Raw genomic sequence first — 48,735 nt, forward strand, 5'->3', positions numbered from 1 at the left:
ATGCTCCGCAATTTTAGGTGGTATCCGCCTGCTTCGGGGTGGCGAATATTGGCTTGCTCAGCCAGTGAGAGGGTCTCTTTTATTCATAGAGGAAACTGTTCACGGATATCGGTAACATTCGGGTTCCATTCAAGTAACAGGAATGCAGCCAGCTCCGTATCGGAGAAGAAATGATGAGTTCATCCTGTCAGGTGATCCATCACCCGATGCGAGCACCCCTTGGAGGATAGATCTCTGACTGTCAGCCAAGGATGGTAATCTTTACCGCTGCCTTTACCGCGCTCTTCTTTGATCCACTTATGGGTTTTCTTGTCGAGTTTGTAGTCGGCCATTCCCTATCACTCCCGGGGAGAATAGCCTGACGTTGCCACATCGACTGATAGTTACCGACTTTATTACCATCCCACAGCGAAATACAAGATCGGGCAGACATCACTCCACCGTTACAGACTTCGCCAGATTGCGCGGCTGGTCCACGTCAGTGCCCTTGAGCACCGCCACGTGGTAGGCGAGCAGCTGCAGTGGCAGGGTATGAAGAATCGGGGCGATGGCGTCTTCGGAGTCCGGCAGATGCAGCACACGGATGCCTTCGGCTTCGCTCAGCTTGATGCTTTCGTCGGCGAACACGAACAGTTCACCGCCGCGCGCGCTGACTTCCTGAAGGTTGGACTTCAGCTTGTCGAGCAGCTCGTCATTGGGTGCCACCGAGATCACTGGCATCTCACTGTCGACTAGCGCCAGCGGGCCATGCTTGAGTTCCCCGGCGGGATACGCCTCGGCATGGATGTAGGAAATTTCCTTGAGCTTGAGCGCGCCCTCCAACGCCACCGGAAACTGCGGCCCTCGCCCCAGGAACAGCGCATGCTGTTTCTCAGCAAAAGCGATAGACAGCGTCTCAATGGCGGTATCCAGAGCCAGTACACGGGCAGCTTTTTCGGGCAAGCCTCTGAGTGCTGTAACCAGGTTGGCCTGCTGAGCGGGATCCTCGCCGCGCACCCTGGCCATGGCCAGGGTAAACAGCAACATGGCAGTGAGCTGGGTGGTGAACGCCTTGGTGGAGGCCACCCCGATTTCCGGCCCGGCCAGGGTCATCAACCGCAGATCGGATTCACGCACCAACGAACTGCCCGGCACGTTACAGATGGCCAGACTACCCAGATACCCAAGCTCCTTGGCGAAGCGCAGCGCGGCCAGAGTGTCGGCGGTCTCACCAGACTGGGACAGCGTAACGAACAGGGTATCCGGCGCTACTACGACCTTGCGGTAGCGATACTCGGAGGCCACTTCAACCTGCACCGGCACGCCGGCGTAGCGTTCTAGCCAGTAGCGGGCCACCATGCCGGCGTGATAGCTGGTGCCACAGGCAACGATACAGATCTGCTTCACCTGCGAGAACAGCGCTTCGGCGTCGGGGCCAAAGCTCTCGACTAGCACGTGATCGTCGGCCATGCGGCCTTCGAGGGTCTGGGCGATGACCTTGGGCTGCTCGTATATTTCCTTGAGCATGAAGTGGCGGTATTCGCCCTTGCTGGCCACGCTGTCGCCATGCTCGAAAACCTGTACCGGACGCTCAACCAGCGTGCCATCAGCACTAAATATTTCAATCTGGCCGCCATGGGAAAGCCGTACCAGATCACCTTCTTCCAGATAGATAAAACGGTCGGTAACCTGCAGCAGCGCCAGCGGATCAGACGCCAGGAAGGCTTCTTCGATGCCGACACCAACTACTAACGGGCTGCCTTTGCGGGCGGCTACAATCTCGTCAGTCGCGTCAGTATCCATCACGGCCAGCGCATAGGCTCCTTGCAGTCGCGTCAGTATCTGTTTGAAACGGCTGAGTAAATCGCCACCGTTGGCTACTTCGCTGGCCAGTAGATGGGCCACCACTTCGGTATCGGTTTCTGAGCGAAACACATAGCCTTGAGGTTCAAGCTCAGCGCGCAGGACTTCATGATTCTCGATGATGCCGTTATGAACCACCGCTAAGCGTTCGCCGGAAAGATGTGGGTGAGCGTTGGCTTCACTGGGGCGGCCGTGGGTAGCCCAGCGGGTATGCGCAATGCCGCTGTGACCCGGTGCCGGCTGTGCCATCAGCTTGTCTTCAAGCGCGGCCACCTTACCAACAGCGCGAATCTGATGCAGCCTACCAGCCCCGTCGTGTACCGCCATACCGGCAGAGTCATAGCCGCGATACTCAAGCCGCTTCAGCCCTTCGAGTAAAATACCTTGTACGTTGCGCTGCGCAACGGCACCCACGATCCCACACATGGCGATCTCCTTGGCTGTTCTTTTCTTAGCGGATCTTTTCTCAGCTGGCCTTACCCTTCGCGGGACGCTGCCAATTATCTTTGCTGATCTGGCGCCCACGACTGACAGCAAGGGCGTTATCGGCCACATCACGGGTCAGGGTAGAGCCTGCGCCAACTGTTGCCTCGCGGCCAATGCTCAGCGGAGCAACTAGAGCAGTATTGGAGCCGATAAAGGCGTTGTCACCGATTTCAGTGAGGTGCTTGTAAGCCCCATCGTAGTTGCAGGTAATGGTGCCTGCACCAACGTTGACGTCACGACCCAGGCGGGCATCGCCCACATAGCTCAAGTGATTGATCTTGCTGCCTTCACCAAGCTCAGCATTCTTGGTTTCAACAAAGTTACCGATACGTGCACCAACCGCCAGCCGCGAGCCTGGGCGTAACCGGGCAAAGGGACCAATGCGGTTGTGGCCCGCTACGACGGCGCCTTCCAGCACGCTGTGGGCTTCGATCACGCTGGCAGCACCGATATGGCTGTCTCGGATGACACAATGGGGGCCGATACGCACCCCCTCACCAAGCTCGACGTCGCCTTCAAACACACAGCCCACGTCGATCTCCACGTCATGCCCACAGATCAGGCTGCCACGCACATCAAGCCGCGACGGGTCAAGTAGTGCCACGCCCTGAGTCATCAGGGCATCGGCAACATCGCGTTGATAGGCCCGCTCAAGCCGCGCCATCTGGCTGCGGTCGTTGACACCTTCTACCTCAATGGTGCGCTCCGGTTGAGCGGTAACCACTTTCACACCCTCAGCAGCCGCCATGGCGATGATATCAGTCAGGTAGTATTCGCCCTGGGCGTTTTCCGCTGACAGCTGGGGCAGCCAGCGACGCAGCTGTGACGCTGTCATAGCCATGATGCCGGTGTTGCACTCGTCAATTGCCAACTCGGCCTCACTGGCATCTTTCTGCTCCACAATGGCCACTGCATTGCCATCTGCGTCGCGCACGATGCGGCCGTAACCGCTGGGGTCATCCAGCATTACGGTGAGCAACCCCATATGTTGCTCATCCACCGGCTCTAGCAGCTGACGCAAGGTGTCGCGGCGGATCAGCGGTACATCGCCATACAACACCAGTACACGGCCATTGCTGAGTGAGTCGAGCGCCTGGGCTACCGCATGTCCAGTGCCCTTCTGCTCCGCCTGAACAGCAAACTCAACACCACACTCCGCCAAGGTGTTACGTACCTGGTCAGCGCCGTGGCCCACCACAACGTGTGTTCGTTCGGCATTCAGCCCGGCAGAGGTATCAATCACATGACGCACCATTGCCTTACCCGCCAGCCGATGCAGTACCTTGGGTAAGGTTGAGCGCATACGCGTGCCTTTACCAGCGGCCAGGATGACGACATCAAGACTCATGCTCTTCTCCTTGGCGAGTTGCCATTAATTTCTGGTGGCTCATTTTACTGGGTCGTTGGCCGGTGTCTCCAGCACAACCTCTTCGACAATACGCGCGCCCATGTCGATCATCAGCGCTTCGCCAAAGTGCTCGGCAAAGGCCGGACTGGCCAATGGCTGCCAGCGATCATCTTCGCGCACCAACATCAGCACGGCGACGCCCTCACGTGCCGCCACCCTGAGCCCTTCACGCTCACCCAGTACTGACATGGCCGTCGCCCAAGCATCCGCTTCGGCGTTGGAGTCATGAACTATTGTTACCGATGCCATGCGATGGTGAATTGGTCGCCCATCGCGGGGATCAATGGTGTGCGAATAACGCTGGTCATCCTGCTCAAAATAGTTGCGATAGTCGCCAGAGGTGGCCACCGAGATATTTTCCAACGGCAAGACCTGCTCTGCCGTCGGCTGGCCATCGGTCGGGACTTCAACACCGATTCGCCAGCGGGAAGAGTCGGCATCGCGATAACCTCTAACCTCGATCTCGCCACCCAGATTGACCAGGTAGTTTTCATATCCCTGCTCGGCCAGATAGTTGGCCACCTGATCCGTAGCATAGCCTTTGGCCACACCGGACAGGTCAATCTGGATGTCCTGCGAGCGGCGTGCCCGCAACCCTTCGCTGTCCAGCTCCAAGTGCTGCATGCCCACTGCTTCCAGACGCTCGGCAATCAGCCAGTCATCAGGCACTTCTTTGGGGCGCGACTCGGGACCAAAGCTCCACAGGTTAACCAGTTTGCCAACGGTGACGTCAAAGGCACCGTTGCTGGCATCGAATACACGTTGCGAGATATCCATCACTTCCATCAGCGGTGCCGAGAGCTCTTGCCATTCGCCAACTGGGGAGCGATTGAAGCGCGACAGTTCCGAGTCTTCCTTCCAGGTCGACATGGAGGCATCAATCGTGTCCAGCTCTTCTACAAAGCCCTTTTCAAGGGCCTGAGCTTCGCCCTGGGTCAACGGATCGGCCACCGTCACCTGATAGTAGGTACCAAAAATGTCGCCCTGCAGGGTGACCGGCGACTCAAGGGGGCGATCTTTTTCTGAACAGGCGGCCACAAACAGCAGCATGAAAACCAAAGGCAGGCCTAATGGCCATACGCGTAATGCCAGAGACCGGTGTGGCAGCATGAATTTACCTCATTGAATCAGACAGGGAAGGCATATCAGAAAAACTCGATGCGCTCAGCCATACAGCCAGATCAGCGCCGCACCCAGCAGCAGACGGTAGATCACAAAGGGCTGCATGCCGATACGTTGGATAAACACTAGAAAAAAATGGATACACAGGTACGCACTGATGGCAGAGCTCACTACACCTACGACCATGGCTGACCAATCCACTGCCACTGTCGAGGCGCTGAGGTGGTAGATCTGTAGAGCACCAGCCAGCACGATAACCGGTATGGAGAGCAGGAAAGAAAAGCGGGCAGCCGCCTCACGATTGAATCCCAACAGTAGCGCCGCTGTCATGGTGATACCTGAGCGTGAGGTGCCAGGAATCAGCGCCAGCATCTGGCTCAGACCTATCCACAGGGCATCTTTCCAGCGCATACCAGTTTCATTTCTCTGACCGCGCTGACGCCAATCGGCATAAGCCAGCAACAGGCCAAAAACGATCAGCCCGAATGCCAGCACCAGCGGGGAGCGGAGCTGTGTTTCGATGATGCCCTGAAAAACCAGTCCCGCCAGACAGACCGGCACCGTGGCTACAATCACCCACCAGGCTAGCCGAGCATCGTCATCGGTGCCCTGGCCGCTGACGCTGCGGCTCCAGCTACGGGTCATGGCGACCAGTTCATGGCGGAAATACACCACTACCGCCCCTAGACTGCCGAGATGCAACGCCACGTCGAAGGCCAGACCCTGATCAGGCCAACCGGTAAGTACGGGCATCAGAATTAGATGCGCCGAGCTGGAAACCGGCAGGAACTCGGTAAGTCCCTGTATGAAAGCCAGCAAAACAGTCTGTAGCCAGTCCATGGTCATTACGCTCAAATATCCAGAACCATCACGGCAATGCTGAAGTAGATGATGACACCAGTGGCATCAATCAGCGTGGTCACCAGCGGCGCCGATGCGGTAGCCGGGTCCCAGCCAAGACGGTCCAGGACGAACGGCAGGCACATACCAAGCAGGCTGCCGAACAGCACGATGCTCACCATGCTCAGCGCAATCACCACAGCCAATGCATCACCAGCGCGCAGGTAAGCAATCGGTGATACCGCCAGTGCCATGGTCAGGCCCAGGGCACCGGCCACCAACAACTCACGGCTCAGTAACTTGCCCCAATCCTTGACGCCCACTTCGCCGGTCGCCATCCCGCGAACCATCAGAGTTGCCGCCTGAGCACCCGCGTTACCCCCACTGCCAATCAACAGCGGTAGGAAAAATACTAGCGCCACATGGGCCGCGATCATGTCCTCGAAATAAGCCAGACCGGCACCGGAAAACAGGTTGCCGAATACCAGTAATACCAGCCAGGTCACGCGCTTTTTATACAGACTAGGCAGGGAGACACGACCAATCCCGTCGTCCAGGGCGCCGATAGACATCCCCTTGTGGATATCTTCGGTGGCCTCAAACTCCATGACATCCAGGGCATCATCGTGGGTGATAATACCCACCAGTCGCCCGGCTTCATCGACTACCGGCAAGGCCAGCAGGTCGTAGCGGGCGACGATGCGCGCCACATCTTCCTGGAGTGTGTTGACGTTAGTATGAATGACGTCACGGATCATCAGTTCATCAACTTCCATGGCGGGGCTTGCCACCATGAGCATGCGCAGCGACATGGTGCCTTCTAGCTCACCATTCGGGCCGACGATATACAGTTGGTATATCGTCTCGGCATCGGGCGCAGTCTGACGCACCCGCATCATTGCTCGCGACACCGTCATCCCGGTGGGAATCGCCACATAGCCTGAAGTCATCAAGGCACCGGCGGTGCCTTCCTCATAACTGGCCAGGCGCTTGACCTCTTCACGCTCCTGGTGAGCCATACGTCGCAGCAGTGCCTCACGGCGCCCTTCATCAAGCGCTTTATAGAGGTCTGCCCGTTCGTCAGAACCCATTTCTTCCAGCAGCGCCAGCAGCCCTTCATCTTCCATGCCGCCAATCAGCGCTAACTGCTCTTCGTTATGCATGTGGCCAAGCACGCTGGCTCGCCGGTCAAGCGGTAAACGGGCCAGCAGGGAACGCGAGTAAGGTACGGCATCGTTATCGATCAGGGATGCCAATATCTCGGCAATATCAGCAGCACGAAGCTCTTTCAAGCTTTGTTCAAGGCTCGTCTGATCGTCCTGCTCCAGGGCTTCTAGCAGCTCCTGCATATGATGATTCAGATTTTCATCGAGTAGCATACAAAGCCCTCCATGTTGGCATCGCAACCTGCTGATAACAGCAAAACGCCCTCCAGCAACTTCTGCCGGAGGGCGTCTTTTCTCATACTATCAAGACGTGCAGCCAGGCCACAGATCAGGCTCGACTTCCGCCTACCTTGTGACGCAGCTGCTGAATAGTCCGCAGCCGTGCAACGGCTTCGGCCAACTCAGCTGAGGCACGCGTGTAGTCCAGTTCTGCAGACTTGTCGTCCATCATCTGAAGTGCGTGTTGGCGAGCTTCTTCAGCAGCAGCCTCATCCAAGTCTTCAGCCTGTACCGCAGTAGATGCCAGCACAGTAACCACGTGAGGCTGTACTTCCAGAAAGCCGCCCGTGACGTAGAAGTGAGACTCCTCACCACCCTCATACACGACACGCACCGGTCCAGGTGCCAGCTCAGTAAGCAGTGGCGTGTGGCCTGGAAGGATCCCAAGATCCCCCATGATACCCGTGGCCACGACCTGCTCGGCATCACCGGAATAGATCGACGCCTCGGCGCTGACGATCTCGCATCTGAAGCTTTTCGTCATGATGACGTCTCCCAGGTGGAGGGATTACTTCATCTGGTTGGCTTTCTCGACAGCTTCGTCGATAGTGCCGACCATGTAGAAGGCTTGTTCCGGCATGTCGTCGTACTCGCCGTCGAGAATGCCCTGGAAGCCACGGATGGTTTCCTTCAGGGACACGTACTTGCCGGGCGAGCCGGTAAATACTTCGGCAACGAAGAACGGCTGTGACAGGAAGCGCTGGATCTTACGTGCCCGTGCAACAGACAGCTTGTCCTCATCCGACAGCTCGTCCATACCCAGGATCGCAATGATGTCCTTGAGCTCCTTGTAACGCTGCAGTACACCCTGCACGCCACGCGCGGTGTCATAGTGCTCTTGGCCGATAACCAGCGGATCCAGCTGACGTGAGGTGGAGTCCAACGGATCGATGGCCGGATAGATGCCCAGTTCAGCAATCGAACGCGCCAGTACTACGGTGGCGTCCAGGTGCGAAAAGGTTGTCGCCGGTGAGGGGTCGGTCAAGTCATCCGCAGGCACGTAAACAGCCTGGATGGAAGTGATCGAGCCATCTTTGGTCGAGGTGATACGCTCTTGGAGCACACCCATTTCCTCAGCCAGAGTCGGCTGATAACCCACCGCAGAAGGCATACGACCCAGCAGGGCGGATACTTCGGTACCCGCCAGAGTGTAGCGGTAAATGTTGTCAACGAACAGCAGAACATCGCGACCTTCATCGCGGAATTTCTCGGCGATGGTCAGGCCAGTCAATGCGACACGCAGACGGTTACCAGGAGGCTCGTTCATCTGACCGTAGACCAGGGCTACTTTGTCGAGAACGTTAGATTCCTCCATCTCGTGATAGAAGTCGTTACCTTCACGTGTACGCTCACCCACACCAGCAAACACTGAGTAACCGCTGTGTTCAGTGGCGATGTTACGGATAAGCTCCATCATGTTAACGGTTTTACCAACACCGGCACCACCAAACAAGCCCACCTTGCCGCCTTTGGCAAACGGGCATACTAGGTCGATGACCTTGATGCCGGTTTCCAGCAACTCGTTGCTGCTTGCCTGATCCGCGTAGCCAGGGGCCTTGCGGTGAATCGGCATGCGCTCTTTCTCACCAATGGGGCCAGCCTCATCAATCGGCTCACCGAGCACGTTCATGATACGGCCCAGGGTTTCTTCACCCACTGGCACAGAAATGGCAGTGCCTGTATTGGTACTTTCCATACCGCGCTTGAGCCCTTCGGTAGAGCCCATGGCAATGGTTCTCACCACACCGTCGCCCAGCTGCTGCTGGACCTCAAGAACTGTCTCGGCACCCGAGACCGTCAGCGCGTCGTAGACCTTGGGCACATTGTCCCGCGGAAACTCTACGTCAATCACCGCACCGATGATTTGTACGATACGTCCGCTCATCTTGGTTCCTCTCTAAAACCTGCAAATGAAACCTGCTTGCCGGGAAGGCATTGCCCTCCCCCGGCGCTATACGGCGGCGGCGCCACCAACGATCTCAGAAATTTCCTGGGTAATGGCCGCCTGTCGGGCCTTGTTGTACACCAGTTCCAGATCATCGATCAGATCGCCGGCGTTATCTGTCGCGCTCTTCATCGCGATCATCCGAGCGGCCTGCTCACACGCCACATTTTCGACGACCGCCTGATAGACCTGTGCCTCGACAAAACGCACAATCAGACTATCCAACAGCGCCTTGGCATCCGGTTCATACAGGTAGTCCCAGCCTCCGGGAGCCGTCTTTTCTTCTTCGTCTTTCGCAGCCACGCTCATGTTCGCCGCCAGTGGCAGAAGCTGATTCACCATCGGCTTCTGGGTCATGGTGTTGACGAATTCATTGAACACGACGTACAGCCGATCGAGCCTGCCTTCGTCATAGGCATCCAGCATGACTTTCACGCTGCCGATCAGATCGGTGGTTGACGGTGCCTCGCCCATACCCGAGCGAGCAGCGACCAGCGCGCCACCATACTTGCGAAAGAACGCTGTTGCCTTGGAGCCAAGCGCACAGAATTCCAACTCGGCGCCTTGCTCCTGCCAGTGTCTGGCCTGTTGGAGCACAGCCTTGAACAGGTTAACGTTCAGGCCACCACACAAGCCGCGGTCACTGGAGACCACAATAAAACCTACCCGCTTGACCTCGCGCTCCAGCATCCAGGGATGCCGGTACTCGGGGTTGGCGTCGGCCACATGGCCTGCCACCTTACGGATTTGCTTGGCGTAGGGCTGGCTGGCTCGCATCCGCTCCTGCGCCTTGCGCATCTTCGACGCAGCGACCATTTCCATGGCACTGGTGATCTTCTGCGTGTTCTTGATGCTGCCTATCTGAGTGCGTATCTCTTTTGCAGCTGCCATAGCGATCTACCCCTGTTCGTGACTACACAAAGCATCCAGCTCGCCCCGCCAGGAGCGAGCCATCAGAATTACCAGCTCTGCGTTGCCTTGAACTTGTCGAGACCGGCCTTAAGGCCATTCTTGATTTCGTCGTTGTAGTCGCCGGACTCGTTAATGCTGTCAAGCAGCTGAGAATGCTCGGCCTTCATGTAATCATGCAGAGAGCGTTCGAAGTCCAGCACTTTATTAACCTCGATGTCATCGAGATAGCCTTCGTTGGCAGCGAACAGCGAGAGTGCCATTTCAGCCACCGACATCGGCGCATACTGGCTCTGCTTCATCAGCTCGGTAACGCGCTGACCGTGCTCCAGCTGCTTGCGGGTCGCTTCATCCAGGTCAGAAGCGAACTGGGCAAAGGCCGCCAGCTCACGGTACTGAGCCAGTGCCAGACGCACGCTGCCGCCCAGCTTCTTAACGATTTTAGTCTGCGCTGCACCACCCACACGAGACACCGACAGACCGGCGTTGATAGCCGGACGAATGCCTGAGTTGAACAGGTCAGCTTCGAGGAAGATCTGACCATCAGTGATCGAGATCACGTTGGTCGGAACGAACGCAGACACGTCACCACCTTGGGTCTCGATGATCGGCAGCGCCGTCAGCGAACCGGTCTTGCCTTTCACTTCACCGTTGGTGAACTTCTCGACATAGTCGGCGTTCACGCGAGCGGCGCGCTCAAGCAGACGGGAGTGGAGATAGAAAACGTCACCAGGATAAGCTTCGCGGCCCGGCGGACGACGCAACAGCAGCGACACCTGGCGATACGCGACGGCCTGCTTGGACAGATCGTCATAGACGATCAGAGCGTCCTGGCCACGGTCGCGGAAGTACTCACCCATGGTGCAGCCGGAGTAAGGTGCCAGGAACTGCATCGGAGCCGGATCGGCAGCGCCGGCGGCAACCACGATAGTGTGTTCCATCGCGCCGTGCTCTTCGAGCTTGCGCACGACGTTGGCGATGGTCGACTGCTTCTGACCGATAGCCACGTAGACACAGGTCACGCCCGCGCCTTTCTGGTTGATGATCGCATCGATGGCAATCGCCGACTTACCGATCTGACGGTCACCGATGATCAGCTCACGCTGACCGCGACCAACCGGCACCATGGCGTCGATGGACTTGAAGCCGGTCTGGATGGGCTCATCAACGGACTGACGGGTGATAACACCGGGAGCGACCTTTTCTACCGCGTCGGTCAGCTTGGCATTGATGTCACCCTTGCCGTCAATGGGGTTACCCAGCGCATCGACCACACGGCCGCAGAGCTCAGGACCCACCGGCACTTCAAGAATGCGGCCAGTACACTGGGCCGTCATGCCTTCCTGCAACTGCAGGTAGTCACCCAGCACCACGACACCGACGCTATCGCGCTCGAGGTTCAGCGTCATGCCGTAGATGCCGCCGGGGAACTCGATCATCTCACCAAACATTGCGTCGGCAAGGCCGTGGATCTGGACGATACCGTCAGACACACTGACGATGGTGCCCTGATTACGGGCTTCAGATGCGACATCCAGCTTTTCAATACGCTGTTTGATGATGTCGCTAATCTCGGAAGGATTCAGTTGCTGCATGCCATGTCCCTCAGACTCAGGCGGAAAGGGCTTCCTGGAGGCGATTCAATCGACCACGTACCGAACCGTCGATGACGGTGTCGCCGGCACGCAGGATCACGCCCCCCAGAAGATCGGAGTCCACCTGAGTGGTAATGGAGATTTCACGGTTCAGACGCTTGGCCAACGCGGTGGCAAGTTTCTTTTGCTGCGCGTCTTTAAGCGGATAAGCAGAGACGATCGTCACGTCCATACGCTTTTCCTGCTCGGCCCTGAGCGTCTCGAACTGCTCAAGAATGTCGGGCAGTGCCGCCAGACGTCCCTGACGGGAAACCTGACGCAAGAAGTTACCCACCTGCTCGCTGATGCTGTCACCGCTGATGTCGATCAGCATTTCTGCCTTATCGGCGTTGGAGAGGCGCGGATGCTTCAGCACTTTGGCGCGCACATCGTCGTTGCTGACGATCTGCGCTACCTGAGTCAGCATGCTGGACCAATCCGCCAACGCATCCTGTTCCAAGGCAAACTCAAAAGCTGCTTTAGCATAAGGGCGCGCGACGGTAGACAGTTCCGCCATGGGTTATCTCCTAAAGCTCTTTGGCCAGATCGTTGACGAGCTTGGTATGTTGCTTCTCGTCGATGGCGGAACCCAGCACCTGCTCGGCACCCTGGATAGCGAGACGTGATACCTGCTCACGCAGACTATCCTTGGCACGATTGATCTCTTGATCAATCTCGGCTTTGGCATTGGCGACGATACGTTCGCCTTCCTGGCGCGCCTGCTCACGCGCTTCCTCGATCATCTGGGCCGAGCGCTTGTTGGCTTGTTCCAGAATTTCAGAAGCCTGCTGCTTGCTTTCGCTGAGCAGCTCACTGGCCTGTGCTTCAGCCAGTTCAAGATCACGCGACGCGCGAGTGGCAGCGTCGAGGCCTTCGGCAATCTTGCGCTGGCGCTCGTGAAGCGCGTTGCTGATCGGCGGCCATACATACTTTATGCAGAACCAGACAAAGATCGCGAAGGCAATCGTCTGTCCGATGAGCGTCATGTTGATATTCACAAGGACGTACCTCTGACAGTTTCGTGGCTACCGGAAGAGGCAGGCCGAGCGACAATCACTCGGCATGCGCAGCGTATTAACCGGCGACGACGAAAATCAGGTACATCGCGATACCCACACCGATCATCGGCACGGCATCCAGCAGACCGGCCATCAGGAAGGTCCTGGTCAGCAGCTGATCACCCATTTCTGGCTGACGTGCAGTGGTTTCCAGCAGCTTGCCGCCCAGCAGGGCGAAACCGATACCGGTACCCAGTGCGCCCAGGCCGATCATGAGGGAAGCAGCGATGTAGACGAGTTCCATGGTAGTGCTCCTGTCGATTTACATTAATGTTTCAAGGGTTTATCGGATATTACGCGATTCAGTGTTGTTCGTGGGCTGAGTTCAGGTAGACCACCGCCAACACCATGAAGATATACGCCTGCAGGGTGATGATAAGAATATGGAAAATCGCCCAAGGCACGTTCAGTGTCCAAGAGACCCAGAATGGCAGCAGAGCAATCAAGATAAAGATCACCTCACCGGCGAACATGTTGCCAAACAGACGCAGGCCGAGACTCACCGGCTTGACCAGCAGGCCTATTATCTCCATCACCAGGTTGAACGGAATCAGTGACCAGTGATTAAAAGGGGTGAAAGACAGTTCCTTGGCAAAACCACCAGGCCCTTTGACTTTGACACTGTAAAAAAGAATCAGAATGAACACGCCCAGTGCCATGCCGAGAGTGCCGTTAGGGTCAGTGGTTGGTACGATTTTCATGGTGTCGACACCCAGCTTGGCAAACAGCATCGGGCCGATATCCACCGGAACCAGTTTGAGCAGGTTCATCAGGAAAATCCACACGAACAGTGTCAACGCCATTGGCCCGACCAAGGAGTTCTTGTGGCTAAATGTGCCACGCACGGTGTTTTCCACAAACTCAAAGACCATCTCGATGGCGCACTGCAACTTGCCCGGCACACCCGTGGTGGCCACCTTGCCTACCTTGTGGAACAGCCATATGAACAACACACCCATGGCAATCGACCAGCCCATGGTGTCGAGGTGGATAGCCCAGAACCCCATTTCTTCTGCCTGAGCCGCTGTCTTGGCAATGGACCAGCCATTATCAGGGTGTAGCCCGAAGGTCAGGTTCTGAAGGTGATGCTGGATATACTCCGTTGTCGTCAGGTTACTGCCTGCCATGAGCTGCCTCGAAGTCAATTGGGTGTACGGTGCATACTCAGCCATGGAGCTAGCCAATATGCACACAACGTCACCACGTAAGCGCCAAAGAATAAAGCATGGTTTGAGAGAGGCACTGCGGCAAAAACCAGCGCGAACAACGCCACCGTCAAACTAAACTTGCCTGCTTCGGCTCGATAGAAGCCACTGACCGCTTTTCTGGCGTTGCGTCCACCTTCCAGGTTCAGCACCTGCCAGGAAAAATACAGATTCGGTAACACAGCAACCGCACAACCCATGACGGCCGATTTGGCATCCTCCAGGCCACCTGCCAGAAAACCGACGACAGCCATTATCGCGAGAACTATCAGCTGTATCAGTAAGATAAACAGGACTGTTGGTCGCCTGATCCTTCTGGCCATGCCATTGTCCCTACAATGACCGGTCTTGCGATGACCGGATGTTTTTTGACACCATCCTACTGCGTTGAATCCATGGGTTGGACGCGATTATAGGGAAGCACCGGATGAGCTTCAACCGCCCAGGTCCCGAAACCCAATGATTTCAGCCTGTATTAGACTAAACATCGAGATAAATCGATTCAGCGAATGTGCTCAATGATGCCATCTAGCTCTTCCAGACTGGTATAACGAATAGTCAAGCGGCCTTTGCCGCCACGTCCGTGTTGAATATTGACCGGAGCACCCAGAATATCTGCCAGCTGGTTTTCCACCCGGGTAATATCTGGCGATGGCTGGGGTTTTTCGGCTTTTTTGGATTCGCCCTTGTTCAGCTGTTTAACCAGCGCTTCGGTGGCGCGTACCGTCAGGTCCTTGTTGATGACCTCATGGGCGGCTTTGCGCTGTTTCGCAGCGGACAGGCTCAGCAGAGCCCGGGCGTGCCCCATATCCAGATCGCCGCGCTCAAGTAGCATCTGGACTTCAGGTTCCAGGTGCAGCAAGCGTAGCAAGTTTGCCACTTGGGTACGCGAACGACCGACGGCATCAGCCGCTTGCTGCTGGGTCAGCTCAAATTCGTCGATCAGGCGCTTGATCGCCATGGATTCTTCGATGGCATTCAAGTTTTCGCGCTGAATGTTCTCGATCAGCGCCAGCGCCAGTGCGACTTCGTCGGTAACATCGCGGATCACCGCGGGGATCACGTCCAATTCGGCCAGCTGGGCGGCACGCCAACGACGCTCACCGGCAATAATCTCGTAGCGCTGCTCACCAATGGGGCGCACCACGATAGGCTGCATCACGCCCTGGGCACGAATGGAGTCAGCCAGCTCCTCCAGCGCCTCGGGCTGAATCTCACGGCGCGGCTGATAGCGACCCCGGCTCAACTGCCCCAGTGGTAATCGTTCAAGCCGCTCGTCAGCCACAGTGCCGGTGGCCTCTTCAATTATCGCGTCGGTTGCGGCAACACCCGGCAGGTCAAGACTTTCACGGCGCTTGGCTCCCGCACCAATCAGGGCATCCAGTCCGCGACCCAGAGCGCGTTTATGCGTCATCGACTTTCCCTCATCACAAACAGCGGTAGTGGTGCACACACTCAGAGCGACAACCGGCGGATCAGCTCCTTAGCCAACACTCGATGCGCCTGACTGCCTCGCGACAAGCGCGCATATTTGGTAACCGGCAGGCCGTGGCTAGGTGCTTCAGCAACGCGCACATTGCGCGGTATGGTGGCCTTGAGCAAGGTCTCGCCGAAGTAGTCGCGCAGTTGTTTGCTGACGTCTCTGGTCAAGCTGTTGCGGCCATCATACATGGTACGCAGAATGCCGAAGATTTCGATATCGGGGTTCACGCTGGCTTTGATCTGCTCAATGGTGTCGAGCAGTGCTGAAAGCCCTTCCATGGCGTAGAACTCGCACTGCAGCGGGATCAGCACGCCATGGGCAGCGGTCAACCCATTAACGGTAAGCAGACTAAGTGATGGCGGGCAGTCGATCAGCACTACGTCGTAGTCGCTGCTGACATCCTCCAGTGCATTGAACAGCCGGCGTTCACGCCCCTGTTCAATATCGAGCAGCTCCACTTCGGCGGCCGTCAGGTCGCCGTTGCTCGGCAAGAGTTTATAACCTGCCCTGGGGCAGTCCATGATCACATCCTTGATCTGACACTGACCAAGAATTACGTCAAGGACGCTGGCTTCCAGCTCATGCTTGTCGACGCCGCTGCCCATGGTGGCATGCCCCTGAGGGTCCAGGTCCACGATAAGCACTTTGCGATCCAGGGCGGCCAGACTCGCCGCCAGGTTGACGGTGGTAGTGGTCTTACCCACACCGCCTTTCTGGTTGGTCAAAGCAATGATCTTGGTCACGACAACGTCCTTGCGGGTGGCGGATGCCTCGGCGAATACTTCGACAAAGACTCCGGTGAATTTAGTGTTGCTCAAGCACGACCAGCCAGCGATTGCCCGGCTCGAAGGGTACCTTTAGCCGATGGCGGTCAATCACGCGTACATTCGTGGCAAGCCCTTCCAGCTCATCTTCCACTGCGGGGCCTTTCATAGCTAGCCACTGGCCGTCTTTGGCAAGCCATGCCTGGCTCAACGCGATAAAATCCGGCAGGCTGGCAAAGGCGCGTGAAACTACCTGTTCAAAGCGCTCATCCAGTGTTTGCTGGTCTTCGACTCTGGCCTGGACCGGGGTCACATTGGTCAACCCGAGTTCCATCACGGCCTGGCGTTGAAAACGGACTTTCTTGCCATTACTGTCAATCAGGGTGATATCGAGCGATGGATCCAGAATGGCCAGTACCAGTCCTGGCAGTCCCGCGCCAGAGCCAACATCCAGTACCCTGGGGCCGGTCACAAAAGGTGCAATCGCGGCACTATCGAGCAGATGACGGCTGACCATAGTTAGTGGATCGCGCACCGCGGTGAGATTATAGGCACGGTTCCACTTGTGCAACAGCCTCACCAGTGCCAGCAGCTTGTCACGCTGCTGCTCATCAAGCGCGATGCCAAGTTGTGCAACGCCCTGATCGAGCCTTTCTCCGATTGCCACGCTATCACTACTCATTGATTAACCATCCGCTGCTTGTCGCCCAGCTGGCGGCGTTTCTTGAGATATACCAGCAGAAGCGAGGCAGCCGCCGGTGTCATGCCTGGGATACGCGTGGCATGAGCCAGTGTGGCCGGGCGTGATTCGTTGAGCTTCTGGCGAATTTCATGTGACAAACCTTCAACACCGCTGTAGTCCAGATCCGCTGGTAGCGGTGTGGCTTCGTGGCGTTTCAGTTTATCGATTTCATCCTGCTGGCGATCAATGTAACCCTGGTACTTAGCCTGAATCTGTACTTGCTCAGCAACCACGCAATCACTCACTGGTTCACCGCTGAGATGTGCCACGCTGGCGTAATCGAGCTCCGGCCGCCGGAGCAAGTCCATCAGGTTGTATTCGCGTGTCAGCGGCTTGGACAGTTGTGCCTCAAGGGCCTTTGCGGCATCGCTGCCTGGCTGGACCCAGGTACTTTTGAGCCGCTGGCTTTCAAACGCCACAGCATCCCGTTTGCTGGAAAAGCTATTCCAACGAGCATCATTGATCAGTCCCAGTTCGCGCCCTGTCTCGGTCAACCGCATATCGGCGTTGTCTTCACGCAGCAACAATCGATATTCCGCCCGTGAAGTAAACATGCGGTATGGCTCGCGTGTACCAAGCGTTATCAGGTCGTCGATCAGTACGCCGAGGTATGCCTCGTCGCGGCGTGGCCACCAGGCCTCAAGACCTTGGGCACGGCGGGCGGCATTCAATCCAGCCAACAACCCTTGGGCGCCGGCTTCTTCGTAACCCGTGGTGCCGTTGATCTGGCCGGCAAAGTACAGATTGTGTAAACAGCGGGTTTCCAGCGAGTGTTTGAGATCACGCGGATCGAAGAAATCGTACTCGATGGCATAGCCAGGCCGTGTGATATGGGCGTTTTCTAGACCGCGAATCGAACGGACTACCTGCAGCTGAACGTCAAAGGGCAACGAGGTTGAAATGCCGTTGGGATATAGCTCATGGGTATTCAGGCCTTCAGGCTCGAGAAATATCTGGTGACTGTCTTTGTCAGCAAAGCGGTGAACCTTGTCCTCGATGGACGGGCAGTAACGCGGCCCGACACCCTCGATGACACCACTGAACATCGGTGAGCGGTCAAGGTTGTCACGGATGAGCTGATGGCTGCGGCCATTGGTATGCGTGATATGGCAGCTGACTTGACGCGGGTGCATGTCCTGGCTGCCCATGTACGACATCACCGGCGTTGGTGTGTCACCCGGTTGTTCTTCGAGCAGTGAAAAATCCACAGATCTGGCATTGATGCGTGGTGGCGTCCCCGTTTTCAACCGATCAACCCGCAGCGGCATGGCACGTAATCGCTGGGCCAGTGCATTCGAGGGGGGATCACCAGCACGCCCGGCATGGGAAGTATCCAACCCCATATGGATAACACCGCCGAGAAAAGTCCCGGTACAAAGCACCACAGCATGAGCGTGGAAACGGATGCCTGTCTCAGTGACTACGCCGCGGACGTTATCGTTTTCAACAATTAGATCACCAGCGGCCTGCTGGAAAATCGTCAGATTGGGTTGGTTTTCTAGAGTGCTACGAATGGCTGCTTTGTACAGCACCCGATCTGCTTGTGCACGGGTAGCACGCACCGCTGGACCTTTACGGGCATTGAGCACACGGAACTGGATACCACTAGCATCGGTTGCCAGGCCCATGGCACCGCCCAGTGCATCGATTTCCTTGACTAAATGGGTCTTGCCGATTCCGCCAATGGCGGGATTGCAGGACATCTGTCCCAGCGTCTCGATGTTGTGTGTCAGCAGCAATGTTTGGCTGCCGGTACGGGCGGCAGCGAGGGCTGCTTCAGTGCCTGCGTGACCACCACCGATGACGATGACGTCGAAGCGGTCGGGATAATCCAAGGAACACCTCGTTCGGCGTAAAGGCCGATGCCTGGAAAAAAATAGGAATTTAGGCCGGCAGTATAACTGCTCCTGTGGGTAAACGTCAGGGTTTTCCACACCTGGACGGTACTCATACCAGCTGCTTTCCTGATTACAATATTAAAATAGATATATAAATAAGAAGTTCTATTGATGTTGTAGTTATTAGTCATCCGAAAATCTGTTAATAAACGCATCTATTCTTTATTTTTCAGTGAATTGTGTTGTTGGCTTATGGGGGTAAAAGAGGCGGACAGCGTGCGTGTAGCTTGTGGGAGCCTTGTGGATGAAAAGATGAGTTATGCACAGTGCAGACTGTCCCACAGTTGCCCACAGAGCAGGAGCGGCTTTGTCCTCGTGGCTGTGAACAATCCGCTTCTGTGTTTACTAAACAGCCAGAAGCTGCAGCCTCACTGGGCCAGGAGGAAACATATCGGCAATCAAAAAAAATGTTATCCACAGCCATAAAAAAGCCCTGTCATTGGTGACAGGGCTCAGAAAGGTATCTGGAAAGGAAAGAGTTAGCGGATCTTAGTGAGTCAGAACTCTCGCGAGGAAGCTTTGTGTCCGCTCGTTCTTGGGGGTATCAAACACTTCTTCCGGCGTACCCTGCTCGACAATTTCCCCTTTGTGGATATAGATCACCCGGTCAGCAACCTCGCGGGCAAAATTCATCTCATGGGTCACAATCACCATGGTCATGCCCTCGCGGGCCAGCTCACGCATGGCGTCGAGAACTTCACCGATCATCTCGGGGTCCAGCGCCGAGGTGGGCTCATCAAACAGCATCAACCGGGGCTCCATGGCCAGTGCTCTGGCCAGCGCCACACGCTGCTGCTGGCCGCCTGACAGCTGGGTTGGATACTTGTCGGACTGGTCAGCAATGCCAACCCGCTCAAGCAGGCGCTTGGCGGTCTGGATAGCTTCAGCGCGGCTAGTGTTACGCACCTTCATTGGGGCCAGGGTGACGTTGTCTAGCACGCTGAGGTGCGGGAAGAGGTTGAACTGCTGGAATACCATGCCGACTTCGGTACGAATCTTCTGCAGCGCCCGGCTAGCCTTGCCATAGGGCGCAAGGCCGTTGCCGTCCACAACAAGCTGGCCTTTCTGAAACTCTTCGAGCCCGTTGATACAGCGGATCATAGTGGATTTACCGGATCCGCTGGCGCCGATAATGACCACTACCTCGCCGGGTGTGACTTCCAGGTCAACATCTTTGAGCACATGCAGCTTGCCGAAGTGCTTGTTGAGCCTGTGCATGCGCACAATGGGCTCAGCGTCGGTATCAATCTGGCGTTTGCTATTGTCTTTGTTCATTGTCCTACCAGCCCCTTGCGTTCAAGCATGCGCAGTGCAATGGATAGTGTCAGGGTAATGACCAGATACATCACCGCAACCATCAGGTACACCTCCAGTGCGTTGAACGTTGTCGCAATATAGATCTGCCCCTGGCGCACCAGCTCACCAACTCCAATCACAGCAAACAGCGAGGTGTCCTTGATACTGATGATGCCCTGGTTCCCCAGTGCAGGAATCATACGCCGGAAGGCTTGGGGCCAGATGATGTAGCGAAAGGTCTGTACCCGAGACAGACCCAGGGAAAGGCCCGCCTCGCGCTGACCGCGCTCGATGGACTGAACCCCGCCGCGTACGATTTCAGAGATATAGGCCCCTGAGTTGACGGCAATCGCCGCAATACCGGCCGTGACCGCATCAATGGGGCCGCCCAGTAGCTGAGGTAACCCATAGAAGATAAAAAGCACCTGTACCAGTACCGGTGTGCCGCGAAAGACCTCGATATAGGTGATGGCCGGCCAGCGTAGCCACTGCATAGGGCTGATACGCAGCAGTCCGAAGAAAATACCGAGCAGAAAGCCGATGGCTAGACCGCCAAAGGAAATCAGCAGTGTATAAGGAACCCCTTTCAGCAGATAGGGGATGGAGTCAAAGGCGGCTTGCCAGTTGAATTGGAAAGTGACGTCCACAAGTGATGCTCCGCGGGCACAGGGTTAAGTTAACAATAAAACGGCACTGTCTCCCTGAAACTGAGCATCGGGGAGACAGTGCCGTTACAGCCGTGTGGTAGCCGAGTCAGCAACCATGAGAAAGTTCAGCTGTTACTCGTCGTTGCTGCTGCTGCCAAACCACTTGGTGTGGATTTCATCATAGGTGCCGTCTTCACGCATGGCAGCCAGTGCTTCGTTGGCCGGTTCGACCAGCTCACTGCCTTTGACGAATACGATGCCGTACTGCTGGCCTTCATACAGAGGACCTACAACCTTGACGCGACCATCACCACGGGTCTGGGAGAAGTAGCCAACGTTGGGGGCGTCATAGAACACCGCGTCAACGCTGCCGCCCAGCAGTGCCATGTACATGTCAGCAGAACCCGGGTAAGGCGTGATGGTGGTATCGTCGCTCAGGTTCTCGGTCAGGTAGTCATAGCTGGTGGAACCAATCTTGGTGCCGATTTTCATGCCGGACAGGTCGTCGATGGTTTCAACACCTTCCTGATTGGTGCCGACCAGAATTTGCAGGCCGCTATCGTAGTAAGGGGCTGAAAAGTCGACGATTTCGGCGCGTTCATCGGTGATGGTAATACCGGCGATGGCAATATCCACGTTGCCGGTCTGGACCGCCGGAATGATGCCGTTGAAATCCATGGTGTTGATTTCGTACTCAAAACCGGCACGATCAGCAATTTCACGGATGATATCCATGTCGAAGCCGGTCATCTCGCCGGTTTCCTGGTCCAGCATCTCGAAAGGGACGAAGCTTGGGTCGGTGGCAATCTTCACCGTGTCTGCCGCAACCATGCCGCTAAAAGCTACGCTGAGGCCCATGCAACCGGCAAGAGACAGCGTCTTGAGTGAGTATTTCATTTGTTATTCCTCATAGCTTATTGAAAAAACAGCGAATGCATGAATATCAAGCATACTGATTACAATGGCGACTTGGGTGGAAAGCGTCAAGCAAAAAGCCGCCCTGGCTTCTGCGTGTTATCAACGGTTGGCAAGATCGTTTGACTGTTTGTCAGAGCGTCTGGCGAAAGAATGCCTGGCGAGACAGGCAGACAGTGCACGTCAGATCATGAAGGAGGTGCCGCAGCCGCAGGTGGTCTTGGCATTAGGGTTCTTGATCAGGAAGCGTGCTCCTGCCAGACCTTCTTCGAAATCCACCACAGAGCCCACCAGATACTGGTACGACAGCGGATCGACGACCAGTGAAACCCCTGAAAAGTCGATCTGGGTATCATCATCTGCAACGTCTTCGGTGAAATCAAAGCCGTACTGGAAGCCGGAACAGCCGCCGCCAGTGACGTACACGCGCAGCTTGAGTGCGGTATTGCTCTCTTTCTCGATCAGCCGATTCAACCGTGCTTTGGCGCTGTCCGAAAGCATCAGCGGAGTCGGTTCGAATGATTCAGCACCACTCATGGGAAACCCCCCGGGAGTTATTGAATGAGAGTTGATCCCGATTATCCCCATTCCTGAGCAAAAGGGTCAACAATTGCCCGGGAATGGGAATGAATGCACGATCAGGGAAGTAGCGCAGGCGCCTTCAGTCCGGCGTCCTCGTCGAAACCGAACATCAGGTTAAGATTCTGGATGGCCTGGCCAGAAGCGCCCTTGACCAGGTTGTCGATCACTGCAAGTACGACCACGGTGTCGCTGCCCTGGGGCTGATGAATGGCCAGTCGGCAGACGTTGGCTCCCTTGACGCTGCGCGTTTCAGGATGGCTGCCAGCGGGCATCACATCGACAAAGGGCTCGTTGGCAAAGCGCTTTTCAAAAAGTGCCTGCAGGTCGTCCACCGGCTGAGTGAGCCGGGCATAGAGTGTGGCGTGTATACCGCGGATCATGGGGATCAGGTGGGGAACAAACGTCAGCCCGACAGCTGAGCCAGCGGCATCTTCCAGCCCCTGGTTGATTTCGGGCAAATGACGATGCCCCGATGCGCCATAGGCTTTCAGAGACTCACTGGCCTCGGCCAGCAGGAAGGGAATCTTGGCATTACGCCCGGCACCGGTGACGCCGGACTTGCAGTCGGCAATCAAGTGGCTGGTGTTGACGACACCCGCTTCCAGCAGCGGCAGCAACCCCAGCTGCACCGCCGTGGGATAACAACCCGGCACGGCGACCAGACGCGCCTGGCGGATCCTGTCACGATTGACTTCGGGTAAACCGTAGACAGCTTCTTCCAATAGCTGCGGCGCGCCATGGGGCTGGTTGTACCACTCGGCCCACAGGTCGGCATCGCGCAGGCGGAAATCGGCAGACAGGTCGATGACCCGGGTGCCCCGCGCCAGCAGGTCGCCCGCCAGGGAGTGAGCAACGCCGTGCGGAGTGGCGAAGAAAACCACATCACAGTGACCCAGCTGTGCCGGATCCGGCGTGCTATAACGCAGGTTGTCATAATGTCCACGCAGGTTCGGGTACAGCTCACTGACGCCAACTCCGGCTTCACTGCGCGAGGTGATGCATTCAATGACGACCTGGGGGTGCCCAGCCAGCAGCCTGAGCAGCTCGACGCCGGTGTATCCGGTACCGCCGACGATTCCGACCTTGATCACAGTGGATTCCTCATTAAGCGTTTCAATTGACAATATGATACACAAGATGGGTAGCGCTCACCCAGATAAGCCCGTCACTGGCCATCTGTTTCGGGGTTAAAAACAATAAGATCAGGCCTGTGGATAACATGGGTCACGCTCAAAAAAAGGAAGGCGGCTTGTCAAATACCAACCCTCATCGCTTTAGCCTGGAAAGCTTCCGACGCAAGTTGGCCAGCGTTGATGCGCTGCCCCAGCTGTGCGTGCTGGGCGTCATTGCGGGGGTCATTACCGGCTGCCTGATGACGCTGTTTCGGCTGCTGCTCAAGCTGGGTGCGATGTTTTTCATGCCCGATAGCGACCCTGAGGCATTCGAGCAACTGACGCCCATGTTCCGCAGTATCCTGCCACTGTTGGCGGTGACGCTGATAGGCGGCTGGCTGGCACTCCACCCGGGTGGAAGCCGTCACCAGATCGGTATTGCCCATGTGATTGAACGCCTGACTTATCAACAGGGGCGTTTCCCGATCCGCAACTGGATAAGTCAGTGGTGGATAGGCCTGGTCTCGGTACTTGGTGGCCTGTCGGCGGGGCGTGAGGGGCCTGCCATTCACTTGGGGGCTGCGGCCAGCAGCGGTCTTGGCACGTCCTTGCAACTGCCTCACAACAGCTTGCGGGTGCTGGTTGCCTGCGGCACTGCCGCGGGTATTTCAGCCTCTTTCAACACGCCTCTGGGTGGTGTCATCTTTGCCATGGAAGTGGTGATGATGGAATACACCACCGTCGGTTTCATACCGGTTATCCTGGCCTCTTTCATGGGGTCGGTCATTTCCCAGTCGGTGTTCGGTTTTGACCCGCCTTTCCAGAAAGCTGGGGTGGTCATGGAATCCTTCATCCACCTGCCCTGGATTGCGGCCAGTGCCTTACTGATCGGTCTGCTTGCTGGTGGCTTTGTCCGTCTGGCACGCAGTGCGCCGCGCCTGGATATCCTGCCGTTTGCATTGCGTCTGGTGCTGGTGGGTGTCGCCGTGGGCCTGACGGCCTTCTGGTATCCCGAGGTACAGGGCATGGGCTATGACAGCATGCGCCGAACCCTGGAGGGGCAAGTGGCCATTGATGTGCTGATGGCGGTTGCCATTGGCAAACTGATTCTGACTGCTGGCGCGGTAGCCTGCCGGGTGCCGGTGAGCATCATTGGCCCGATTCTGGTGGCCGGTGGAGCAGCCGGCGCCTTGTGTGGAATGGTTGGCAACTTGCTGCTACCCGACATGCAAACCGATCCGGCTCTGTATGCGCTGATGGGTATGGCGGCCATGATGGCTGCCGTATTACAGGCACCCATGGCGGCACTGATGGCATTGTTGGAGTTGACGCACAATCCGCAGCTGATGTTGCCGGGCATGCTGGCGGTGGTCGTTGCCTGTCTGACAGCCCGTCAGCTATGTGGCTGTGACGGCTTTTTTATCAGCGTAACACGCCATGGCATGCATCCGTTGCAACAACCGCTGATGCAGGCGTTGAGCCGTATTTCTGTGCCGGCGGTCATGGAAAGGAGTTTCTCGCGAACCCGCAGGCGGCTGAGCTATGAGCAGGCCAGCGCCCTGCTGGACGCCAATCCCGAGTGGATCATCATCGAGCGCTCCAGCGACGACAAACCTGCTCTGGCGATGAACGCGGCACATCTTGCCCGTTGGCTGCTGGAACACACGGCAGACGACGAGCTGATCGACAGTGAGGGCATGTTTGATCTGCTGGAGATTCCCGGGGAGCGCCTGGAGCTGGGGCCGATTCACCTTCAGGCTACCCTGTCTGAGGCCTATCAGCGCCTCAATGAGAATCCGGTGGATGCGCTCTACGTGGTGCATGGCCGGCGGCCTGACAAGCAGCGAATTTCCGGTATCATCACACGCAGTGCGATTGAGCGTTATTATCGCTACGAAGACCAGTCCGTGACGAAGACCCGTCAAAATTAAGCCCGATCTTCTGATTAAGGAATCACGATGTACCTGTGGATGAAAGCCCTGCACCTGATCGCCATGGTGACCTGGTTTGCTGCTCTGTTCTATCTGCCCCGACTGTTTGTCTATCACGCCATGGCCCGTGACAAGGGTGAGCAGCAGGCGATTGATCATTTCATCGTGATGGAGCGCAAGCTGTACCGGGGCATCATGACGCCATCGATGATTGCGGTGCTGCTGTTTGGCGGAACCATGCTGTATCTGATGCCTAGCTGGCTTTCCCAGGGCTGGATGCATATCAAGCTGACGCTGGTTGTACTGCTGATCGCCTATCATCATGTGTGCATGATTTACCTCAAGCAGTTTGCTGAAGGCCGGTGTACCAAAAGCCATCGTTTTTTCCGTATCTTCAATGAGTTGCCGGTAATCGCGTTATTGGTCATCGTATTCCTTGCTGTGCTGAAACCGTTCTGATGGCGGGTGAATCACCAGCAGTGTCTGCGGATCTTCCCATTGTGCTGGTGTTATCCGGTCATGACCCGACCGGTGGTGCCGGCCTGGTGGCTGACAACGAGGCAATCGCCGCCTGCGGTGGCTGGGCAATGACAGTTCCCACTGCACTGACCGTGCAGAACTGTCGCGATGTCCAGGCCGTGTATCCAGTCAGCGGCTCGCATATCCAGGAGATGGCCGCGGCGCTGGACGACCTTCCGGTGGCAGCCATCAAGATTGGCTTGGTGGCGAGCATTGACAGCCTGTCAGCCGTTGTCGGGATCATCCGAGAGCGCCCTGGCATACCGGTTATTGTAGATCCGGTCATCAAGGCGGGCGGTGGGACACAGCTGTCTGCTGCTGATCTTGTGGACGCTTTTCGTGAGCTGCTGTTGCCCCGGGCGGATATTGTGACGCCCAACCGCTATGAGTTGGCGCGGCTGGCGGGTCCTGACAGCGCTGATGACACCCAGCGGGCGGTCAGCCTGATGCATCTGGGCTGTCAGGCGGTGCTGGTGACCGGCACTGATGATCCAGTATCGGGCGCGGATGCGTCTCAGGTCGTGCATACGCTGCATCGTCCGCATGGCGATCGGCAATGGCAGTGGCCCAGACTGGCCGGCAGTTACCATGGCTCAGGCTGCACCCTGGCAGCTGCACTGGCCGCACGCCTGGCGATTGGCGAAGGCGTCGTCAGCGCCTGTGAACAGGCTCAGGCCTTTACCTGGCAAGCGCTCAAGCGAGGCTGGCGGCCCGGACACGACCAGTACCTGCCGCGACGTTTATGGCAGCTACCGGATACACCGTTCACCGTTCCCTTCACCACGGTATGATGACAGTCACATCCTATGGGCTGGCCTTTGTTGCCGCGGCCATTGAAAATGAAGCAATTAAGGATCAATTTTGGTGAGAAAATAGCAGGTTGCCCACGGGTAACCCACGGCTTACCAAAAGGTTGTCCAGAAAGTTATCCACAACTGGAAGCCGCGCCATGCGAGACTTCCGGTAAATATGAATTTTTCCTTCAACAGGGTAATAGGGGGTTGATATGACCACATCTGCACAGCTCTTTGAGCAGGCTTGCCAGCACATCCCCGGCGGTGTGAACTCACCGGTTCGTGCATTCAAGGGGTTGCATCGCCCGCCCGTTTTCATGGAGCGTGCTCTGGGGGCCTATCTCCATGATGTGGAAGGCAAGCGCTATATCGACTATGTGAACTCCTGGGGGCCGATGATTACCGGCCATGCCGACCCTGATGTACTCAATGCGGTACGCCAGCGTCTTGAACAGGGTCTGTCATTCGGTACGCCGACGGCGATCGAAACCACCATGGCCGACCTGATCTGCGAGATCATCCCGTCCATCGAGCTGGTGCGCATGACCTGTTCTGGCACTGAGGCCACCATGTCGGCGATTCGTCTGGCACGTGGCTATACCGGGCGTGACAAGATCGTCAAGTTCGAAGGCAACTATCACGGCCATTCGGATTCGCTGCTGGTCAAGGCCGGCTCGGGGGCACTGACCCACGGTGAGCCCAGTTCGCCAGGCGTGCCGGCATCCCTGGCCGAGCACACCGTAACGCTGTCCTATAACGACATCGATGCGGTGGAAGACTGCTTCGAGGAAATCGGTGATCAGATTGCCTGTATCATCGTTGAGCCAGTGGCCGGCAACATGAACTGTATTCCTCCCCAGCCGGGCTTTCTTGAAGCACTGCGCAAGGCCTGCGACCAGCACGGCAGCGTGCTGATCTTTGATGAAGTGATGACCGGTTTTCGTGTAGCACTGGGCGGTGCCCAAGCACATTATGGCGTTACCCCGGACCTGACCTGCCTGGGCAAGATTGTCGGCGGCGGTATGCCAGTAGGCGCTTTCGGCGGGCGCCGCGATATCATGGAAGAAATTTCCCCGTTGGGTCCGGTCTATCAGGCCGGCACTCTGGCGGGCAATCCGTTGGCCATGGCCGCCGGCGTTGCGCTTCTCAGCAAGGTGCGCGAGCCCGGTTTTCATGATGCCCTGTCGCAGCGCGTCAATACGCTGTGTCAGGGGCTTGAAGAACGTGCCGAGGCGGCGGGTATCAGCCTAATTACCCAGAGCGCCGGCGGCATGTTCGGACTCTTCTTCACCGGCCAGAGTCGTGTGGATAACTTTGCCCAGGCGACTGCCTGTGATAGCGAGGCGTTCCGCAAGTTCTTCTCCGGCATGCTTGACCAGGGAGTCTATCTGGCGCCTTCGGCCTTCGAGGCGGGCTTCATGTCCAGCGCACATACGCCTGAGCATATTCAGGCAACGCTCGACGCGGCAGAAACCGTTTTCGCCACGATGGACAAGAGCTGACACCGTTCATGGCATGCTGTAAGGAGTGTCAGGACCAAGGAGAACCAGGATGACGCAGCACGACCCACAGGCTTCATCACATCAGTTGTCAGACAACACGCACAGCCTGACGCTTGATGCGGCAATCGAAACGCTGAGCGACTGGCAGCAGAACCATGCCGTAGCGGCTGACAGTGCGTCACAGGTGCTCGATTCTCTGGCACGTCAGCTGACGCTCTGCCTGGATGCCCTCGGCGATAGCCTGCAGGGCGACGAAGACCAGCGGCGGCTCAAGGCGCTGGGCAGCTGGCTGTGGGAAAGCCTCGAGCGTCTGACGCCACAGATAGCGTCCCGTGCTCATCGTTCGTTGCCCTGCAGCTGGGCCAGCGATCACGCTGACTATCGTCTGGTGGACGACACGCGGGTGTTGCTGGCGCAAGCCATCAATCGTCCGGCCGGGCAGGCCGGAATCAACGAGTGTCAGGATCCTGCAGAAGACGTTGCTTCGCTGCTGGTCGGGCTGGAGCTGGCTGATAGACAAGATTTGGCCCGCGATGCGCTGGATCGCTATCTGCGTCACAGCGGCGACTACCGCATGGCACGTCTGCTCTCCCTGTATCAGGTGTTGGCCAGTCTGCGCGCTGCCAGGGCGGCTTTGCACCAGAACATCAGCGACGCACGGGACGATGTACCGCCTTCCGCCTGGATGGTTGAGCATCTTGGGCTGGCGCGTCGCTGTCTGAGCCTGGCAGAACAACTCGCTGAGTTTCGTTTCCCGCCGCTGATTATTGGCGTTGGCGTATCCGGCAGCGGCAAGAGCCGCTTTACCCGTACGCTGGTCACCGGGTTGGGTGCGGTGCGGCTGACGTCCTACAGTGAACGTCTGCGGGTCCATGGGCTCAACGTAAAAAACCACCCACAGGATGCTGGTGGCGACAAGGCTGTGGATAAATACGCTGCCGAGATAACCGCCGCCACCTATCAGCGATTGGCCGAATGCACTGGCTGGCTGCTCGACGGCGGTTTTCCGGTGTGTATCGACAGCACCAGCCTGACGCGTGAGCAGCGTCGTCTGTTATGGCAGCAGGCCGAAAACCGTGGCTTGCCGGTGCTGCTGGTCAGTTTTGAAGCGGATGAAACAACGCTCAGACGCCGCCTGGGCAAGCGTGCTGTACGTCTGGGAGTGACTGAAGCCGAGAGCCTTGCGCTGTTTGATCTCCAGCGTCAGGCCTTTGACCCCTTTGATGACGAAGAGCGACTGCATCTCGTCAGACTTGATACCACCGCTGAAAATGCTGCAGAGACCCTGGCTGCCTTGATCAAGGAAAATGTCAGGTTCTGTTGAGCCGCTGTTCAGCCGACAGGAAGCCAGACAATGAAAGCGACCCGCCTGGTACTGGCCAGTGGAAATGCCGGCAAGCTGCGTGAATTCAACGAGCTGCTGGCGCCGCTGGGTTACGACGTGATGGCCCAGTCGGCATTTGATGTGCCCGAGGTTGAGGAAACCGGGCTCACCTTTGTCGAAAATGCCCTGCTCAAGGCCAGAGAAGCCTGTCGGGTCAGCGGCCTGGCGGCGCTGGCTGACGACTCGGGAATTGAAGTGGATGCACTCAATGGCAAGCCGGGTATCTACTCGGCACGCTTTGCCGGTGAGCCCAAAAGCGATGATCGCAACAATCGCCAACTGCTTGAACAGCTCGCCGATGTACCACCTGGACAGCGCACGGCACGCTACTGGTGCGTGGTGGTGCTGATGCGTCACGCTGAAGATCCCGTGCCGGTTATCGTACAACGCAGCTGGGAGGGCGAAATACTCACTCAGCCGCGGGGTGAAGGTGGTTTTGGTTACGATCCGCTGTTTCAGGTCAGTAGGCTGGGCAACACAGCAGCCGAGCTTGATGCGACCCAGAAAAACCGGCTTAGCCACCGTGGCCGGGCAACCCGGCGACTGGTTGAACTGCTGTCCTCTGGAAACCCTGCGTGAGACTTCCTCCGTTATCTCTCTATGTTCACGTGCCGTGGTGCGTGCGCAAATGCCCCTACTGTGATTTCAACTCACATGGCGTTGGCAGTCACACGGATTTACCGGAAGACGACTACCTCAAGGCTCTGATCGCTGATCTGGACGCCGAGTTGCCGCTGGCTGCGGGGCGTGAGCTGGTCAGCGTGTTTATCGGTGGCGGCACTCCCAGCCTGATGAGCGCGGGGTTCTATCAGCGCCTGCTGGATGCCCTGGCCGCTCGCCTGCCCTTGGCACGCGATATCGAAATCACTCTGGAAGCCAACCCCGGCACCCTTGAAAGTGGCCGCTTCAGAGGTTATCGCCAGGCAGGAATCAACCGGCTATCTGTGGGCGTGCAGAGTTTTCACCAGCCTCAACTCAAGGCGCTGGGGCGGATTCACGATGGCCGGGAAGCACTGGCGGCCATTGATGAGGCCGTTCGTGCCGGCTTCGATAATTTCAATATCGACCTGATGCATGGTTTGCCGGAACAGACGCCAGAACTGGCGCTGTCCGACCTGGATCAGGCCATTGCCCTGTCGCCTGCCCACTTGTCTTGGTACCAGCTCACCATAGAGCCCAACACGGAATTTCACTCACATCCGCCTCATTTGCCGCAGGAAGAGATGCTGTGGGACATCCAGGATCTCGGCCATGAACGGCTCGAATCGGCAGGGTTCAGGCGTTATGAAATCTCAGCCTATGCCGCCAATAACCGTCGTTCGCAGCATAATCTCAACTACTGGCAGTTCGGCGACTATCTGGGCATTGGCGCAGGTGCCCACGGAAAAATCAGCGCTGCCGGTGGCGAGGGCCTGCTTATTGAGCGCCGTTGGAAGGTACGCCAGCCGGATTCCTATCTGCGTCGGATCAACGACCTCCGAGGCTTTATTGCCGGTCAGCAGCGCCTGGAGGACGCAGAGCTGCCGCTGGAATTTTCGATGAATGCCCTGCGGCTGACAGAAGGTGTGCCCATGTCCTCATGGGTCCAGAACACCGGACGATCCTGCCAGCAGCTGGAAGCCAGCCTTGGCAAGGCACGTGATTCGGGGCTGTTAATTGACGACAAGGATGGATTTTGTGCCACGGAACGCGGTCTACTGTTCCTGAATGAATTGCTGGCCCTGATCAGTGAGGCGGGCCGTGATGAATAATGGATTCCCGCCTGTTTCGCTCACTTTCACCCAAGGAGTTTTCGTATGAACAGGACAACCCGTTTTATTGCCCCGCTGGCAGCCGCCATGCTGATGGCTGGCTGTGCCACCAATGATCCGTACTCCGGGCAGACCCAGCGCGGCAATACTGGTGCCGGCGCCGCCATTGGTGCGGTGGTCGGTGCCGCTGCTGGTGCGCTGAGCGGAGATGGCAGTACCAGCCGCCGTGACCGAGCGCTTATCGGTGCTGCCGTTGGTGCCGCCGCGGGCGGTGGTATTGGTGCCTATATGGACAAGCAGGAACAAGAGCTGCGCCGCAACATGCAGGGCACTGGAATTGAAGTGGATCGCCGTGGCGACGACATTACGCTCAATATGCCCAGTGGCGTGACCTTCGGCTTTGATTCCAGCAACCTGACATCGGCTGCTGAAAGCGCACTCAATGATGTCTCCAGCGTGCTGATCCAGTATCCCGATACCCGGGTCAATATCGCTGGTCACACAGATAGCACTGGTGATGCGGGCTATAACCAGGGGCTGTCTGAGCGCCGTGCACGCAGCGTTGGGAACTACCTGATGCAAACCGGTGTTTCTGGTAACCGCCTGAACATGATGGGCTATGGTGAAACCCAGCCGATTGCCAGTAACGATACTGAAAGTGGACGCGCCCAGAACCGTCGTGTGGAAATTACACTGAGTCCCATCGCTCAGCAGTAACGTTACACCGACGTCTGGTCAGGCCCGCTGCTATCACAGCGGGCTTTTTTTATGGTGCCTTTTATAGGCATTGTACTGACAGAAGCAGTTGTTCGGATATCTTTTACGTAATATTGTTTTTATTACGTATATTAGTTTTCATGGAAAACAGCTCCTCCCGGAATGGCTGGTAAAGCGCTCATACAAATTGAGATGGTAACGACGTGATGGCACAAACAGCAGTCATCAATCGGTATTCGGATGTAAGCGCTCTGACCAGTGCCATGATGATTCATTTCCCGATACAGAAGCTGCCAAATATTTCCCCAAGCAGGTCGTCGGCGGTGAACTCGCCGGTGATTTCGTCCAGCGCCTGCTGGGCGTCGCGCAGGTCTTCTGCCAGTAGTTCGCCGGCGGCGTGGCCTTTAAGCTGATCCTGACCGCTAGCCAGGGCGCTGGCGGCGCGCTCCAGGGCATCAAGGTGGCGGCGCCGCGCCGAGAAACGGCCTTCGGTGGTGGTGGAAAAACCCATCACGCTCTTGAGGTGTTCTTTGAGGATATCCACACCCTCTCCGGTGTGGGCAGAAAGTCGGATGACCGGCGGTGCTGTGGATACGTCAATTCCCGGCGTTTCGCCACTGGTGTCTATCTTGTTGCGTACCAAGGTCAGTCGGCTCTGATCTGACAAGCGCTCAACGAAGTCTGGCCAGATCACCATGGGATCACTGGCATCGGTTGTTGCCGCATCGAGCAGCAGCAGCACCCGGTCGGCTTTTTCGATTTCGGCCCAGGCCCGGGCCACACCAATCTGCTCCACGGCGTCAGGGGTGTCTCTGAGCCCGGCGGTATCGATGATATGCAGCGGCATGCCGTCCAGCTGGATGTGCTCACGCAGTACATCACGTGTGGTGCCGGCGATGTCAGTAACGATGGCGGTGTCCTGCTCGGTCAGGGCGTTGAGCAGACTGGATTTGCCGGCATTGGGGCGGCCGGCAATCACGACATTCATGCCTTCGCGCATCAGTGCACCCTGGCTTGCAGCGGCGCGCACCTTGCTGAGTTCATTGCAGACGCTATCGAGCTTGGCTTCTATTTGGCCGTCGGCCAGAAAGTCGATTTCTTCTTCAGGAAAGTCGATGGCCGCTTCAACATGGAGCCGCAGTTGGATGAGGCGTTCCACCAGCGTTTTTACACGTCCGGAAAACTCTCCTTGCAGCGAATGCAGCGCGTTTTCGGCGGCGCTGCGTGAGCTGGCCTCGATCAGATCCGCGATGGCTTCCGCCTGAGCCAGGTCCAGTTTGTCGTTGAGAAAGGCACGCTCGGAAAACTCACCGGGCCGTGCCAGCCGGGCACCCAGCTGCAGGCAGCGCTCAAGCAGCATGTCCATGATGACGGGGCCGCCATGGCCCTGTAGCTCGAGGACATCTTCCCCGGTGAACGAATGCGGGCCGGGGAAGTACAGGGCGATGCCCTCATCAATAGCACCGTTCTCGCCCTTGAAGGGGGTGTAGAGCGCTTTCCTTGGCTCGGGGCATACCCCAAGTATCACTTGGGCGATATCGCTGCAGGCTGGCCCTGAGACGCGAATGATGCCTACGCCGCCGCGGCCTGGGGGAGTCGCCATGGCGGCAATGGTATCCAGGGTATAGAGGTGTTCAACCATGGGTGGCTCCGGTCAGTGTCATGCCCGTATTGTCAGTATCAGTGGCCTTAAACGCCAGACCCCCGCGTTTGCGGGGGTCTGGATCGGGCAGATCAAGGTATGATCAACCGTTGGGCTATTTGGTTCTGAGCCCTTTGCCAATCGACGGGTCATTTTCAATCTTGCGCGTGATGTAGTACTGCTGCGCGATGGAAATGACGTTGTTGGTCACCCAGTAGATGACCAGGCCGGCTGGGAACCACAGGAAGAAGAAGGTGAAGACGATAGGTAGCATCTTCATGATCTTGGCCTGGGTCGGGTCCGGAGGCGTCGGGTTGAGCATCTGCTGCACAAACATCGAAGCACCCATCAGGATCGGCAGGATGAAGTACGGATCTTTCACCGACAGGTCATGGATCCAGAAGATGAAGGGCGCGTGGCGCAGTTCAACCGACTCCAGCAGCATCCAGTACAGCGCGATAAAGACCGGCATCTGTATCAGTATTGGCAGACAGCCACCCAGAGGATTGATCTTCTCCTTCTGGTAGAACTTCATCATTTCCTGGGACATCTTCTGGCGGTCATCGCCAAACTGCTCTTTCAGGCGCTGCATCTCCGGGCCGAGTTTGCGCATGCGGCCCATGGACTTGTACGCCTTGGCAGACAGCGGCCACAGGGCAGCCTTGACCATCACGGTCAGGATGACGATGGACCAGCCCCAGTTGCCTACCACGCTGTGGATCTTGTCGAGCAGCCAGAACAGCGGGTTGGCGATGAACCATAGCCAGCCGAAATCGACGGTCAGCTCCAGATGGGGGGCGACCTTTTCCAGCTCTTTTTGTACCTTGGGGCCCATATACAGCGTGGCTTCCAGGTTGGCATCGCTGCCCGGCGCCAGGTTGACAGAAGGGCCAGCGAAGGCGGCGACGTTGCGGTTCTGGGCGTCGGTGGTGGTGTAGTAGAGGTTCTTCTGATTCTCGGGAGGTGCCCAGGCCGTGGTGAAATAGTGCTGGATCATGGCAACCCAGCCACCCTTGGCATCACGATTCTCGACTTTGCTTTTCTGGATATCGTCAAATTTGACCTTTTCATAGCGCGTTTCCGGCGATGAAAACGCCGCGCCCAGGAAGGACTTCATGCCCATCTTCGGGCCGCTGGACGGATCCGGGCTGTTATCTCTGACCAATTGCCCGATAAAGCGTGCCGTGACCGGTGTTTCACTTTCATTGGCCAGGTGATAGGACACCTTCATCGCATAGCTGTCACGCTCCAGCTCGAAGCGCTTGATGATGTCCACTCCGTTGATGTTGGCGGTAAACGCCACATCCAGCTGGTTTTCGCCGTTTTCCAGGCGATACTCGTGTTGTTTCGACGTGTAGTCGATACGCCCCTTGTGATCACTCAGATCCAGACCGGAGCGGGCAACATAGCTGCTGTTGCTGTTGTCGGCCAGCATGACAAAAGGCTGGTCACCCTCCAGGTTCTGGTCATGTTTGAGCAGTGCCGCATAGACCACATCGCCACCGACGGGGTTGATGCGCAGATCCAGAACATCCGTGGTGATGGCAACCAGATCACGACTGTTGGAGGCTTGCGCAGGCGCCTGGCCGGGAAGTGAGCCACCAAGACCATCGCTGGCTGCTTGTTGGCTGGGTGCCAGCAGGGTGCTGTTGGCTGTGCCAGACGGCTGGCCATTTTGCTGGCTGGTGACAGTCGGCGGTGCTTCAGTTGCCGTGACCGACTGCCCGTAGTCCTTGTTCCACTGCACGATGATCAGATAGGCAAGAAGCGCCAGAGGAATCAGCAGGAATAGTCGTTTTACGTCCATGAAGGGTCTGCCCGATGGGGGAGTGAACATTCCGATGGCGAAACGCAGGTCGCACACCTGAGATGAACAAAAGCCTGCCAAGGGCAGGCCAGTGTCAGGTACTGAGCGTCGGTGCTCAACACGGCTTCGTCAAGTAGCGCATCAGCGTGGATGGCGAAAGATTCTGGTGATGCTTCCAAGCATTCAGCGTCCGTTTTCGAGTTTCAGTAACTCTCGATCCAGGCGTCGCCACATACCATGAAGCTGTCGATGAACCGTTTCGTTATCCAGCTCAACAAGTCCACGACGTGCCAACAGCACAATATCCACAGATGGCAGCTGATGCTGGCGAAGTCGGATGGACTCTCTTGCGATGCGCTTGAAGCGATTCCGGTCAACGGCGCGGCGAACGTTCTTCTTGCTGAAGATCAGGCCAAGACGAGGGTGGCCAAGGGGGCTGGGTGCCGCCAGTGCCATCAGTCCTTTGCCATGTACCTTGCAGGTTGCCGTATCGAAGACGCGACGATAATCACCGGCGGTCAGCAGTCGCAGCCGCCGGGGGTAGCCCTGACAGGACACGCGTAATCAGCGATTAGGCGCTGAGACGCTTACGTCCCTTGGCGCGACGACGCGCCAGGATAGCACGGCCGGCTTTGGTGGCCATGCGAGCGCGGAAGCCATGGTTGCGCTTGCGCTTGATAACGCTGGGTTGAAATGTGCGTTTCATAACAGGTCATTCCCACAAGTAGGTTTCTGAAAAATCGGGTATTGCACTGGTGCTGGGTTCCTTCCGGAATCCAGAAAGATTCGGTTAAGGACCGGAGATTGTAGAGGCTTGCGCGCCCGGGCGCAATTATTCCGGCGACGTGAAGCGAGTTTTTCTAGTATCTCGCAATCGGTTACCAATAATAACTATAAAAAAGAAGTTCTGTAATACCTTGTTATTATGTATGGGGATGTTTTCTGTTGATAAGGTTAAAATATCCTTTTAATACAATTCATTAATTTGTATGTTTAGCTGTGGAAGAGCTCCGCAAAACTTGCAGGTAAGCTGTGAGCAAACGGTGAAAAGGTAGCATATCCATCCACAGAGAGTAACTGTTCAGTATGTTGCTCCCAAGAAGCACCCAGCTCCACTGTAAGTTTTCCACAGGCTTTCGCCATCCTGATGAGTGTGGATAACTGTTCTTTTGAGCGATACAATAGCGGTCGTTCCCAATCTCGCTTCTCAACCCAGGGGTGTGGCCGCGTGTCGATAGTACTCTGGCAACAATGCCTGGAAACCCTACAGGACGAGCTCAGCTCGCAGCATTTCAATACCTGGATTCGCCCTCTTCAGGCCGAGGAAGAAGAAGGTACCAATCAGCTGCGCCTACTGGCTCCCAATCGGTTTGTCCGCGACTGGGTGTGTGACAAATATGTACAGCGCATTACTGAGCTGATGCGTGACCTTTCATCAGGGCAGCCCCCCAAGCTGGTGCTGCTGGTTGGCAGCCGCCGCGCCGCGGCTTCACCTGCCCCCAAACCACGTGAGTTAGGGCAGCCTGTGTCTGCTTCTCCTCAACACCCTTCAATACATACGTCGGCAACGCGTGATGAATCCCGGCGTGATCGTGACGCGGGTCGGACAGGTAGTGAAAGTGGAGGGAGTGAGTTTCAGCGGCCCCCCGAGCGGCAGGTGCAGGTAGAAGGCAGCATCAAGCACAATAGCGGCCTAAATCCGAACTTCACTTTTGACACCTTTGTTGAGGGTAAGTCGAACCAGCTGGCAAAAGCGGCCTCGCGTCAGGTGTCAGAAAATCCTGGTGGCGCCTATAACCCGCTGTTTCTTTATGGCGGCGTTGGCTTGGGTAAGACGCACCTGATGCATGCAGTGGGTAATGCGTTGGCTACGCGGCGCAGTAATGCCCGGGTTGTCTATCTTCACTCTGAGCGCTTTGTAGCCGATATGGTCAAGGCCCTGCAGCTCAATGCCATTAATGATTTCAAGCGTTTTTACCGCAGCGTCGACGCGCTATTGATCGACGATATCCAGTTCTTTGCCGGCAAGGAGCGCTCTCAGGAAGAGTTTTTCCACACCTTCAACGCCCTGCTTGAGGGCGGTCAGCAGATGATTCTTACCTCTGATCGTTACCCCAAAGAGATCAGTGGGGTAGAGGAGCGTTTGAAATCGCGCTTTGGCTGGGGCCTGACCGTGGCAATCGAGCCTCCCGAGCTCGAGACCAGAGTGGCGATCCTGATGAAAAAAGCCGATCAGGCCAAGGTGGATCTGCCCCACGAAGCAGCATTTTTCATTGCCAAGAAAATACGCTCGAACGTGCGTGAGCTTGAGGGTGCGCTCAAGAAAGTCATTGCCGACTCGCACTTCATGGGTAAGCCCATTACCCAAGATTTCATTCGCGAGTCTCTGAAGGATCTCCTTGCGCTTCAGGACAAACAGGTCGGAGTGGACAACATTCAGCGAACGGTTGCTGAATACTACAAGCTTAAGCTGAACGAAATGTTGTCAAAGCGCCGCTCACGCTCGATTGCCAGACCACGGCAGGTAGCGATGGCGCTAGCCAAGGAGCTGACCAATCACAGCCTGCCTGAAATAGGCGACGCCTTTGGTGGCCGTGACCACACAACGGTTCTGCATGCGTGCCGAAAGGTTAAAGAATTACAGGAAGAAAACGCGGATATCCGCGAAGACTACCAGAATCTGCTGCGGTTACTGACCAGCTGATCTGATACAACGCTCAGTTTGATCTGGATAGCGCTCGGTGAATCCGGATCGTTACAGGACAAGACGTGGAGACGAAATGAAATTTTCCATTTCCCGAGAAGCACTGCTGCGACCGCTAGCACTTGTCGCTGGTGTGGTAGATCGCCGTAACACCTTGCCAGTGCTCTCCAATGTGCTGGTCCAGGTGGAGCAGGATCAAGTATCGCTGACGGGCAGTGATCTTGAAGTGGAGCTGGTGGGACGCACGGTAGCAAGTCATGTTGATCAGCCTGGCAGTATTACCTTGCCGGCACGCAAGCTGATGGATATCTGCAAGTCGCTACCTGACATGGCAGAGTTGCAGTTTTCGCTGGAAGACAATGAGCGTGTTGTGTTGCGTAGTGGACGTTCGCGTTTTGCGCTGTCCACGCTGCCGGCGGCAGAGTTTCCAGGCATAGATGATGGTGAGGCCGATATTGAGTTGAGTCTGCCCCGGGGCACGCTCAAACACCTCATCGATACCTCGGCCTTTGCCATGGCTCAGCAAGATGTGCGGTACTACCTCAACGGCATGCTGCTTGAGTTCAGTGCCAACATGGTGCGCTCCGTCGCCACAGACGGCCACCGTCTGGCGATGTGTACTCGCCCGATAGAAACGCCCCTGGCCGAGACACACAAGCTCATCCTGCCACGCAAGGGCGTTACAGAGCTGGTGCGCCTGCTGGATGATGGTGATGATCCGGTCAGCCTGACGCTGGGTACCAGCCATATGCGGGCTCATACGGGCGACTTTACCTTCACCTCCAAGCTAGTTGACGGCAAGTTCCCTGATTATGACCGTGTGGTGCCGAGGGGGGGGGATAAGGTGCTGATCGCCGATCGTGCTGATTTGCGCCAATCACTGTCTCGAGCATCAATTTTATCTAATGAAAAATATCGCGGGGTCCGCTTGTACCTTGAGGAGGGCAATCTCAAGGTGATGGCCAATAATCCCGAACAAGAAGAGGCAGAAGAATATATTGGTGTGGAGTATAGCGGTCAGTCCCTGGAAATCGGCTTTAACGTGAGCTATCTGATTGATGTGCTCAACGTACTGAATGAAGACCGTGTTCAGATCACTTTGGCAGATTCGAGTAGCAGTGCACTTCTGGAGGAGCCAGGTGGCGGCGATTCGCTCTATGTTGTCATGCCAATGCGCCTGTAAGTGTTCCGGCAGCGCCTTTGGTGCTGCCTGGAATCTCCTTGTATGCCTATAAATTACCTGTCTTTTCAGGGGCTTAGGAATCTCAAGCCACTTGTGCTGGAGCCAAGCCCCGATATCAATGTGTTTGTTGGCGATAACGGCAGTGGCAAGACCAGCTTGCTGGAGGGTATCCATATCCTTGGTATGGGGCGTTCTTTCCGGACACGCCATCTCCGTCATGCCATTTCCCATGAGTCCGATCACTTCACTTTGCATGCACGCTTGCCCAATGAGTCACCTAGTGGCGGGCTACCTGTGCCGGTTGGTGTTCGTCGTCATCGGGAAGCCAGTGAGCTAGAAATTCGTCTGGCCAGTGAAAAAGTAGATCGTCTTGCCCGTCTTGTGGAAGCCCTGCCCCTGCAGCTGATCAACCCTGACGCCTTTCGCCTTCTTGAGGGAGCACCTGGCGGAAGACGGGAGTTTATCGACTGGGGTGTGTTTCACGTGAAACATGACTTCATGCCTGTCTGGCGCAGCTTTCGCAGGGCGCTCAAACATCGGAATGCCCTGCTCAGGCATGATAGAATGGACGCTTCAGCGTTTGATGCCTGGGATCGTGAGCTGGTGCATTGGGGTGAAGCGCTTGATGCAATGCGTCGTGACTGGATGCAGGCATTTGAGCCTGTGTTTACTGAAACGCTCAGTGGCTTGATTGATTTACCCGGTCTTGAATTACGTTACACAAGCGGCTGGGATCGTAAACGCGAGCTGTCTGAAGTGTTTCAGCAGGGTCGTGTTACCGATCGGCAAATGGGCTTTACCCAGCAAGGGCCACAGCGCGCTGATATGGCGGTTCGCTATTGTAAGCGTCCAGCTACTGAGGTGCTTTCGCGAGGGCAACTGAAGCTCGTTGTCAGTGCACTTAAGCTTGCTCAGGGGCGTTTGTTGGAGCAGGCGACCGGGCGTTCGTGCCTTTATCTTATCGACGACCTCCCTGCAGAACTGGATGCCGGACATCGGCAGGTATTCTGTCAGTGGCTTGAAAATATGCATTGCCAGGCATTTATTACCAGTGTTGACCCTGAGGCACTGAGTAGCGGCTGGCAGAAGAACACAACAGTTTCGATGTTTCACGTGAAACATGGCGAAATCGAAAAGAAGTAACAGAGGTCGCCAATGGACAGACAGACGTCACGATGGAGTAATAAATGACCGAGCAGGCTTATAACTCATCAAGCATCAAGGTCCTCAAGGGACTGGATGCAGTACGCAAGCGGCCTGGCATGTACATCGGTGATACCGATGATGGCACCGGCCTGCATCACATGGTTTTCGAGCTGGTGGACAACTCCATTGATGAGGCGTTGGCAGGCTACTGCAGCGAAATCCGTGTGGTCATTCATCCTGACGAGTCGATTACCGTCAGTGACAACGGACGCGGAATACCCACTGATATCCATGAGGAAGAAGGGGTTTCGGCAGCTGAAGTCATCATGACAGTGCTGCATGCCGGCGGTAAATTTGATGACAACTCCTACAAGGTGTCTGGCGGTCTTCATGGCGTAGGCGTGTCTGTGGTCAACGCGCTGTCAGAAGAGCTTAAGCTCACCATCTGGCGAAATAATGAGGTACACGAACAGGTCTATCATCACGGAGTGCCGGCCTCACCGCTCAAGGTGGTCGGGCAGACTGAGAAAAGCGGCAGTCGGGTTCACTTCAGACCGTCCAGTGAAACTTTCGGGAACATCGAGTTTCATTACGAGATCCTGGCCAAACGGCTGCGGGAGCTGTCGTTCCTCAACTCAGGCGTGGCAATTCGTCTGGTTGATGAGCGTTCCGGCAAGGAAGAGTTGTTCCATTATGAAGGTGGGCTACGAGCTTTTGTCGATCATCTCAACACCAATAAGACGGTGTTGAACCCGGTTTTTCATTTCAATGAAGAACGGGAAGACGGAGTGGGTGTCGAGGTGGCCATGCAGTGGACAGACACCTTTACTGAGAACGTCTTCTGCTACACCAATAATATCCCCCAGCGTGACGGTGGCTCCCACTTGGCCGGTTTCCGTGCCGGCCTGACTCGTACCCTCAATCATTATATTGAGGCGGAAGGCCTGGCCGGTAGAGCGAAAGTGCAAACCTCCGGCGACGATGCCCGAGAAGGACTGACGGCTATTATCTCGGTCAAAGTTCCCGATCCGAAATTTTCTTCCCAGACTAAGGAGAAGCTGGTTTCCTCGGAAATCAGGACAGCTGTCGAACAGGAAATGGGAAAACTGTTTTCCGACTATCTGGTCGAGAAGCCCAATGAAGCTAAGGCCATTGTTGGCAAGATGATCGATGCCGCCCGGGCTCGTGAAGCGGCGCGTAAGGCGCGCGACATGACGCGCCGCAAAGGGGCACTTGATATTGCCGGTTTGCCCGGGAAGCTGGCCGACTGTCAGGAAAAAGACCCCAGCCTTTCCGAGCTGTACCTGGTGGAGGGTGACTCAGCCGGTGGCAGTGCCAAGCAAGGGCGTGACCGTCGAACACAGGCTATCCTTCCCCTCAAGGGCAAGATTCTCAACGTTGAGAAAGCACGTTTCGATAAAATGTTGTCTTCGGCTGAAGTTGGCACCCTGATTACTGCGTTGGGTTGCGGTATCGGGCGCGAAGAGTTTGATCCTGACAAGCTGCGCTATCACTCCATCATCATCATGACTGATGCCGATGTGGACGGTTCGCACATCCGCACGCTGCTGTTAACCTTTTTCTTCCGTCAGATGGTTCAGTTGATCGAACGCGGCCACGTATTTATCGCTCAGCCGCCGCTATACAAGATCAAGCGCGGTAAGCAGGAGAGCTACCTCAAGGATGAGGAAGCCATGACTGACTACTTAACGTCCACGGCGCTGGATGGCGCCAGGCTTTATGTCAATGCTGATGCGCCGGCTATTCAGGGCGAGCAACTGGAAGAGTTAGTACATCAGTACCGCGACGTTATGCACCGGATTGAGCGTCTGTCACGTGTCTATCCCAATGCTGTTCTGCAGCGGATAATCTATGCGGCAACGCTTGAGGAAAGTAACCTCAAAGATCGCGGTACCATGCAGACCTGGATTGATTGTCTGCAAAATGAGATGGATGCACTGATCGACTACGAGGGCGGCCCACGCTACAGCTTCAGCCTGACGGAAGATGACGAGCGCGGCTTCTTCCTGCCCTCGGTGTCACTGGTTGCACATGGTGTCACTACTGATTATGTGTGGGGAGAGGACTTTTTCAGCAGCATTGACTACCGTGCCCTGGCAGCACTAGGTGAAAGGCTGAGCGGCCTGCTTGAAGAAGGTGCCACTATTGCACGCGGAGAGCGCAGCAAGCCAGTCTCCAGCTTTACCAAAGCACTGGACTGGCTGATGGGCGAGGCTCAGCGTGGGCTGTCTATCCAGCGCTATAAAGGTCTGGGTGAGATGAACCCTGACCAGCTGTGGGAAACCACTATGGATCCTGAGTCCCGCCGTATGCTGCGTGTGACCATTGAGGACGCTGTCGCGGCAGATATGATGTTCAACACCCTGATGGGTGATGAAGTTGAGCCCCGCAGAGAGTTCATTGATCGTAACGCCCTGACGGCTAACCTTGATGTTTGACCGGTCTTGATGTTTCACGTGAAACACTGACTCAGTAAAACATAAAGCCGCAAAGAAAAGCCCCGACCAGTGAACATACTGGTCGGGGCTTTTTCATGCCTCACGTGATGACTGACCGGATAAGCAGGCTAACTGTGCTGGTCTGATTGTTGAATCATGTGCTTAGTAAATGTTCCACAAAATTCGCCAAATCATTAAATACCAGAGTGCCTGGCACTTCCTGGGCAAGATCGGGATGCTCCAGCAGGGTGTCGTCACCGTTGCCGGTGAGTACCAACACGGGCTGGCAGCCGGCACTACTGCCCGCTTGAATGTCTCTGAGGCTGTCGCCTACCATCCAGGAACCTTCTAGGCTTGGAAGGTCAAGAGCGGACTGTATCTGGTATATCAAGCCCGGTAATGGCTTACGGCAATCACATTTATCGGCATCCAGGTGCGGACAGTAAGCAATATAGTCAAGATGTCCACCGGCTTCTGACACCATGTCGGTCATGCGCTGGTGGATCTGGTTCAACATATCGGTGTCGTAATAATGGCGCGCGATGCCTGACTGGTTGGTCGCAACCGCTACCCGGTACCCCGCCTTGGTCAAACGTGAAATAGCCTGGATTGATGATGGGTAGGGAATCCATTCTTCCACGCTTTTGATGTAGTTGACGGAATCTCTGTTGATGACACCGTCACGGTCGAGGATGACGAGCTTCTGAGTCATTAAAAAGTACCTTGTACAAATGAGTGCTTCCACAGCCAGTGTAGGCAGGTGTTTCACGTGAAACAATCCACGACCTGATTGAGGTGGCTTTGGGGTGTTGGCAAAGATCAAAAAAACGCCATGTTTCACGTGAAACATGGCGTTCAGGTCCCACTGATCTTACCCAGTTGCTCAGCGGAATGGCGGCGTTACCGGGCTAAGACTCAATGCTGTAGCTCGGCGATATCCGCAACCTCAAGGAACAGTGCCTGCAGGCTGGCCAACAGCGCCAGGCGATTGTTGCGCACGGCGTCATCGTCTGCCATCACCATCACTTGATCAAAAAAGTTGTCGACTGGCTCGCGGAGGTTGGCCAGAACGTCGAGGGCTTCGCTATAACGTGCCTCGGCAAGTAAGGGTGTTGCCTCAGAGTGGCGGGCACTCAGCGCCTCTTGTAGGGCCTTCTCGGCGTCTTCCTGGAGCAGGTCGGTGGCAACCTCAGTGTTTCCGCCGTGTTTCTGCTTGGCGATGATGTTGGAAACGCGTTTGTTAGCAGCAGCTAGCGCAGCGGCTTCCTCATGACCGGCGAACTGGTGCACGGCCTTTAGGCGACGGGCGAAGTCCAGCGGTGTGGTAACCGGGCGCGCACGTACGGCCAAGTAGACCTCCGGACCAATGCCCTCTTCCTGCGCCCAGGCGCGGAAACGGTCAAGCATGTAGGTCAGCACCTCGTCGACCAGGCCTTCGGCCTTGGGTAGGTTCTGGTGCTGCGCTGCCGCTAGCTCCAACAGCTCGCGCAGATCCAGAGACAACTCGCCCTTGATCAGGATATTGAGCACACCGATAGCAGCACGACGTAGGGCGAAGGGGTCCTTGGTGCCGCTGGGGCGCTGGCCGATGCCGAAGATGCCGGTCATGGTGTCCAGGCGGTCAGCAATGGCCAGTGCCTGGCCTGTACGGGTAGTAGGGATCGCATCGCCAGCGTGACGTGGCAGATATTGCTCCTCAAGCGCCCTGGCGACCTCGGCATCTTCACCATCGTGTTCGGCATAGTAGCGGCCCATGGTGCCTTGCAACTCTGGGAACTCTAGCACCATCTCAGTCATCAGGTCGCACTTGGCCAGGGTGGTTGCGCGTCGTGCTTTTTCTTCGTCACCACCGATACGGCTGGTAATATGAGCAGCAACCACGGCACTGCGTTCGGCCTTGTCGGCCAGGGTGCCTAGCTGCTTCTGGAATACCACACTGCCCAGAGAAGTGACACGTTCAGAGAGCTTCTTGCTGCGGTCAGTTTCATAGAAGAAGGCGGCATCGGCCAGACGCGGACGAATGACCTTCTCGTTACCGGAGATCACCTGTTCGGGATCCTGGCTGTCGATGTTGGAGATGGTGATGAAAGCAGGCTTGAGCTTGCCGTTTTCATCAAGTAGGTGGAAGTACTTCTGGTTGACTTTCATGGACGACACTAGGCACTCCGCCGGCACCTCCAGGAAGCGCTCGTCGAAGCTTCCCGCTAATGCCACCGGCCATTCCACCAGGCCGCTGACTTCGGTCAGCAAGTCTTCATCGATGACGGCCGTGGCGTCCACTAGCTCGGCCTCAGCCAGTACTTGCTCGCGGATGCGCTCACGGCGGACCTCCCGGTCGACCAGTACCCAGGCATTGTCCAGCGCCGCCACATAGTCATCAGCATGGTCAAGGGTAATCGGCTGCGGCGCATGGAAGCGGTGGCCATAGGTGATGCGGTTGGCTTCCAGGCCGAGTACGCTGGCCGGCACAACCTCGTTGCCGTACAGCACCACGAGCCAATGAACCGGGCGCGAGAACTCGATGCGTGAGGCTCCCCAGCGCATGTTCTTGGGCACCGGCAGGGCAGCAACGGCTTTTTCTAGAATGGCGGGCAGCAGTGCGACGGTGGCTGCCCCCTGCTGCACGTCCCGGTAGCCAAGCCAGGTACCTTTATCGGTTTCCAGGTGGATCAGCTGGTCAACGCTGACTCCGCAGGAGCGGGCGAAGCCTTCGACGGCTTTGGTCGGCTGGCCGTCCTTGAAAGCGGCTGCCAGTGCTGGGCCGCGGCGCTCAACGTCACGGTCGGGTTGTTTGTCTGCCAGCGCCTCAATGGTGACTGCCAGGCGGCGTGGGCTGGCATGGGCCGAGACTTTGTCAAAAGTGACACCGGCCTCTGCCAGTCCGTGCTGGATGCCAGCGGCAAAGGCATCGGACAGCTTGTCGATAGCGCTCGGCGGCAGTTCTTCCACGCCGAGTTCAACCAATAGGGTATGGGCAGCCATGCTTATACGTCTCCCAGTTCGGCGTGATTGTCTTGCTCAAGTAGTAGCTCTTTGCGAAGCGCCTCGGAAGCCAGCGGAAAGCCGGCGGCCTTGCGCGACTCGTAATAGGCATGCGCGACATCGCGGGCCATGGTGCGCACGCGCAAGATATAGCGCTGGCGTTCGGTCACCGAAATGGCGTGACGGGCGTCGAGCAGGTTGAAGGTATGCGAGGCCTTGAGCACCTGTTCGTAGGCCGGTAGCGGCAGCCTGGCTTCAAGCAGCTTGACGCACTCGCTTTCGTGGTAGTCGAAGTTGCCGAACAGGGCATCAACATCAGCGTATTCAAAGTTGTAGGTCGACTGCTCGCGCTCGTTCTGCAGGTAGACGTCGCCATAGGTCACCTTTGAGCCATCCGGCGCGACGGTCCATACCAGATCGTAGATGCTGTCCACGTCCTGCAGGTACATGGCGATGCGCTCAAGGCCATAGGTCAGCTCGCCCGTTACGGGGTAGCATTCGATACCGCCTGCCTGCTGGAAGTAGGTGAACTGGGTTACCTCCATGCCGTTAAGCCAGACTTCCCAGCCCAAACCCCAAGCGCCAAGGGTAGGGGACTCCCAGTTGTCCTCGACGAAACGGATGTCATGCACCAATGGGTCAAGGCCCAGGTACTTGAGGGAGCCAAGAAACAGTTCCTGGAAGTTGTCCGGTGAGGGCTTCATCACCACCTGAAACTGGTAGTAGTGCTGCAGGCGATTGGGATTTTCGCCATAGCGGCCGTCGGTAGGACGGCGGGAAGGCTGCACATAGGCTGCGTTCCAGTTTTCGGGGCCGATGGAGCGCAGGAAAGTGGCCGGATGAAAGGTACCGGCACCGACTTCCATGTCCAGCGGCTGGAGTACTACGCAGCCCTGATCGGCCCAGTACTGTTGTAGGGCAAGGATCAAGCCTTGAAAGGTTGCCACGTCTGGCATCGACTGTGTCATTGGAGAAGCACCATTGGCCATGAATTCACGAGCCGTCAAGTATACAATCCCCGAGAGGTGGGTTATAGGCGCAGCCCCTCAGCAATCTGCCCGACCCGCAAATAAAGAGGAATACTCCATGATTGTAGTGACAGGCGGAGCCGGTTTCATCGGCTCGAATTTGGTAAAGGCACTGAATGCCCGTGGCCATAACGATATTCTGGTGGTGGACGATCTTCTTGACGGCACCAAGTTCATGAACCTGGCTGACGCCACCCTAGGCGACTACCTGGACAAGGACGACTTTCTCGAACGGGTTCGCGCTGCGCTGAATGGCAAGCCATCACACCTGCCGCCCATCGAAGCGATCTTCCATGAAGGCGCCTGCTCAGACACTACCGAGTGGGACGGGCGTTTCATGCTGCACAATAACTTCGAGTACTCAAAGGAACTACTGCACTTCTGCCAGCGCCAGGGGATTCCGTTTATCTATGCCTCGTCGGCGGCGACCTATGGGGGCAGCGATGTGTTCGTGGAAGCCCCCGAACACGAGAAACCGCTCAACGTCTACGGTTACTCCAAGCTGCTGTTTGACCAGTATGTGCGGGCGCGTCAGCACGAGTTTGAAAGCCAGGTGGTGGGGTTTCGCTATTTCAACGTCTATGGCCCGCGTGAGCAGCACAAGGGGAAAATGGCCAGCGTGGCCTATCACCACCATACCCAGATCAGCAGTGGCCAGAATCTCAAGCTGTTTGGCGCCTGGGACGGCTTCGAAGCCGGAATGCAGAGCCGTGACTTCGTCTATGTGGGCGATGTGGTCGACGTGAACCTGTGGTTCCTCGATAACCCCGGAGTGTCTGGCATCTTCAACTTGGGTACCGGCCGCGCCGAGCCGTTCAAGGCGATCGGGGAAGCGGTAATCGACTATTACGACCGTGGGCAGATTGATTTTATCGACTTCCCTGATGAGCTGAAAGGGCGCTATCAGAGCTATACCCGCGCCGATATCAGCAAGCTGCGTAATGTGGGTTATACCAAGGAGTTTTGTACTGTGGCTCAGGGCGTGCGCGATTATCTGGAGCAGCTGAATGGCTGAGGCTGGAGCCCCTGACGAGCGTATTTTGGTGGTCGGCCCGTCCTGGGTCGGCGACATGGTCATGGCGCAGAGCCTGTTCATGACGCTCAAGGCCAGTAACCCTGACGCCTATATCGGGGTGGTCGCGCCAGCCTGGTCGCTGCCCATTCTGGAGCGGATGGACGAAGTGGATGAGGCGGTGGCGCTGAAGGTTGGCCATGGCGAGTTCGGCTTTGCCGCACGGCGTCGCCTAGCTGGTCAGCTACGCGGGCGTTTTGATCGGGCCATTGTGTTGCCACGCTCGTGGAAGTCGGCGTTGGTGCCTTTTCTGGCGCGTATCCCCCGGCGTATCGGTTTTACCGGCGAGCAGCGTCTGGTGTTGCTCAATGAGCGCCGAACGCTCGACAAAGCCGTGCTGGACCAGACCGTCAAACGCTTCGTTTCTCTTGGTGTGAGCCTTGAGGCGGCGACGCGGGGTGATTTTGCTCTGCCTGCTCCGCGGCTGCGCTGCGATCTGGCTAACCAGACGCGTCTACTGGAAGAGTTAAAGCTGGGTCAGCGTCCGGCGATTGCCATGATGCCAGGGGCTGAGTACGGCCCGGCTAAGCAGTGGCCGTTGGCATATTTTCACAATCTTGCCGGGGCGCTGGTTAAGCGGGGTTTTGAAGTGTGGGTGATGGGTGGCCCCAAAGACAAAGCGGATGGGGAAACCATCGCCCAAGGGCTTACCCATGTACACAACCTGTGTGGCCGCACTCGGCTGGCTGATACGGTGGATCTGCTTGCTGCCTGCCGTCAGGCGGTCACCAATGATTCCGGGCTGATGCATGTGGCGGCGGCGGCCGGTACGCGCATTCAG

Annotated in this window: 45 protein-coding genes; 14 read left to right on the forward strand and 31 right to left on the reverse strand. The window is 56.8% G+C overall.

Annotation, left to right across the window (positions count from 1 at the left end; translation table 11 throughout):
* Positions 1-179 precede the first annotated feature (179 nt).
* The 24 genes from ACTH3D_RS01910 to argC form a co-directional block, all read right to left on the reverse strand.
* Positions 180-332, reverse strand: a complete 153-nt coding sequence (locus ACTH3D_RS01910; protein ID WP_441664682.1) for a hypothetical protein — start codon at positions 330-332, stop codon at positions 180-182.
* A gap of 100 nt (positions 333-432) precedes the next feature.
* Positions 433-2,268: a glutamine--fructose-6-phosphate transaminase (isomerizing) gene (glmS, locus tag ACTH3D_RS01915; RefSeq protein WP_441664684.1), complete on the reverse strand. Its 1,836-nt coding sequence runs from the start codon at positions 2,266-2,268 to the stop codon at positions 433-435.
* Positions 2,269-2,308: 40 nt separating this feature from the next.
* A complete protein-coding gene (gene glmU / locus ACTH3D_RS01920) occupies positions 2,309-3,676 on the reverse strand; it encodes a bifunctional UDP-N-acetylglucosamine diphosphorylase/glucosamine-1-phosphate N-acetyltransferase GlmU (protein WP_441664686.1) in 1,368 nt (455 codons plus the stop codon).
* Between the two features lie 39 nt (positions 3,677-3,715).
* Positions 3,716-4,846 (reverse strand): FAD:protein FMN transferase, encoded by a 1,131-nt coding sequence (locus tag ACTH3D_RS01925; protein ID WP_441664688.1) that lies wholly within the window; start codon positions 4,844-4,846, stop codon positions 3,716-3,718.
* Between the two features lie 54 nt (positions 4,847-4,900).
* Positions 4,901-5,698: an undecaprenyl-diphosphate phosphatase gene (locus ACTH3D_RS01930; protein WP_441664766.1), complete on the reverse strand. Its 798-nt coding sequence runs from the start codon at positions 5,696-5,698 to the stop codon at positions 4,901-4,903.
* A gap of 11 nt (positions 5,699-5,709) precedes the next feature.
* Positions 5,710-7,077 carry a magnesium transporter gene (mgtE, locus tag ACTH3D_RS01935; protein ID WP_441664690.1) on the reverse strand — a complete coding sequence of 456 codons (1,368 nt, stop codon included), beginning with the start codon at positions 7,075-7,077 and terminating at the stop codon, positions 5,710-5,712.
* Between the two features lie 115 nt (positions 7,078-7,192).
* Complete coding sequence (locus ACTH3D_RS01940) at positions 7,193-7,627, reverse strand: F0F1 ATP synthase subunit epsilon (RefSeq protein WP_441664692.1); 435 nt, start codon at positions 7,625-7,627, stop codon at positions 7,193-7,195.
* A gap of 24 nt (positions 7,628-7,651) precedes the next feature.
* Positions 7,652-9,028 carry a F0F1 ATP synthase subunit beta gene (gene atpD, locus ACTH3D_RS01945; protein WP_441664694.1) on the reverse strand — a complete coding sequence of 459 codons (1,377 nt, stop codon included), beginning with the start codon at positions 9,026-9,028 and terminating at the stop codon, positions 7,652-7,654.
* A gap of 66 nt (positions 9,029-9,094) precedes the next feature.
* Positions 9,095-9,979, reverse strand: coding sequence for a F0F1 ATP synthase subunit gamma (gene atpG, locus ACTH3D_RS01950; RefSeq protein ID WP_441664696.1), 885 nt, complete (start codon positions 9,977-9,979; stop codon positions 9,095-9,097).
* Between the two features lie 68 nt (positions 9,980-10,047).
* Entirely contained in the window at positions 10,048-11,592 is a 1,545-nt protein-coding gene (atpA, locus tag ACTH3D_RS01955) for a F0F1 ATP synthase subunit alpha (protein WP_441664698.1), read from the reverse strand.
* Between the two features lie 16 nt (positions 11,593-11,608).
* A complete protein-coding gene (locus ACTH3D_RS01960; RefSeq protein ID WP_441664700.1) occupies positions 11,609-12,148 on the reverse strand; it encodes a F0F1 ATP synthase subunit delta in 540 nt (179 codons plus the stop codon).
* A gap of 10 nt (positions 12,149-12,158) precedes the next feature.
* On the reverse strand, positions 12,159-12,629 hold the full coding sequence (locus ACTH3D_RS01965) for a F0F1 ATP synthase subunit B (RefSeq protein ID WP_441664702.1): 471 nt from the start codon (positions 12,627-12,629) through the stop codon (positions 12,159-12,161).
* Positions 12,630-12,705: 76 nt separating this feature from the next.
* Positions 12,706-12,933, reverse strand: a complete 228-nt coding sequence (gene atpE / locus ACTH3D_RS01970) for a F0F1 ATP synthase subunit C (protein ID WP_027965657.1) — start codon at positions 12,931-12,933, stop codon at positions 12,706-12,708.
* A gap of 58 nt (positions 12,934-12,991) precedes the next feature.
* Entirely contained in the window at positions 12,992-13,816 is an 825-nt protein-coding gene (gene atpB / locus ACTH3D_RS01975) for a F0F1 ATP synthase subunit A (RefSeq protein WP_441664704.1), read from the reverse strand.
* A gap of 14 nt (positions 13,817-13,830) precedes the next feature.
* Positions 13,831-14,217, reverse strand: a complete 387-nt coding sequence (locus tag ACTH3D_RS01980) for an ATP synthase subunit I (RefSeq protein WP_441664706.1) — start codon at positions 14,215-14,217, stop codon at positions 13,831-13,833.
* Positions 14,218-14,396: 179 nt separating this feature from the next.
* Positions 14,397-15,308: a ParB/RepB/Spo0J family partition protein gene (locus ACTH3D_RS01985; protein WP_441664708.1), complete on the reverse strand. Its 912-nt coding sequence runs from the start codon at positions 15,306-15,308 to the stop codon at positions 14,397-14,399.
* Between the two features lie 41 nt (positions 15,309-15,349).
* Positions 15,350-16,120: a ParA family protein gene (locus ACTH3D_RS01990; protein ID WP_441664768.1), complete on the reverse strand. Its 771-nt coding sequence runs from the start codon at positions 16,118-16,120 to the stop codon at positions 15,350-15,352.
* Between the two features lie 61 nt (positions 16,121-16,181).
* Positions 16,182-16,823 (reverse strand): 16S rRNA (guanine(527)-N(7))-methyltransferase RsmG, encoded by a 642-nt coding sequence (rsmG, locus tag ACTH3D_RS01995; protein WP_441664710.1) that lies wholly within the window; start codon positions 16,821-16,823, stop codon positions 16,182-16,184.
* Positions 16,820-18,718 (reverse strand): tRNA uridine-5-carboxymethylaminomethyl(34) synthesis enzyme MnmG, encoded by a 1,899-nt coding sequence (gene mnmG, locus ACTH3D_RS02000; protein WP_441664712.1) that lies wholly within the window; start codon positions 18,716-18,718, stop codon positions 16,820-16,822. The genes rsmG and mnmG overlap by 4 nt, the downstream gene beginning before the upstream one ends.
* Positions 18,719-19,270: 552 nt before the next feature.
* Positions 19,271-20,056, reverse strand: coding sequence for an amino acid ABC transporter ATP-binding protein (locus ACTH3D_RS02005; protein WP_441664714.1), 786 nt, complete (start codon positions 20,054-20,056; stop codon positions 19,271-19,273).
* On the reverse strand, positions 20,053-20,724 hold the full coding sequence (locus ACTH3D_RS02010) for an amino acid ABC transporter permease (RefSeq protein WP_441664716.1): 672 nt from the start codon (positions 20,722-20,724) through the stop codon (positions 20,053-20,055). Before ACTH3D_RS02010 ends, ACTH3D_RS02005 begins: the two co-directional genes overlap by 4 nt.
* 132 nt (positions 20,725-20,856) lie before the next feature.
* Positions 20,857-21,621: a transporter substrate-binding domain-containing protein gene (locus ACTH3D_RS02015; protein WP_441664718.1), complete on the reverse strand. Its 765-nt coding sequence runs from the start codon at positions 21,619-21,621 to the stop codon at positions 20,857-20,859.
* 201 nt (positions 21,622-21,822) lie between these two features.
* A complete protein-coding gene (erpA, locus tag ACTH3D_RS02020; RefSeq protein ID WP_441664720.1) occupies positions 21,823-22,176 on the reverse strand; it encodes an iron-sulfur cluster insertion protein ErpA in 354 nt (117 codons plus the stop codon).
* A gap of 101 nt (positions 22,177-22,277) precedes the next feature.
* Positions 22,278-23,312 (reverse strand): N-acetyl-gamma-glutamyl-phosphate reductase, encoded by a 1,035-nt coding sequence (gene argC / locus ACTH3D_RS02025; protein ID WP_441664722.1) that lies wholly within the window; start codon positions 23,310-23,312, stop codon positions 22,278-22,280.
* Positions 23,313-23,470: 158 nt separating this feature from the next.
* Between argC and ACTH3D_RS02030 the strand changes: the two genes are divergently transcribed.
* The 8 genes from ACTH3D_RS02030 to ACTH3D_RS02065 all read left to right on the forward strand — a co-directional run bounded on the left by ACTH3D_RS02030 (position 23,471) and on the right by ACTH3D_RS02065 (position 31,931).
* Positions 23,471-25,264: a chloride channel protein gene (locus ACTH3D_RS02030; protein WP_441664724.1), complete on the forward strand. Its 1,794-nt coding sequence runs from the start codon at positions 23,471-23,473 to the stop codon at positions 25,262-25,264.
* A gap of 27 nt (positions 25,265-25,291) precedes the next feature.
* Complete coding sequence (gene hemJ / locus ACTH3D_RS02035) at positions 25,292-25,723, forward strand: protoporphyrinogen oxidase HemJ (protein WP_441664726.1); 432 nt, start codon at positions 25,292-25,294, stop codon at positions 25,721-25,723.
* Positions 25,723-26,574: a bifunctional hydroxymethylpyrimidine kinase/phosphomethylpyrimidine kinase gene (gene thiD, locus ACTH3D_RS02040; RefSeq protein ID WP_441664728.1), complete on the forward strand. Its 852-nt coding sequence runs from the start codon at positions 25,723-25,725 to the stop codon at positions 26,572-26,574. The genes hemJ and thiD overlap by 1 nt, the downstream gene beginning before the upstream one ends.
* A 215-nt stretch (positions 26,575-26,789) precedes the next feature.
* Positions 26,790-28,079 (forward strand): glutamate-1-semialdehyde 2,1-aminomutase, encoded by a 1,290-nt coding sequence (gene hemL / locus ACTH3D_RS02045; RefSeq protein ID WP_441664730.1) that lies wholly within the window; start codon positions 26,790-26,792, stop codon positions 28,077-28,079.
* A gap of 49 nt (positions 28,080-28,128) precedes the next feature.
* Positions 28,129-29,403 carry an AAA family ATPase gene (locus ACTH3D_RS02050; RefSeq protein WP_441664732.1) on the forward strand — a complete coding sequence of 425 codons (1,275 nt, stop codon included), beginning with the start codon at positions 28,129-28,131 and terminating at the stop codon, positions 29,401-29,403.
* Positions 29,404-29,433: 30 nt separating this feature from the next.
* Positions 29,434-30,042, forward strand: coding sequence for an RdgB/HAM1 family non-canonical purine NTP pyrophosphatase (gene rdgB / locus ACTH3D_RS02055; protein ID WP_441664734.1), 609 nt, complete (start codon positions 29,434-29,436; stop codon positions 30,040-30,042).
* Positions 30,039-31,214, forward strand: a complete 1,176-nt coding sequence (gene hemW / locus ACTH3D_RS02060; protein ID WP_441664736.1) for a radical SAM family heme chaperone HemW — start codon at positions 30,039-30,041, stop codon at positions 31,212-31,214. The genes rdgB and hemW overlap by 4 nt, the downstream gene beginning before the upstream one ends.
* A gap of 45 nt (positions 31,215-31,259) precedes the next feature.
* Positions 31,260-31,931 carry an OmpA family protein gene (locus ACTH3D_RS02065; RefSeq protein WP_441664738.1) on the forward strand — a complete coding sequence of 224 codons (672 nt, stop codon included), beginning with the start codon at positions 31,260-31,262 and terminating at the stop codon, positions 31,929-31,931.
* Positions 31,932-32,202: 271 nt separating this feature from the next.
* Here ACTH3D_RS02065 and mnmE read toward each other — a convergent pair whose 3' ends face one another.
* The 4 genes from mnmE to rpmH form a co-directional block, all read right to left on the reverse strand.
* Positions 32,203-33,573, reverse strand: a complete 1,371-nt coding sequence (gene mnmE, locus ACTH3D_RS02070; RefSeq protein WP_441664740.1) for a tRNA uridine-5-carboxymethylaminomethyl(34) synthesis GTPase MnmE — start codon at positions 33,571-33,573, stop codon at positions 32,203-32,205.
* A 115-nt stretch (positions 33,574-33,688) separates the two neighbouring features.
* Positions 33,689-35,380, reverse strand: a complete 1,692-nt coding sequence (yidC, locus tag ACTH3D_RS02075) for a membrane protein insertase YidC (RefSeq protein WP_441664742.1) — start codon at positions 35,378-35,380, stop codon at positions 33,689-33,691.
* A 183-nt stretch (positions 35,381-35,563) separates the two neighbouring features.
* Positions 35,564-35,938, reverse strand: a complete 375-nt coding sequence (gene rnpA, locus ACTH3D_RS02080; protein WP_441664744.1) for a ribonuclease P protein component — start codon at positions 35,936-35,938, stop codon at positions 35,564-35,566.
* 13 nt (positions 35,939-35,951) lie between these two features.
* Positions 35,952-36,086: a 50S ribosomal protein L34 gene (rpmH, locus tag ACTH3D_RS02085; protein WP_441664746.1), complete on the reverse strand. Its 135-nt coding sequence runs from the start codon at positions 36,084-36,086 to the stop codon at positions 35,952-35,954.
* 522 nt (positions 36,087-36,608) lie between these two features.
* Between rpmH and dnaA the strand changes: the two genes are divergently transcribed.
* The 4 genes from dnaA (at position 36,609) to gyrB (ending at position 42,872) form a co-directional block, all read left to right on the forward strand.
* Positions 36,609-38,084, forward strand: coding sequence for a chromosomal replication initiator protein DnaA (gene dnaA, locus ACTH3D_RS02090; protein WP_441664748.1), 1,476 nt, complete (start codon positions 36,609-36,611; stop codon positions 38,082-38,084).
* A 76-nt stretch (positions 38,085-38,160) separates the two neighbouring features.
* Positions 38,161-39,267, forward strand: a complete 1,107-nt coding sequence (gene dnaN / locus ACTH3D_RS02095; RefSeq protein WP_441664750.1) for a DNA polymerase III subunit beta — start codon at positions 38,161-38,163, stop codon at positions 39,265-39,267.
* Positions 39,268-39,309: 42 nt separating this feature from the next.
* A complete protein-coding gene (gene recF, locus ACTH3D_RS02100) occupies positions 39,310-40,410 on the forward strand; it encodes a DNA replication/repair protein RecF (RefSeq protein WP_441664752.1) in 1,101 nt (366 codons plus the stop codon).
* 44 nt (positions 40,411-40,454) lie between these two features.
* Positions 40,455-42,872, forward strand: coding sequence for a DNA topoisomerase (ATP-hydrolyzing) subunit B (gene gyrB, locus ACTH3D_RS02105; protein ID WP_441664754.1), 2,418 nt, complete (start codon positions 40,455-40,457; stop codon positions 42,870-42,872).
* A 154-nt stretch (positions 42,873-43,026) separates the two neighbouring features.
* Here the strand turns inward: gyrB and gmhB are convergent, their stop codons facing one another.
* From gmhB to glyQ, 3 genes are all read right to left on the reverse strand, one after another.
* Positions 43,027-43,584, reverse strand: a complete 558-nt coding sequence (gene gmhB / locus ACTH3D_RS02110) for a D-glycero-beta-D-manno-heptose 1,7-bisphosphate 7-phosphatase (protein WP_441664756.1) — start codon at positions 43,582-43,584, stop codon at positions 43,027-43,029.
* Between the two features lie 203 nt (positions 43,585-43,787).
* Positions 43,788-45,854, reverse strand: coding sequence for a glycine--tRNA ligase subunit beta (glyS, locus tag ACTH3D_RS02115; protein ID WP_441664758.1), 2,067 nt, complete (start codon positions 45,852-45,854; stop codon positions 43,788-43,790).
* 2 nt (positions 45,855-45,856) lie between these two features.
* Positions 45,857-46,822: a glycine--tRNA ligase subunit alpha gene (gene glyQ / locus ACTH3D_RS02120; RefSeq protein WP_441664760.1), complete on the reverse strand. Its 966-nt coding sequence runs from the start codon at positions 46,820-46,822 to the stop codon at positions 45,857-45,859.
* Positions 46,823-46,940: 118 nt separating this feature from the next.
* Between glyQ and rfaD the strand changes: the two genes are divergently transcribed.
* Together rfaD and waaF are read left to right on the forward strand one after the other, a co-directional pair.
* Positions 46,941-47,897: an ADP-glyceromanno-heptose 6-epimerase gene (gene rfaD / locus ACTH3D_RS02125; RefSeq protein WP_441664762.1), complete on the forward strand. Its 957-nt coding sequence runs from the start codon at positions 46,941-46,943 to the stop codon at positions 47,895-47,897.
* The coding region (gene waaF / locus ACTH3D_RS02130; protein ID WP_441664764.1) for a lipopolysaccharide heptosyltransferase II at positions 47,890-48,735 on the forward strand (846 nt) is incomplete at its 3' end. The genes rfaD and waaF, both read left to right, overlap by 8 nt.

Source organism: Halomonas sp., from assembly GCF_052095765.1.
Lineage (GTDB): Bacteria > Pseudomonadota > Gammaproteobacteria > Pseudomonadales > Halomonadaceae > Halomonas.

Coding starts and splice junctions, on each gene's coding strand:
- hemJ (WP_441664726.1), top strand. CDS start 25,292: ATGTACCTGTGGATGAAAGCCCTGCACCTGATCGCCATGGTGACCTGG.
- glmU (WP_441664686.1), bottom strand. CDS start 3,676: ATGAGTCTTGATGTCGTCATCCTGGCCGCTGGTAAAGGCACGCGTATG.
- glyS (WP_441664758.1), bottom strand. CDS start 45,854: ATGGCTGCCCATACCCTATTGGTTGAACTCGGCGTGGAAGAACTGCCG.
- rdgB (WP_441664734.1), top strand. CDS start 29,434: ATGAAAGCGACCCGCCTGGTACTGGCCAGTGGAAATGCCGGCAAGCTG.
- ACTH3D_RS02050 (WP_441664732.1), top strand. CDS start 28,129: ATGACGCAGCACGACCCACAGGCTTCATCACATCAGTTGTCAGACAAC.
- dnaN (WP_441664750.1), top strand. CDS start 38,161: ATGAAATTTTCCATTTCCCGAGAAGCACTGCTGCGACCGCTAGCACTT.
- atpA (WP_441664698.1), bottom strand. CDS start 11,592: ATGCAGCAACTGAATCCTTCCGAGATTAGCGACATCATCAAACAGCGT.
- atpE (WP_027965657.1), bottom strand. CDS start 12,933: ATGGAACTCGTCTACATCGCTGCTTCCCTCATGATCGGCCTGGGCGCA.
- hemL (WP_441664730.1), top strand. CDS start 26,790: ATGACCACATCTGCACAGCTCTTTGAGCAGGCTTGCCAGCACATCCCC.
- glyQ (WP_441664760.1), bottom strand. CDS start 46,822: ATGACACAGTCGATGCCAGACGTGGCAACCTTTCAAGGCTTGATCCTT.
- atpD (WP_441664694.1), bottom strand. CDS start 9,028: ATGAGCGGACGTATCGTACAAATCATCGGTGCGGTGATTGACGTAGAG.
- erpA (WP_441664720.1), bottom strand. CDS start 22,176: ATGAGTGGTGCTGAATCATTCGAACCGACTCCGCTGATGCTTTCGGAC.
- ACTH3D_RS01985 (WP_441664708.1), bottom strand. CDS start 15,308: ATGACGCATAAACGCGCTCTGGGTCGCGGACTGGATGCCCTGATTGGT.
- mnmE (WP_441664740.1), bottom strand. CDS start 33,573: ATGGTTGAACACCTCTATACCCTGGATACCATTGCCGCCATGGCGACT.
- ACTH3D_RS01925 (WP_441664688.1), bottom strand. CDS start 4,846: ATGCTGCCACACCGGTCTCTGGCATTACGCGTATGGCCATTAGGCCTG.
- gmhB (WP_441664756.1), bottom strand. CDS start 43,584: ATGACTCAGAAGCTCGTCATCCTCGACCGTGACGGTGTCATCAACAGA.
- ACTH3D_RS01940 (WP_441664692.1), bottom strand. CDS start 7,627: ATGACGAAAAGCTTCAGATGCGAGATCGTCAGCGCCGAGGCGTCGATC.
- glmS (WP_441664684.1), bottom strand. CDS start 2,268: ATGTGTGGGATCGTGGGTGCCGTTGCGCAGCGCAACGTACAAGGTATT.
- rfaD (WP_441664762.1), top strand. CDS start 46,941: ATGATTGTAGTGACAGGCGGAGCCGGTTTCATCGGCTCGAATTTGGTA.
- ACTH3D_RS01960 (WP_441664700.1), bottom strand. CDS start 12,148: ATGGCGGAACTGTCTACCGTCGCGCGCCCTTATGCTAAAGCAGCTTTT.
- thiD (WP_441664728.1), top strand. CDS start 25,723: ATGGCGGGTGAATCACCAGCAGTGTCTGCGGATCTTCCCATTGTGCTG.
- atpB (WP_441664704.1), bottom strand. CDS start 13,816: ATGGCAGGCAGTAACCTGACGACAACGGAGTATATCCAGCATCACCTT.
- ACTH3D_RS02015 (WP_441664718.1), bottom strand. CDS start 21,621: ATGAAATACTCACTCAAGACGCTGTCTCTTGCCGGTTGCATGGGCCTC.
- ACTH3D_RS01930 (WP_441664766.1), bottom strand. CDS start 5,698: ATGGACTGGCTACAGACTGTTTTGCTGGCTTTCATACAGGGACTTACC.
- ACTH3D_RS02065 (WP_441664738.1), top strand. CDS start 31,260: ATGAACAGGACAACCCGTTTTATTGCCCCGCTGGCAGCCGCCATGCTG.
- ACTH3D_RS02005 (WP_441664714.1), bottom strand. CDS start 20,056: ATGAACAAAGACAATAGCAAACGCCAGATTGATACCGACGCTGAGCCC.
- mgtE (WP_441664690.1), bottom strand. CDS start 7,077: ATGCTACTCGATGAAAATCTGAATCATCATATGCAGGAGCTGCTAGAA.
- recF (WP_441664752.1), top strand. CDS start 39,310: ATGCCTATAAATTACCTGTCTTTTCAGGGGCTTAGGAATCTCAAGCCA.
- gyrB (WP_441664754.1), top strand. CDS start 40,455: ATGACCGAGCAGGCTTATAACTCATCAAGCATCAAGGTCCTCAAGGGA.
- atpG (WP_441664696.1), bottom strand. CDS start 9,979: ATGGCAGCTGCAAAAGAGATACGCACTCAGATAGGCAGCATCAAGAAC.
- rpmH (WP_441664746.1), bottom strand. CDS start 36,086: ATGAAACGCACATTTCAACCCAGCGTTATCAAGCGCAAGCGCAACCAT.
- rsmG (WP_441664710.1), bottom strand. CDS start 16,823: ATGAGTAGTGATAGCGTGGCAATCGGAGAAAGGCTCGATCAGGGCGTT.
- ACTH3D_RS01980 (WP_441664706.1), bottom strand. CDS start 14,217: ATGGCCAGAAGGATCAGGCGACCAACAGTCCTGTTTATCTTACTGATA.
- ACTH3D_RS01910 (WP_441664682.1), bottom strand. CDS start 332: ATGGCCGACTACAAACTCGACAAGAAAACCCATAAGTGGATCAAAGAA.
- yidC (WP_441664742.1), bottom strand. CDS start 35,380: ATGGACGTAAAACGACTATTCCTGCTGATTCCTCTGGCGCTTCTTGCC.